66 protein-coding genes, 4 tRNA genes and 1 pseudogene (1 of these 71 only partly in view) are annotated in these 55,047 nt (G+C 68.9%); 8 read left to right on the top strand and 63 right to left on the bottom strand.

The window, feature by feature from the left end:
- The 48 genes from infA to IEY61_RS19265 all read right to left on the bottom strand — a co-directional run.
- Positions 1 to 18 carry the start of a translation initiation factor IF-1 gene (gene infA / locus IEY61_RS19500; protein WP_007073013.1) on the bottom strand. Its footprint begins 204 nt before the window's first position, so the window shows 18 of its 222 coding nt (coding positions 1–18); it begins with the start codon at positions 16 to 18; its stop codon lies off the left edge, out of view.
- Positions 19 to 247: 229 nt separating this feature from the next.
- Entirely contained in the window at positions 248 to 811 is a 564-nt protein-coding gene (locus IEY61_RS19495) for a DUF1707 SHOCT-like domain-containing protein (protein WP_229706073.1), read from the bottom strand.
- Positions 812 to 910: 99 nt separating this feature from the next.
- Positions 911 to 1,750, bottom strand: a complete 840-nt coding sequence (map, locus tag IEY61_RS19490; RefSeq protein ID WP_189046383.1) for a type I methionyl aminopeptidase — start codon at positions 1,748 to 1,750, stop codon at positions 911 to 913.
- Between the two features lie 89 nt (positions 1,751 to 1,839).
- Complete coding sequence (locus IEY61_RS19485; RefSeq protein WP_189046381.1) at positions 1,840 to 2,493, bottom strand: adenylate kinase; 654 nt, start codon at positions 2,491 to 2,493, stop codon at positions 1,840 to 1,842.
- Position 2,494: 1 nt separating this feature from the next.
- The gene (secY, locus tag IEY61_RS19480) at positions 2,495 to 3,817 is read right to left on the bottom strand and encodes a preprotein translocase subunit SecY (RefSeq protein ID WP_189046379.1); all 1,323 of its coding nucleotides are present in this window, start codon (positions 3,815 to 3,817) and stop codon (positions 2,495 to 2,497) included.
- A 234-nt stretch (positions 3,818 to 4,051) separates the two neighbouring features.
- Positions 4,052 to 4,495 carry a 50S ribosomal protein L15 gene (gene rplO, locus IEY61_RS19475; protein WP_189046376.1) on the bottom strand — a complete coding sequence of 148 codons (444 nt, stop codon included), beginning with the start codon at positions 4,493 to 4,495 and terminating at the stop codon, positions 4,052 to 4,054.
- Positions 4,495 to 4,677, bottom strand: a complete 183-nt coding sequence (rpmD, locus tag IEY61_RS19470; protein WP_189046374.1) for a 50S ribosomal protein L30 — start codon at positions 4,675 to 4,677, stop codon at positions 4,495 to 4,497. Before rpmD ends, rplO begins: the two co-directional genes overlap by 1 nt.
- Entirely contained in the window at positions 4,677 to 5,291 is a 615-nt protein-coding gene (gene rpsE / locus IEY61_RS19465) for a 30S ribosomal protein S5 (protein ID WP_189046372.1), read from the bottom strand. The genes rpmD and rpsE overlap by 1 nt, the downstream gene beginning before the upstream one ends.
- A gap of 71 nt (positions 5,292 to 5,362) precedes the next feature.
- Positions 5,363 to 5,752 carry a 50S ribosomal protein L18 gene (gene rplR, locus IEY61_RS19460; protein ID WP_189046370.1) on the bottom strand — a complete coding sequence of 130 codons (390 nt, stop codon included), beginning with the start codon at positions 5,750 to 5,752 and terminating at the stop codon, positions 5,363 to 5,365.
- Positions 5,749 to 6,291, bottom strand: coding sequence for a 50S ribosomal protein L6 (rplF, locus tag IEY61_RS19455; RefSeq protein ID WP_189046367.1), 543 nt, complete (start codon positions 6,289 to 6,291; stop codon positions 5,749 to 5,751). Before rplF ends, rplR begins: the two co-directional genes overlap by 4 nt.
- Positions 6,292 to 6,307: 16 nt before the next feature.
- Entirely contained in the window at positions 6,308 to 6,715 is a 408-nt protein-coding gene (gene rpsH / locus IEY61_RS19450; protein WP_189046365.1) for a 30S ribosomal protein S8, read from the bottom strand.
- 97 nt (positions 6,716 to 6,812) lie between these two features.
- Entirely contained in the window at positions 6,813 to 6,998 is a 186-nt protein-coding gene (locus IEY61_RS19445; protein WP_007073023.1) for a type Z 30S ribosomal protein S14, read from the bottom strand.
- A 1-nt stretch (position 6,999) separates the two neighbouring features.
- Positions 7,000 to 7,569 carry a 50S ribosomal protein L5 gene (rplE, locus tag IEY61_RS19440; protein WP_189046363.1) on the bottom strand — a complete coding sequence of 190 codons (570 nt, stop codon included), beginning with the start codon at positions 7,567 to 7,569 and terminating at the stop codon, positions 7,000 to 7,002.
- A complete protein-coding gene (gene rplX / locus IEY61_RS19435; RefSeq protein WP_013288626.1) occupies positions 7,569 to 7,889 on the bottom strand; it encodes a 50S ribosomal protein L24 in 321 nt (106 codons plus the stop codon). Before rplX ends, rplE begins: the two co-directional genes overlap by 1 nt.
- Positions 7,886 to 8,254 (bottom strand): 50S ribosomal protein L14, encoded by a 369-nt coding sequence (gene rplN / locus IEY61_RS19430; RefSeq protein WP_023358185.1) that lies wholly within the window; start codon positions 8,252 to 8,254, stop codon positions 7,886 to 7,888. Before rplN ends, rplX begins: the two co-directional genes overlap by 4 nt.
- 99 nt (positions 8,255 to 8,353) lie before the next feature.
- Entirely contained in the window at positions 8,354 to 8,629 is a 276-nt protein-coding gene (rpsQ, locus tag IEY61_RS19425) for a 30S ribosomal protein S17 (RefSeq protein WP_189046361.1), read from the bottom strand.
- Positions 8,626 to 8,862 (bottom strand): 50S ribosomal protein L29, encoded by a 237-nt coding sequence (gene rpmC / locus IEY61_RS19420; protein ID WP_189046359.1) that lies wholly within the window; start codon positions 8,860 to 8,862, stop codon positions 8,626 to 8,628. Before rpmC ends, rpsQ begins: the two co-directional genes overlap by 4 nt.
- Entirely contained in the window at positions 8,862 to 9,287 is a 426-nt protein-coding gene (gene rplP / locus IEY61_RS19415; RefSeq protein WP_007465292.1) for a 50S ribosomal protein L16, read from the bottom strand. Before rplP ends, rpmC begins: the two co-directional genes overlap by 1 nt.
- 4 nt (positions 9,288 to 9,291) lie before the next feature.
- A complete protein-coding gene (gene rpsC / locus IEY61_RS19410) occupies positions 9,292 to 10,173 on the bottom strand; it encodes a 30S ribosomal protein S3 (protein ID WP_189046357.1) in 882 nt (293 codons plus the stop codon).
- Complete coding sequence (gene rplV / locus IEY61_RS19405; protein WP_189046355.1) at positions 10,173 to 10,625, bottom strand: 50S ribosomal protein L22; 453 nt, start codon at positions 10,623 to 10,625, stop codon at positions 10,173 to 10,175. The genes rpsC and rplV overlap by 1 nt, the downstream gene beginning before the upstream one ends.
- A 40-nt stretch (positions 10,626 to 10,665) precedes the next feature.
- Positions 10,666 to 10,947, bottom strand: a complete 282-nt coding sequence (gene rpsS / locus IEY61_RS19400; RefSeq protein ID WP_091079388.1) for a 30S ribosomal protein S19 — start codon at positions 10,945 to 10,947, stop codon at positions 10,666 to 10,668.
- Between the two features lie 12 nt (positions 10,948 to 10,959).
- The gene (rplB, locus tag IEY61_RS19395; RefSeq protein WP_189046353.1) at positions 10,960 to 11,799 is read right to left on the bottom strand and encodes a 50S ribosomal protein L2; all 840 of its coding nucleotides are present in this window, start codon (positions 11,797 to 11,799) and stop codon (positions 10,960 to 10,962) included.
- A 13-nt stretch (positions 11,800 to 11,812) separates the two neighbouring features.
- Positions 11,813 to 12,115 carry a 50S ribosomal protein L23 gene (rplW, locus tag IEY61_RS19390; RefSeq protein ID WP_189046351.1) on the bottom strand — a complete coding sequence of 101 codons (303 nt, stop codon included), beginning with the start codon at positions 12,113 to 12,115 and terminating at the stop codon, positions 11,813 to 11,815.
- Complete coding sequence (rplD, locus tag IEY61_RS19385) at positions 12,112 to 12,789, bottom strand: 50S ribosomal protein L4 (protein ID WP_189046349.1); 678 nt, start codon at positions 12,787 to 12,789, stop codon at positions 12,112 to 12,114. Before rplD ends, rplW begins: the two co-directional genes overlap by 4 nt.
- A complete protein-coding gene (gene rplC / locus IEY61_RS19380) occupies positions 12,786 to 13,445 on the bottom strand; it encodes a 50S ribosomal protein L3 (protein ID WP_189046348.1) in 660 nt (219 codons plus the stop codon). Before rplC ends, rplD begins: the two co-directional genes overlap by 4 nt.
- Before the next feature lie 11 nt (positions 13,446 to 13,456).
- A complete protein-coding gene (gene rpsJ / locus IEY61_RS19375) occupies positions 13,457 to 13,765 on the bottom strand; it encodes a 30S ribosomal protein S10 (RefSeq protein ID WP_007073037.1) in 309 nt (102 codons plus the stop codon).
- A gap of 350 nt (positions 13,766 to 14,115) precedes the next feature.
- A complete protein-coding gene (tuf, locus tag IEY61_RS19370) occupies positions 14,116 to 15,309 on the bottom strand; it encodes an elongation factor Tu (protein ID WP_189046346.1) in 1,194 nt (397 codons plus the stop codon).
- A gap of 215 nt (positions 15,310 to 15,524) precedes the next feature.
- A complete protein-coding gene (gene fusA, locus IEY61_RS19365) occupies positions 15,525 to 17,621 on the bottom strand; it encodes an elongation factor G (protein ID WP_189046342.1) in 2,097 nt (698 codons plus the stop codon).
- 76 nt (positions 17,622 to 17,697) lie between these two features.
- A complete protein-coding gene (gene rpsG, locus IEY61_RS19360; RefSeq protein WP_189046340.1) occupies positions 17,698 to 18,168 on the bottom strand; it encodes a 30S ribosomal protein S7 in 471 nt (156 codons plus the stop codon).
- 1 nt (position 18,169) lies between these two features.
- Positions 18,170 to 18,544 carry a 30S ribosomal protein S12 gene (gene rpsL / locus IEY61_RS19355; RefSeq protein ID WP_189046338.1) on the bottom strand — a complete coding sequence of 125 codons (375 nt, stop codon included), beginning with the start codon at positions 18,542 to 18,544 and terminating at the stop codon, positions 18,170 to 18,172.
- A gap of 475 nt (positions 18,545 to 19,019) precedes the next feature.
- Positions 19,020 to 19,391 (bottom strand): hypothetical protein, encoded by a 372-nt coding sequence (locus IEY61_RS19350; protein ID WP_189046506.1) that lies wholly within the window; start codon positions 19,389 to 19,391, stop codon positions 19,020 to 19,022.
- A 603-nt stretch (positions 19,392 to 19,994) separates the two neighbouring features.
- Positions 19,995 to 20,369, bottom strand: coding sequence for a YtxH domain-containing protein (locus IEY61_RS19345; RefSeq protein ID WP_189046336.1), 375 nt, complete (start codon positions 20,367 to 20,369; stop codon positions 19,995 to 19,997).
- 183 nt (positions 20,370 to 20,552) lie between these two features.
- Complete coding sequence (locus IEY61_RS19340) at positions 20,553 to 24,440, bottom strand: DNA-directed RNA polymerase subunit beta' (protein ID WP_189046504.1); 3,888 nt, start codon at positions 24,438 to 24,440, stop codon at positions 20,553 to 20,555.
- A gap of 126 nt (positions 24,441 to 24,566) precedes the next feature.
- Positions 24,567 to 27,998 (bottom strand): DNA-directed RNA polymerase subunit beta, encoded by a 3,432-nt coding sequence (rpoB, locus tag IEY61_RS19335; protein ID WP_189046334.1) that lies wholly within the window; start codon positions 27,996 to 27,998, stop codon positions 24,567 to 24,569.
- 576 nt (positions 27,999 to 28,574) lie between these two features.
- Entirely contained in the window at positions 28,575 to 28,964 is a 390-nt protein-coding gene (rplL, locus tag IEY61_RS19330) for a 50S ribosomal protein L7/L12 (RefSeq protein ID WP_189046332.1), read from the bottom strand.
- Positions 28,965 to 29,019: 55 nt separating this feature from the next.
- Positions 29,020 to 29,565 (bottom strand): 50S ribosomal protein L10, encoded by a 546-nt coding sequence (gene rplJ, locus IEY61_RS19325; RefSeq protein WP_189046329.1) that lies wholly within the window; start codon positions 29,563 to 29,565, stop codon positions 29,020 to 29,022.
- Between the two features lie 513 nt (positions 29,566 to 30,078).
- Complete coding sequence (gene rplA / locus IEY61_RS19320) at positions 30,079 to 30,795, bottom strand: 50S ribosomal protein L1 (RefSeq protein WP_189046327.1); 717 nt, start codon at positions 30,793 to 30,795, stop codon at positions 30,079 to 30,081.
- Between the two features lie 83 nt (positions 30,796 to 30,878).
- Entirely contained in the window at positions 30,879 to 31,313 is a 435-nt protein-coding gene (gene rplK, locus IEY61_RS19315) for a 50S ribosomal protein L11 (RefSeq protein ID WP_189046325.1), read from the bottom strand.
- 206 nt (positions 31,314 to 31,519) lie between these two features.
- Positions 31,520 to 32,242: a transcription termination/antitermination protein NusG gene (gene nusG / locus IEY61_RS19310; protein ID WP_189046323.1), complete on the bottom strand. Its 723-nt coding sequence runs from the start codon at positions 32,240 to 32,242 to the stop codon at positions 31,520 to 31,522.
- A gap of 38 nt (positions 32,243 to 32,280) precedes the next feature.
- Entirely contained in the window at positions 32,281 to 32,673 is a 393-nt protein-coding gene (gene secE, locus IEY61_RS19305; RefSeq protein WP_189046321.1) for a preprotein translocase subunit SecE, read from the bottom strand.
- Between the two features lie 210 nt (positions 32,674 to 32,883).
- A tRNA-Trp gene (locus IEY61_RS19300) sits at positions 32,884 to 32,956 on the bottom strand.
- Positions 32,957 to 33,082: 126 nt separating this feature from the next.
- A complete protein-coding gene (locus IEY61_RS19295; protein WP_189046319.1) occupies positions 33,083 to 33,475 on the bottom strand; it encodes a MaoC family dehydratase in 393 nt (130 codons plus the stop codon).
- Between the two features lies 1 nt (position 33,476).
- Positions 33,477 to 33,923: a MaoC family dehydratase N-terminal domain-containing protein gene (locus IEY61_RS19290; RefSeq protein ID WP_189046317.1), complete on the bottom strand. Its 447-nt coding sequence runs from the start codon at positions 33,921 to 33,923 to the stop codon at positions 33,477 to 33,479.
- A 131-nt stretch (positions 33,924 to 34,054) separates the two neighbouring features.
- The gene (gene rpmG / locus IEY61_RS19285) at positions 34,055 to 34,222 is read right to left on the bottom strand and encodes a 50S ribosomal protein L33 (protein WP_012184342.1); all 168 of its coding nucleotides are present in this window, start codon (positions 34,220 to 34,222) and stop codon (positions 34,055 to 34,057) included.
- 128 nt (positions 34,223 to 34,350) lie between these two features.
- A tRNA-Met gene (locus tag IEY61_RS19280) sits at positions 34,351 to 34,423 on the bottom strand.
- A gap of 25 nt (positions 34,424 to 34,448) precedes the next feature.
- Positions 34,449 to 34,521 (bottom strand) — tRNA-Thr (locus IEY61_RS19275).
- 92 nt (positions 34,522 to 34,613) lie between these two features.
- Positions 34,614 to 37,148 carry a putative bifunctional diguanylate cyclase/phosphodiesterase gene (locus IEY61_RS19270; RefSeq protein ID WP_189046315.1) on the bottom strand — a complete coding sequence of 845 codons (2,535 nt, stop codon included), beginning with the start codon at positions 37,146 to 37,148 and terminating at the stop codon, positions 34,614 to 34,616.
- A gap of 44 nt (positions 37,149 to 37,192) precedes the next feature.
- Complete coding sequence (locus IEY61_RS19265; protein ID WP_189046313.1) at positions 37,193 to 37,339, bottom strand: hypothetical protein; 147 nt, start codon at positions 37,337 to 37,339, stop codon at positions 37,193 to 37,195.
- Between the two features lie 342 nt (positions 37,340 to 37,681).
- Here IEY61_RS19265 and IEY61_RS19260 point away from each other — a divergent pair, with 342 nt between their 5' ends.
- A complete protein-coding gene (locus IEY61_RS19260; protein WP_189046311.1) occupies positions 37,682 to 38,122 on the top strand; it encodes a hypothetical protein in 441 nt (146 codons plus the stop codon).
- Positions 38,123 to 38,129: 7 nt separating this feature from the next.
- On the opposite strand, the gene IEY61_RS31295 is transcribed toward IEY61_RS19260, so the two are convergent.
- A complete protein-coding gene (locus tag IEY61_RS31295) occupies positions 38,130 to 38,474 on the bottom strand; it encodes a hypothetical protein (protein ID WP_229706070.1) in 345 nt (114 codons plus the stop codon).
- Positions 38,461 to 38,787: a hypothetical protein gene (locus tag IEY61_RS19250; protein WP_229706068.1), complete on the bottom strand. Its 327-nt coding sequence runs from the start codon at positions 38,785 to 38,787 to the stop codon at positions 38,461 to 38,463. The genes IEY61_RS31295 and IEY61_RS19250 overlap by 14 nt, the downstream gene beginning before the upstream one ends.
- Before the next feature lie 238 nt (positions 38,788 to 39,025).
- On the opposite strand from IEY61_RS19250, the gene IEY61_RS31290 reads away from it, so the two are divergent.
- A complete protein-coding gene (locus IEY61_RS31290) occupies positions 39,026 to 39,865 on the top strand; it encodes a hypothetical protein (protein WP_229706066.1) in 840 nt (279 codons plus the stop codon).
- Positions 39,841 to 40,671: a protein phosphatase 2C domain-containing protein gene (locus IEY61_RS19240; protein WP_189046309.1), complete on the top strand. Its 831-nt coding sequence runs from the start codon at positions 39,841 to 39,843 to the stop codon at positions 40,669 to 40,671. The genes IEY61_RS31290 and IEY61_RS19240 overlap by 25 nt, the downstream gene beginning before the upstream one ends.
- Before the next feature lie 53 nt (positions 40,672 to 40,724).
- On the opposite strand, the gene IEY61_RS19235 is transcribed toward IEY61_RS19240, so the two are convergent.
- Together IEY61_RS19235 and IEY61_RS19230 are read right to left on the bottom strand one after the other, a co-directional pair.
- A complete protein-coding gene (locus IEY61_RS19235) occupies positions 40,725 to 40,997 on the bottom strand; it encodes a helix-turn-helix domain-containing protein (protein WP_229706064.1) in 273 nt (90 codons plus the stop codon).
- Between the two features lie 32 nt (positions 40,998 to 41,029).
- Entirely contained in the window at positions 41,030 to 41,380 is a 351-nt protein-coding gene (locus IEY61_RS19230; protein ID WP_229706062.1) for a type II toxin-antitoxin system RelE/ParE family toxin, read from the bottom strand.
- A gap of 741 nt (positions 41,381 to 42,121) precedes the next feature.
- On the opposite strand from IEY61_RS19230, the gene IEY61_RS19225 reads away from it, so the two are divergent.
- Complete coding sequence (locus IEY61_RS19225) at positions 42,122 to 42,430, top strand: hypothetical protein (RefSeq protein WP_189046305.1); 309 nt, start codon at positions 42,122 to 42,124, stop codon at positions 42,428 to 42,430.
- A gap of 11 nt (positions 42,431 to 42,441) precedes the next feature.
- Here the strand turns inward: IEY61_RS19225 and IEY61_RS19220 are convergent.
- Positions 42,442 to 42,561: pseudogene (locus tag IEY61_RS19220) on the bottom strand (haloacid dehalogenase); the annotation flags it as partial.
- 135 nt (positions 42,562 to 42,696) lie between these two features.
- Positions 42,697 to 42,780 (bottom strand) — tRNA-Tyr (locus IEY61_RS19215).
- Between the two features lie 148 nt (positions 42,781 to 42,928).
- Here IEY61_RS19215 and IEY61_RS19210 point away from each other — a divergent pair.
- On the top strand, positions 42,929 to 43,423 hold the full coding sequence (locus IEY61_RS19210) for a YajQ family cyclic di-GMP-binding protein (RefSeq protein ID WP_189046303.1): 495 nt from the start codon (positions 42,929 to 42,931) through the stop codon (positions 43,421 to 43,423).
- A 234-nt stretch (positions 43,424 to 43,657) separates the two neighbouring features.
- Here IEY61_RS19210 and IEY61_RS19205 read toward each other — a convergent pair whose 3' ends face one another.
- The 8 genes from IEY61_RS19205 to IEY61_RS19170 form a co-directional block, all read right to left on the bottom strand.
- Complete coding sequence (locus IEY61_RS19205) at positions 43,658 to 44,917, bottom strand: MFS transporter (protein ID WP_189046301.1); 1,260 nt, start codon at positions 44,915 to 44,917, stop codon at positions 43,658 to 43,660.
- Positions 44,918 to 45,083: 166 nt separating this feature from the next.
- Entirely contained in the window at positions 45,084 to 45,956 is an 873-nt protein-coding gene (htpX, locus tag IEY61_RS19200; RefSeq protein ID WP_189046299.1) for a zinc metalloprotease HtpX, read from the bottom strand.
- A 106-nt stretch (positions 45,957 to 46,062) separates the two neighbouring features.
- Entirely contained in the window at positions 46,063 to 47,526 is a 1,464-nt protein-coding gene (locus tag IEY61_RS19195) for an NADH-quinone oxidoreductase subunit N (RefSeq protein ID WP_189046498.1), read from the bottom strand.
- Between the two features lie 11 nt (positions 47,527 to 47,537).
- Positions 47,538 to 49,148, bottom strand: a complete 1,611-nt coding sequence (locus tag IEY61_RS19190) for a complex I subunit 4 family protein (RefSeq protein ID WP_189046297.1) — start codon at positions 49,146 to 49,148, stop codon at positions 47,538 to 47,540.
- 40 nt (positions 49,149 to 49,188) lie between these two features.
- Positions 49,189 to 51,087: an NADH-quinone oxidoreductase subunit 5 family protein gene (locus IEY61_RS19185; protein WP_189046295.1), complete on the bottom strand. Its 1,899-nt coding sequence runs from the start codon at positions 51,085 to 51,087 to the stop codon at positions 49,189 to 49,191.
- Positions 51,084 to 51,479, bottom strand: coding sequence for an NADH-quinone oxidoreductase subunit NuoK (gene nuoK / locus IEY61_RS19180; RefSeq protein WP_189046293.1), 396 nt, complete (start codon positions 51,477 to 51,479; stop codon positions 51,084 to 51,086). The genes IEY61_RS19185 and nuoK overlap by 4 nt, the downstream gene beginning before the upstream one ends.
- Positions 51,476 to 52,018, bottom strand: a complete 543-nt coding sequence (locus IEY61_RS19175; protein ID WP_189046291.1) for an NADH-quinone oxidoreductase subunit J family protein — start codon at positions 52,016 to 52,018, stop codon at positions 51,476 to 51,478. The genes nuoK and IEY61_RS19175 overlap by 4 nt, the downstream gene beginning before the upstream one ends.
- Positions 52,015 to 52,665 (bottom strand): NuoI/complex I 23 kDa subunit family protein, encoded by a 651-nt coding sequence (locus tag IEY61_RS19170; RefSeq protein ID WP_229706060.1) that lies wholly within the window; start codon positions 52,663 to 52,665, stop codon positions 52,015 to 52,017. Before IEY61_RS19170 ends, IEY61_RS19175 begins: the two co-directional genes overlap by 4 nt.
- A 185-nt stretch (positions 52,666 to 52,850) precedes the next feature.
- On the opposite strand from IEY61_RS19170, the gene IEY61_RS19165 reads away from it, so the two are divergent.
- Positions 52,851 to 53,426, top strand: a complete 576-nt coding sequence (locus tag IEY61_RS19165) for a Uma2 family endonuclease (RefSeq protein ID WP_189046289.1) — start codon at positions 52,851 to 52,853, stop codon at positions 53,424 to 53,426.
- Positions 53,427 to 53,440: 14 nt separating this feature from the next.
- Here the strand turns inward: IEY61_RS19165 and IEY61_RS31285 are convergent, their stop codons facing one another.
- Positions 53,441 to 53,602 (bottom strand): hypothetical protein, encoded by a 162-nt coding sequence (locus IEY61_RS31285; protein WP_229706102.1) that lies wholly within the window; start codon positions 53,600 to 53,602, stop codon positions 53,441 to 53,443.
- A 29-nt stretch (positions 53,603 to 53,631) separates the two neighbouring features.
- Here IEY61_RS31285 and IEY61_RS19160 point away from each other — a divergent pair, with 29 nt between their 5' ends.
- Both IEY61_RS19160 and IEY61_RS19155 read left to right on the top strand, forming a co-directional pair.
- Positions 53,632 to 53,760 carry a CPBP family glutamic-type intramembrane protease gene (locus IEY61_RS19160; protein WP_229706057.1) on the top strand — a complete coding sequence of 43 codons (129 nt, stop codon included), beginning with the start codon at positions 53,632 to 53,634 and terminating at the stop codon, positions 53,758 to 53,760.
- 106 nt (positions 53,761 to 53,866) lie between these two features.
- Positions 53,867 to 54,910 carry a glutathione S-transferase family protein gene (locus IEY61_RS19155; RefSeq protein WP_189046287.1) on the top strand — a complete coding sequence of 348 codons (1,044 nt, stop codon included), beginning with the start codon at positions 53,867 to 53,869 and terminating at the stop codon, positions 54,908 to 54,910.
- Positions 54,911 to 55,047 lie beyond the last annotated feature (137 nt).

Here is a 55,047-nt window from a genome sequence, read left to right as displayed (position 1 = left end):
TCCGTCTTTTTTCGGCATGTCCTCCGCTGTCCTGACGTCGGTTACTCCGGACGGCTCACAACGTCTTACACGGGTGCCTGACCAAGATCAGATAGCCCGCGCCAGCCGCGGCTCCGCGTCCCACCGAAGCGCTTGGTGGGCATGGCGGAGTGGACGCTGCGCGCCGATCAGAAAGTGTACGCCCGCCTGCATGCCGTCGCCAAACCGACCGGCCAACAAGCCCGGGACAACGGGACAAACGTGACGTTCAGGCCGTCTCGTCGTCGAGTTGCTGCTGGCGGAGAGCCTTGCGGTCCTGCTTGAGCGACTTCTTCTCCGCCTGCTGGCGCTGGCGGCGTTCCTGCTTGGCCGCCGCCCGTCGGGGCTCACCGCTGGCCAGGCCGCTGACGGTGGCGACCAGCACCACCGCACCCCAGGGGCCGGCCACCCAGCCCGGCCAGAAGTACAGCATCTCGCCGGTGGCCAGCGAGGTGGCCCCCCAGATCGCCACCGTCATGGCGACCACGGTGAGCCACGGCCGCCAGAGCTCGGCCAGCCAGCGCGCGGTCACGCCCCGCTCGCTGCCCGGCGCCGGCCGGCCATCCTCCCGCTGGGCCGGCACCGCGCCCGCCGCAGGCGCCACCGCGCCCACTGGTGGCAGATCGTCGACCAGGGCGTCCAACTCGGCGTACGTGCGGGCGGCGTAGACCCGCTGCAACCGCTCGTCGTACTCGTGCAACTGAAGCCGGCCCTCGTCGAGGGCGGCCCGGAGCCGTTCGGCAATGGCCTGCCGGTCCGAATCCGCTGCCCGCATGCCGTCCCGCCCGTTCATACCGGCAAGCATGCCATCGTGCCGCCACACCGGAAAAGCCGCGGCTCGCCCCCGAAACGGAGTCGGTGCCGCGTTGATCAAAAGTTCGGGTCCGACCCGTCAGTTGCTCGGCTGGCGGTTGGTCACCAGGTCGCCGAGTCGGGCCCGTCCACCGTCCGGGGCGGTCAGCACCCAGACCCCGTCCGGCAGCAGCGCCATGCTGTGCTCGACGTGCGCCGCCCGCGACCCGTCCCGGGTAACCACGGTCCAGCCGTCGGCGAGTTCCGCGGTACGGGGCGAGCCCATGGTGATCATCGGCTCGATGGCCAGCGCCATGCCCGGCACCAGGCGGGGGCCCTTGCCCGGCCGCCCATGGTTGAGCACGTGCGGGTCCTGGTGCATCTCGGTGCCGATGCCGTGCCCGCCGTAGCCGTCGACGATGCCGTACCGACCGGCCTTGCGTACCGCGTTCTCGACCGCGTGGGAGATGTCGGTCAGCCGGCCCTTGCCGCTCGCCGCGCCACGGGCGGCTGCGGCGATGCCGGCCCACATCGCGTCCTCGGCGACCTCGGCCATCCGCAGCAGGGCCGGGTCGACCTCGCCCACGCCGACCGTGATCGCCGCGTCGCCGTGCCAGCCGTCGAGCACCGCCCCGCAGTCGATCGAGATCAGATCGCCCTCGGCGAGAACCTGCGTGGGGGACGGGATGGCGTGCACGATCTGCTCATTGACCGACGAGCAGATCGATGCCGGGAAGCCGTGGTAGCCCTTGAAGGAGGGGAAGGCACCGGCCTTGCGGATCGTCGCCTCGGCGATCGCGTCCAGGTCAGCCGTGCTCACTCCGGGAGCGACCGCCTCCCGCATCCGGCGCAGCGCCTCCGCGACCACCAGGCCGGCGGCTCTCATCTTCTCGATCTGCTCGGGGGTCTTCAGCTGGATGTCCAGCTGGGGACGACGCATGGAGGCGTTACCTTTCGTTGCCGACACAGCGAGGCACGGCGGACGTACCCCGCCGTTCGCACTTTATCCGGCCGGCCATCGAGCCGGCGTCAGCCCCCGTACGATCGGAGAGCGTCGATCGCGCGGACCGTGACGTCCTCGACCGGGCCGGTGGCGTCGATGCCGACCAGCTTGCCCTGGGCACCGTAGTAGTCCACCAGTGGCGCGGTCTTCTCCGCGTACTCCCGCAGGCGGGCGGCGATGGTCTCCGGCTTGTCGTCGTCGCGCTGGAACAGCTCGGCGCCGCACCGGTCGCAGATGCCCTCCCGGGTGGTCGGGTCGAACTCGACGTGCCAGATCTTGCCGCAGCCACGGCAGGTGCGGCGGCCGGAGAGCCGCCGGATCACCTCGTCGTCGTCGACCACCAGCTCCAGCACGAGGTCCAACGCGGTACCCAGATCGGCGAGGAGCTTGTCCAGCGCCGCCGCCTGCGGAGTGGTCCGCGGGAAACCGTCGAGGAGGAAACCATCGCCGGCGTCGGGCTCGGCCAGCCGATCCCGCACCATGTTGATGGTGACCTCGTCCGGCACCAGCTTGCCGGCGTCCATGTAGCGCTTGGCTTCTACGCCCAGCGGCGTGCCCTGCGATACGTTGGCCCGGAAGATGTCGCCGGTCGAGATCTTCGGCACGGAGAGGTGTGCGGCGATGAACTCTGCCTGAGTGCCTTTGCCCGCCCCCGGCGGGCCAACCAGAACCAGTCTCATCCTACCGCAGGAACCCTTCGTAGTTCCGCTGCATCAACTGGCTCTCAATCTGCTTGCTGGTCTCCAGAGCCACGCCGACCATGATCAGCACAGCGGTCCCGCCGAACGGGAAGTTCATGTACTGCTGCCGGTCCAGCCAGATGAAGAAGAAGTTCGGCAGGATCGAGATGATCGCGAGGTACAGCGCGCCCGGCAGGGTGATCCGGCTGAGGATGAAGTCCAGGTAGTCGGCGGTCGGCTTGCCGGGGCGGATGCCCGGCACGAAGCCACCGTACTTCTTCATGTTGTCCGCGACCTCGGTCGGGTTGAACGTGATCGAGACGTAGAAGTACGTGAAGAAGATGATCAGCAGGAAGTAGACCGCGATGTAGATCGGGCTGGTCGGGTCGACCAGGTTGTTCTGGATCCACACCTGGGTCTTGCCGGGGTTGTTCTGGTCGAAGAACTGGAGCGCCAACTGCGGGAGGTAGAGCAGCGACGAGCCGAAGATGACCGGAATCACACCCGCCTGGTTGACCTTCAGCGGGATGTAGGTCGAGGTGCCGCCGTACATCCGCCGGCCGATCATGCGCTTGGCGTACTGCACCGGGATGCGGCGCTGGGCCTGCTCGATGAAGGTGACCGCGGTGATGACCACCAGCACCAGGGCGATGACGAGGAAGAACTTCCACCAGCCCTGGCTCTCCTTGATGCGCCAGCCCTCGCTGGGCAGCCGGGCGGCGATCGAGGTGAAGATCAGGACGGACATGCCGTTGCCGACGCCGCGGTCGGTGATCAGCTCACCGAGCCACATGACCACACCGGTGCCGGCGGTCATCGTCATCACCAGGATGGAGAGGGTCAGCCAGTCCGGGATGCCGGTGCCGGTCGGGATGATCTCCTCGTTGCACATGTTGTTGAACAGCTGGCCGGAGCGGGCCAGCGCAACGAAGGCCGAGGCCTGCAGGACACCCAGTCCCAGGGTCAGGTAGCGGGTGTACTGAGTGATCTTCGCCTGACCGGCCTGACCCTCCTTGCGGAGCTGCTCCAGGCGGGGAATCACCACCGTCAGCAGCTGCAGGATGATCGACGCGGTGATGTAGGGCATGATGCCCAGCGCGAAGATCGAGAGTTGCAGCAGCGCGCCACCGGAGAAGAGGTCGAGCAAGTTCAGGACGCCGGTCGAGCCCTGGACGGCCTCCAGACACTTCTGCACGTTGCCGTACGAGACGCCTGGGCTGGGCACCGTGGCACCGAGCCGGTAGATCGCGATGATGCCGACTGTGAACAGCAGCTTCTTGCGCAGGTCAGGCGTACGGAACGCACTGAGAAAGGCGGACAGCAACTTCTTCCTCCTGCGCGAGGCGGGCCGCCGGTCATCCCTGGCGGTTCGGGGTGGGTGCCGGGCAAGCGCCCGAATATCCGTAACTGGGAAGGGACTCTAACAGCCCGATCCCGGTCCTGGCAGATCTGCCCGGCTACATAAACCGGATCCGATGTTACCGGGCGCACACGCCCGACGTAGAGCACGGCGCCCGTCAGTTGGGATCAACTGACGGGCACCACACATTCACGCAGCTCAGAGCTCGGTCACCGAGCCGCCGGCAGCCGTGATCTTCTCCTTGGCCGACGCGCTGAACGCCTGCGCCGAAACCTGGAGCGTCACACCGCCGAGGTCCCCGGTGCCGAGGACCTTCACCGGCTGGCCCTTGCGAACCGCGCCGGCCTCGACCAGCTCGGCCGGGCCGACCTGCCCACCGTTGGGGAACAGCTCGGCCAGGCGGTCCAGGTTGACCACCTGGTAGACCACCTTGAACTTGTTCTTGAAGCCCTTCATCTTCGGCAGGCGCATGTGGATGGGCATCTGCCCACCCTCGAACGCTGCCGGGATGTTCTTCCGGGCCTTCGAACCCTTGGTACCGCGACCGGCGGTCTTGCCCTTGGAGCCCTCACCGCGACCCACCCGGGTCTTCGGCGTCTTGGCCCCCGGCGCCGGGCGCAGGTGGTGGACCTTGATCGTCATTACTCGACCTCCTCGACCTTCACGAGGTGGCTCACCTTGAAGATCATGCCGCGAATCTCCGGCCGGTCCTCCTTGACCACCACGTCGTTGATCCGCTTGAGACCGAGCGAACGCAGCGACTCACGCTGGTTGTGCTTGGTCCCGATGTTGGAGCGGACCTGGGTGACCTTCAGCCGTGCCATCAGGACGCCACCTCCGCCCGGGAGGCCAGCATGGCGGCCGGAGCGACGTCCTCCACCGGCAGGCCTCGACGCGCGGCGACAGCCTCGGGGGACTCCAGCCCCTTCAGCGCGGCCACCGTGGCGTGCACGATGTTGATCGGGTTGGACGACCCGAGGCTCTTGGAGAGCACGTCGAGGATGCCCGCGCACTCCAGCACGGCACGGACCGGACCACCGGCGATGACGCCCGTACCGGCGGAGGCCGGCTTGAGCAGCACCACACCGGCGGCGTCCTCGCCCTGCACCGGGTGCGGGATCGAGCGGGCGATCCGCGGCACCTTGAAGAAGTGCTTCTTGGCCTCCTCGACGCCCTTGGCGATCGCCGCGGGCACCTCCTTGGCCTTTCCGTAGCCCACGCCCACGGTGCCGTCGCCGTCGCCCACGACCACCAGGGCGGTGAAGCTGAAGCGACGACCGCCCTTCACGACCTTGGCGACGCGGTTGATTGCGACGACCCGCTCCAGGTGCGGGGTCTTCTCGGCGGGCGCGTTTCCGCGGCCGCCCTCACGGCGGTTGTCGCGGCGACCACCCTCGTTGCCACCGGACCCGCCGCCACGGCGCTGTTGACCAGGCATCAGCAGCCTTCCTTTTCTCTCGTGACGGGGTTTGTCAGTTGCGATCCACGTTCGACTCGCATCGAACGCTGCTAGAACTCGAGTCCGGCTTCGCGCGCGGCGTCGGCAAGCGCGGCGACCCGTCCCGCGTACCGGCTGCCACCGCGGTCGAAGACGACCTTGGAGATGCCAGCGGCCTTGGCCCGCTCGGCGAGCAGGGCTCCGACCTTGCCGGCCAGGGCGCTCTTGTCCCCCTCCGTACCGCGCAGCGAGGTGTCCAGGGACGAGGCCGACGCCAGGGTGTGACCCTTGGTGTCGTCCACGATCTGGGCGACGATGTGCCGCAGCGAACGGGTGACGACCAGGCGCGGACGCGCGGCGGTGCCGCTGACGTTCTTGCGGACCCGGAAGTGCCGACGCGCACGCCCGACGGCACGCTTGGCGGCGACGCCGCGGCGGCGCTTGAGCAGCGTGGCGCTCACTTCTTACCTGCCTTTCCGGCCTTGCGGCGAATCACTTCGCCCTGGTACTTCACGCCCTTGCCCTTGTACGGCTCCGGCGGACGGATCTTCCGGATGTTCGCGGCGACCTCACCGACCAACTGCTTGTCGATGCCAGCCACGTGGAACAGCGTCGGCTTCTCCACCGTGAAGGTGATGCCGTCCGGTGCCTGCACCACCACCGGGTGCGAGAACCCGAGCGCGAACTCCAGGTCCTTGCCCTTGGCGGCGACCCGGTAACCGGTACCGGCGATCTCCAGGCTCTTACGGTAGCCCTCGGTGACCCCGACGATCATGTTCGCCACCAGGGTACGGCTCAGGCCGTGCAGTTCCTTGGCCTTGCGCTCGTCGTTCGAGCGGTTGACGCTCAGCTGCCCATCATCGGCCCGCTCGATACTGATCGACTCGGCCAGGATGTGCGACAGCTCGCCCTTGGGGCCCTTGACCTTGACGGTCCGGCCGTCGATCGTCACGTCGACGCCGGTAGGCACCGGGATCGACTTACGTCCAATACGCGACATTTCTACCTGTCTCCCGTTACCAGACGAAGGCGAGGACTTCCCCGCCAACGCTCCGCTTGCGGGCCTGCCGGTCGGTGAGCAGCCCCTGGGACGTCGAAATGATCGCCACGCCCAGCCCACCGAGCACCCGGGGGAGCTCGTCCGACTTGGCGTACACCCGCAGACCGGGCTTGGAGACACGCTTGATACCGGCCAGGCTCCGCTCGCGGCTCTGGCCGTACTTCAGCTCGACGACCAGTCGCTTGCCGACGGCACCCTCCTCGGGCTCCTCGACCAACCAGGTGGCGATGTAGCCCTCGGCCTTGAGGACCTCGGCGATGTTCGCCTTGATCTTCGAGTAGGGCATCGTCACCCGGTCGTGGTACGCCTGGTTGGCGTTGCGCAGACGCGTGAGCATGTCTGCGATCGGGTCGGTCATCGTCATGAAACTCGTCAACCTTTCTCGCCGGGGTTCCCGCGGTTTGCCCCGCAGGCCTACGGCGAAGAGACAGTCCAGCTAGCGCACGCGGCGCGCCGGGCTATTACCAGGAAGCCTTGGACACGCCGGGCAGCTCACCGCGGTGAGCCATCTCCCGGATGCACACCCGGCAGAGCCCGAACTTGCGGTAGACCGCCTTGGGACGCCCGCACCGCTGGCAGCGGGTGTACGCGCGAACCGAGAACTTCGGCTTCGCGGCCGCCTTGAGGATCAGCGCCTTCTTGGCCATCTCAGTTCTCCTTGAACGGGAAGCCCAGGAACTTCAGCAGCGCCCGGCCCTCGTCGTCGGTCGTGGCGGTCGTGACCACCGTGATGTCCATGCCCCGCTGGCGATCGATCCGGTCCTGGTCGATCTCGTGGAACACCGACTGCTCGGTCAGACCGAACGTGTAGTTGCCGTGCCCGTCGAGCTTGCGCCCGTCGAGGCCGCGGAAGTCACGGATACGCGGCAGCGCGATGGAGAGCAGCCGGTCCAGGAACTCCCACATCCGGTCGCCGCGCAGGGTCACCTTCGCGCCGATCGGCATGCCCTCGCGAAGCTTGAACTGCGCGATGGACTTCTTCGCCCGCCGAACCTGCGGCTTCTGGCCGGTGATCGTGGCGAGGTCGCGGACCGCCCCGTCGATGAGCTTGGCGTCCCGAGCGGCCTCGCCGACACCCATGTTCACGACGATCTTGACCAGCCGCGGCACCTGCATCGGGTTGCCGTAGTTGTACTGCTCGCGCAGCTGGGCCACGATCTCGTTGCGGTACCGCTCCTTGAGGCGCGGCATGGTCTTCGTTTCGGTAGCCGTGGTCATCACAGGTCCTTACCGGTGCTACGCGCGATGCGGACCTTCTGGCCGTTGTCGTCGATCCGGTAACCGACGCGAGTCGGCTTGCCGTCGGAGTCCAGGACCATCACGTTCGACACGTGGATCGGGGCCTCCTGGGTGACGATGCCACCGGTCTTGGCGCCACGCTGGGTGGTGCTGATTCGGGTGTGCTTCTTGACCCGGTTCACGCCCTCGACCAGGACCTTGTCCTGCCGCGGGTAGGCCGCGATGACCTTACCCTTGGCACCCTTGTCCTTGCCGGCGATGACGACGACCGTGTCGCCCTTCTTGACCTTCACGGTCACAACACCTCCGGCGCGAGGGAAATGATCTTCATGAACCGCTTGTCCCGCAGCTCACGGCCGACCGGGCCGAAGATACGGGTGCCGCGCGGGTCCCCGCCGTCCTTGATGATGACGGCGGCGTTCTCGTCGAAGCGGATGTACGAGCCGTCCGGCCGGCGCCTCTCCTTGGCGGTGCGGACGATGACCGCCTTGACGACGTCACCCTTCTTCACACCGGCACCCGGGATCGCGTCCTTGACGGTGGCGACGATGACGTCGCCGATGCTCGCGTAGCGCCGACCGGAGCCACCGAGAACCCGAATGCACAGGATCTCCCGGGCACCCGTGTTGTCGGCGACGCGCAGTCGCGACTCCTGCTGAATCACGTCTATCTCCTATGTCTGCCGGTTCTCCGGCCGCCGCCGGGGCGGCCGGAGCCTGGCGGAACCTGCGCCCGACCGATCCCGGCCGAGCTCGAGCCTTCGCTACTTGGCCTTCTCGAGGATCTCCACGAGCCGCCACCGCTTGGTGGCGGACAGCGGCCGGGTCTCCATGATCAGGACCCGGTCGCCGATGCCGGCGGAGTTCTGCTCGTCGTGCACCTTGAGCTTGCTGGTCCGGCGCATGATCTTGCCGTACAGCGCGTGCTTGACCCGGTCCTCGACCTCGACCACGACGGTCTTGTCCATCTTGTCGCTGACCACGAGGCCCTCACGGACCTTGCGGCGACCCCGCGTGGCGGTGGTGGTGTTCTCGCTCATCCTGCAGTCACCTCAGTCGGCGCGGCCGAGAGCCCCAGCTCACGCTCACGCATGATCGTGTAGATCCGGGCGATCTCCCGACGGATGACCTGCAGCCGCCGGTTGTTGTCCAGCTGCCCGGTTGCGGACTGCACCCGGAGGTTGAACAGCTCCGCCTTGGCCTCGCGCAGCTTCGTGACCAGCTCCTCCTGGGAGAGCTCACGCAGCTCGGCGGCCTTAACGCCCGCTGCCATCAGGATTCACCCACTTCGCGCGTCACAATGCGGCACTTCATCGGGAGCTTGTGAATCGCGCGGCGCATCGCCTCTCGCGCGATCTGCTCGTTGGGGAAGGACATCTCGAAGAGCACCCGCCCCGGCTTGACGTTGGCGACCCACCACTCGGGCGAGCCCTTACCGGAACCCATCCGGGTTTCCGCCGGCTTCTTGGTGAGAGCCTGGTCCGGGAAGATCGTGATCCAGACCTTGCCGCCACGCTTGATGTGGCGGGTCATCGCGATACGCGCCGACTCGATCTGCCGGTTGGTCACGTAGGCCGGCTCGAGAGCCTGGATTCCGAACTCGCCGAACACCACCCGGTTGCCACCCTTGGACGCGCCGCTGCGGTCCGGGTGGTGCGGCTTGCGGAAGCCCTTCGGGGGCTTGCGCGGCATCAGCATCTTCTCAGCCCTCCTGCTGCGTTTCTGCCGGCTGAGTGGCGGCCGGAGCGGACGCGGCCGACGCGACAGCGCCAGCGTCCACCGGCTCGCCGCTCGGCGTCTCGGCCTGCTGCCCGACGGTCGTCGCGGCAGCCCGGCCGGCCTCGGTGCCACCGGAGGTCGTACCGGCCGAACCGGAGCGACCACGGCGGGGCCGCTCGGGGCGGTCGCCACGCTCCCGGCGCGGGCGCGACGGAGCCTCGGTCGGGGCCTCCCGACCCGGCACCGCGTCGCCCTTGTAGATCCAGACCTTCACGCCGATGCGGCCGAAGGTGGTGCGGGCCTCGAAGAAGCCGTACTCGATGTTTGCCCGCAGCGTGTGCAGCGGAACCCGACCCTCGCGGTAGAACTCCGTACGGCTCATCTCGGCGCCGCCGAGGCGACCCGAAACCTGCACCCGGATGCCCTTGCACATCGGGTTCTTCATCGCCGACTGCATCGCCTTGCGCATCGCGCGGCGGAAGCTGACCCGGCTGGAGAGCTGCTCGGCCACGCCCTGGGCGACCAGCTGCGCGTCCGACTCGGGGTTCTTCACCTCGATGATGTTCAGCTGCACCTGCTTGCCGGTGAGCTTCTCCAACTCGCCGCGGATCCGGTCGGCCTCCGCGCCCTTACGGCCGATGACGATGCCCGGCCGGGCGGTGTGGATGTCGACGCGGACCCGGTCACGGGTGCGCTCGATGTCGACCTTGGAAATGCCGGCGCGCTCCAGGCCCTTGGACATCATCCGGCGGATTTTGACATCCTCGCCGATGTAGTCCTTGTAGAGCTTGTCCGCGAACCAGCGGGACTTCCAGTCGGTCGAGATGCCGAGCCGGAACCCGTGCGGGTGAACCTTCTGACCCATTACTCGGCGCCCTCCGTGTCGCTCTGCGTCTCAGCCGGCGCGGTCTGCTTCGCCGGGGCCGTCTTCTTCGCCGACTTCGGCGCGGCCGGCGCAACCGCCTCGACCGCCACGGTGATGTGGCACGTGCGCTTGCGAATCCGGTACGCCCGGCCCTGCGCCCGCGGCTGGAACCGCTTCATGGTCGGGCCCTCGTCCACGAACGCCTCGCTGACGAGCAGCGCGTCGGGGTCCAGCCGCTCGTTGTTCTCCGCGTTGGCGATCGCGCTCGCGAGCACCTTGTACACCTGCTCGCTCGCAGACTGCGGCGCGAACTGCAGCACCGTGAGCGCCTCCTTCGCGGGCAGGCCGCGGACGAGGTTGACCACCCGGCGCGCCTTCATCGGCGAGATGCGCACGTACCGCGCAACCGCCCGCGCGCCCGGAAGCACCGGAGCGTCGCCCTTTCCTGGCATCGCTGTAACCCCTTGTTCCTCTATCCGTATGCCCGCGGCGTCAGCGCCGGCGGCTCTTCCGGTCGTCCTTCTCGTGACCCTTGAACGTGCGGGTCAGCGCGAACTCGCCGAGCTTGTGCCCGACCATCGCCTCGGTCACGAACACCGGGACGTGCTTACGTCCGTCGTGTACCGCGATCGTGTGCCCGAGCATGTCGGGGATGATCGTCGAGCGCCGCGACCAAGTCTTGATGACGTTCTTCGAGCCCTTTTCGTTCTGCGTTTCCACCTTCTTGAGCAGGTGGTCGTCGACGAACGGGCCCTTCTTCAGGCTGCGAGGCATGTCTTATCTCCCTCAGCCGCGCTTACGCGTGGCGTAGCGGCGGCGGACGATCAGCCGGTCACTCGGCTGGCCCTTACGACGGGTGCGGCCCTCGGGCTTACCCTGCGGGTTGACCGGGTGGCGACCACCGGAGGTCTTACCCTCGCCACCACCGTGCGGGTGGTCGACCGGGTTCATCGCGACACCACGGACGCTCGGGCGCTTGCCCTTCCACCGCATCCGGCCGGCCTTACCCCAGTTGATGTTCGACTGGTCGGCGTTGCCGATCTCGCCGATGCTGGCCCGGCAGCGCACGTCGACCCGCCGGATCTCACCCGACGGCATACGCAGGGTCGCGTACCCACCCTCGCGGCCGAGCAGCTGGATGCCGACGCCGGCCGAGCGGGCCAGCTTGGCCCCGCCGCCGGGGCGCAGCTCCACGCTGTGGATCGTGGTACCGACCGGGATGTTGCGCAGCGGCAGGTTGTTGCCCGGCTTGATGTCGGCGCTCGGACCCGACTCGACGCGGTCGCCCTGCTTCAGGTCCTTCGGCGCGAGGATGTACCGCTTCTCGCCGTCGAAGTAGTGCAGCAGCGCGAGGCGCGCGGTGCGGTTCGGGTCGTACTCGATGTGCGCGACCTTGGCCGGCACGCCGTCCTTGTCGACCCGCTTGAAGTCGATGATCCGGTACTGCCGCTTGTGGCCACCACCCTGGTGCCGGACGGTGATCCGGCCGTGGACGTTCCGGCCGCCTTTCTTCGGCAGCGGGGCCAGCAGCGACTTCTCGGGCGTCGACCGGGTGATCTCGGCGAAGTCAGCGACGCTCGCGCCACGCCGGCCCGCGGTCGTCGGCTTGTACTTACGGATAGCCATTGTCTACAACCCCTCAGCTGACCGGGCCGCCGAAGGCGTCGATGCGGTCGCCCTCAGCCAGCTTCACCATCGCCCGCTTGGTGTCCTTGCGCTTACCGAACCCGGTACGGGTCCGCTTGCGCTTGCCCTCGCGGTTGAGCGTGTTGACCGACAGGACGCGGACGTTGAAGATCTGCTCGATGGCGATCTTGATCGCGGTCTTGTTCGCGTCCGGGTGCACCAGGAAGGTGTACCAGTTGCGGTTCAGCTCGCTGTAGCTCTTCTCCGAGACGACCGGCGCCACGATGATGTCGCGCGGGTCGGCGATCGTGCTCACTTGCCATCCTCCTCGGTGGTCTCGGCGGACCCGACCGCCTGGCCGACTGCCGTCGGCAGCCCCAGGAACTCGTCCAGGGCCTCCTTGGTGAAGACCACGTCGTCGGCCACCAGCACGTCGTACGTGTTCAGCTGGCCGGCCTCGATCAGGTGCACCCGCGGCTCGTTGCGCAGCGACAGCCAGTTCAGCTCGTCGGTGCTGCTCAGCACGACCAGCACCCGGCGGGCGTCGGTCAGCTTGGCGAGGGTGGCCAGCGCCGCCTTGATCGACGGCTTGTCGCCCGAGACGAAGGCCTCGACGACGTGCACCTGGCCGGCACGCGCCCGGTCGGAGAGGGCACCGCGCAGGGCGGCGGCCTTCATCTTCTTCGGGGTGCGCTGGCTGTAGTCGCGCGGCACCGGGCCGTGCACCACACCGCCGCCGGCGAACTGCGGCGCGCGGATCGAGCCCTGCCGGGCCCGTCCGGTGCCCTTCTGCTTGTACGGCTTCTTGCCGCCGCCGGCGACCTCGCCCCGGGTCTTGGTCTTGTGGGTGCCCTGCCGGGCCGCCGCGAGCTGAGCCACCACGACCTGGTGCATCAGCGCGATGTTGGCCTGCACGTCGAAGACATCGGCAGGCAGCTCGACCGAGCCGGTCTTGGCACCTTCGATGTTGAGGACGTCAACGGTGGTCACTTGGCCACACCGCCCTTCTTCACCTTGGCCGCGGAGCGGACCAGGACCAGCGCGCCCTTGGGGCCGGGAATGGCACCGCGGACGAGCAGGAGGTTGTTCTCGGTGTCGACCGCCTGGACGGTCAGGTTCTGCACGGTGTAGCGCACGCCGCCCATGCGGCCCCCCATCCGGGTGCCCTTGAAGACACGGCCCGGCGTGGCGCAGCCGCCGATGGAGCCCGGCGAGCGGTGCTTGCGCTCGACACCGTGGCTGGCGCGCAGACCGTGGAAGCCGTGCCGCTTCATCACGCCGGCGAAGCCCTTGCCCTTGGTTTTGCCGGTGACGTCGACCGAGGCGCCGGCCGGGAACTCCTCGACCGTGATCTCCTGGCCGAGCGAGTAGTCTGCGGCGTCGTTGGTGCGCAGCTCGACGATGTGCCGGCGCGGTGCCACGTCAGCCTTGGCGTAGTGCCCGCGAAGCGGGTTCTTGACCTTGCGCGGGTCGATCGTGCCGTACGCCAGCTGGACCGCGGAGTAGCCGTCCTTGTCGGCGTCACGAACCTGGGTGACGACGCACGGGCCGGCCTGAACCACGGTCACCGGAACAACGCGGTTGTTGTCCCAGACCTGGGTCATGCCGAGCTTCGCGCCCAGGATCCCCTTAACTTGCCTGTCCATGTGTCCGGTCCCTACAGCTTGATCTCGATGTCGACGCCAGCCGGCAGGTCGAGGCGCATGAGCGAGTCGACCGTCTTCGGGGTCGGGTCGATGATGTCGATCAGTCGCTTGTGCGTACGCATCTCGAAGTGCTCGCGCGAGTCCTTGTATTTGTGCGGCGAGCGGATTACGCAGAAACGGTTGATCTCCGTGGGCAGCGGCACCGGCCCCGCGACCTGCGCCCCGGTACGCGTCACCGTCTCGACGATCTTCCGAGCCGAGGAGTCGACGACCTCGTGGTCATAGGCCTTGAGCCGGATGCGGATCTTCTGTCCCGCCATGGTGGCTTCTGTTCCTTCTCTCGATGCCGCTGTGTTGCGGGTGTCTGTACCGGCTGGCACAGGCCCTTTTCGCCCACCCCCGCGGTCGGGCGTGTCGCGCCCTTGGGTCAAACTCCGCCCGGGAACGCCGGAGCGATCCTGACCGCAGTGGGTCGAGGCGCCGATCGCACTACCGCGACCTGAACGCCGCGCGAGGGTGGTTGGCGGAACGGGCCGCCAACCACCCTACGCCCGACTGCTCTGCCCACCCGGAGGTTCAGCGTGAGCCGAACACGGGAGGCGAACTGTCGTTGCGCAACCTGACTAGTATGCCGCACACCCGGCGGCGGGTCTAATCGGGGTTACCCAGCTCACTTGATGATCTTGGTGACGCGACCAGCGCCGACCGTGCGGCCACCCTCCCGGATCGCGAACTTGAGGTTGTCCTCCATCGCGATGGGCTGGATCAGCTTCACGTTCATCGTGGTGTTGTCGCCCGGCATGACCATCTCGGTGCCCTCGGGGAGAGTGACGACACCGGTGACGTCCGTGGTCCGGAAGTAGAACTGCGGACGGTAGTTCTGGAAGAACGGGGTGTGCCGGCCGCCCTCCTCCTTGGAGAGGATGTAGACCGTCGCCTCGAACTCGGTGTGCGGGGTCGTGGTGCCCGGCTTGACGACCACCATGCCGCGCTCGACGTCCTCGCGCTTGATGCCCCGCAGCAGCAGACCGACGTTCTCACCCGCGCGGGCCTCGTCGAGCAGCTTGCGGAACATCTCGATGCCGGTGCAGACCGTCCGCTGCGACTTCTCGCGGATACCGACGAGCTCCACCTCCTCGTTCGGCTTGAGGACGCCGCGCTCCGCGCGACCGGTGACGACGGTGCCCCGACCGGTGATCGTGAAGACGTCCTCGATCGGCATCAGGAACGGCTTCTCGATCTCGCGCTCCGGCTGCGGGATCGCGGTGTCGATGGCGTTCATCAACTCCATGAGGCGGCCGGCCCACTCCGGGTCGCCCTCGAGTGCCTTCAGCGCGGACACCCGGACGACCGGCAGGTCGTCACCCGGGTAGTCCTGCGAGGAAAGCAGCTCGCGGACCTCGAGCTCGACGAGCTCCAGGAGCTCCTCGTCGTCGACCATGTCGCTCTTGTTCAGCGCCACGACGATGTACGGCACGCCGACCTGGCGGGCCAGCAGCACGTGCTCGCGGGTCTGCGGCATCGGGCCGTCGGTCGCGGCGACCACCAGGATCGCGCCGTCCATCTGGGCGGCACCGGTGATCATGTTCTTGATGTAGTCGGCGTGACCGGGGCAGTCGACGTGCGCGTAGTGCCGTGCCTCGGTCTGGTACTCGACGTGCGAGATCGAGATCGTGATACCCCGCGCCTTCTCCTCCGGCGCGTTGTCGATCTTGTCGAACGGCGTGTACGGGTTCAGTTCCGGGTACTGGTCGTGCAGGACCTTCGTGATGGCCGCCGTCAGCGTCGTCTTACCGTGGTCGATGTGACCAATGGTGCCGATGTTGACGTGCGGCTTAGTCCGCTCGAACTTCGCCTTCGCCACTGGTGTCCTCCTGTGGACTTCTTGGTTCGTTCGCCCCGGCGCGCCAGGATAGGCGCTTAGGACTCTGTCGACAGCCTTTCCGGCCTGACGGCCGGAGAGCTTTTGTGGGTTCTGCGGCGATGAAGCCTACAGGCCCGGAATTCATGCAATCCGACCGAGGTGGTCGCGGTCGGGAATGTCTTCCGCGACCACCGTCGGATCAGCTCAGACGAGCGTCACTCACCCGTCGCCTTGGCGATGATCTCCTTGGCCACCGAGGCCGGAACCTCGGCATAGGAGTCGAACTGCATGCTGTAGCTAGCCCGGCCCTGGGTCTTCGACCGCAGGTCGCCGACGTAGCCGAACATCTCCGACAACGGCACCAGGGCCCGGACGACACGGGCGCCGCTGCGCTCCTCCATCGCCTGGATGATGCCACGACGGGAGTTGAGGTCGCCGATGACGTCACCCATGTTCTCCTCAGGAGTGGTGACCTCAACGGCCATCATCGGCTCGAGCAGCGCGGGGTCGGCCTTGCGGGCCGCCTCCTTCATCGCCATCGAGCCGGCGATCTTGAATGCCATCTCCGACGAGTCGACCTCGTGGTACTGGCCGTCCACCAGGGTGAGCTTGATGCCCACCAGGGGGAAACCGGCCAGGATGCCGTACTGCATGGCGTCCTGCGCGCCGGCGTCCACCGACGGGATGAACTCCCGAGGGATACGGCCGCCGGTGACGGCGTTGGCGAACTCGTACGTCGGGGCGTCGTTGCCCAGCGGCAGCGGCTCCAGGCTGATGAGCACCCGGGCGTACTGGCCGGAACCACCGGTCTGCTTCTTGTGGGTGTACTCGACCTTCTCCACCGTGCGGCGGATGGTCTCGCGGTACGCCACCTGCGGCTTACCGATGTTGGCCTCGACGTTGAACTCGCGGCGCATCCGGTCGACCAGGATGTCCAGGTGCAGCTCACCCATGCCGGAGATGACCGTCTGGCCAGTCTGCTCGTCCAGCTTGACGCGGAAGGTCGGATCCTCCTCGGCCAGCCGCTGGATGGCGGTGCCGAGCTTCTCCTGGTCGGCCTTGGTCTTCGGCTCGATGGCCACCTCGATGACCGGCTCCGGGAAGGTCATCGATTCCAGGATGACCGGGTTCGCCGCGTCACAGAGGGTGTCACCGGTGGTGGTCTGCTTCAGACCCTGCACCGCGATGATGTCGCCAGCCTTGGCGGAGCTGCGCTCCTCCCGCTTGTTGGCGTGCATCTGGTAGATCTTGCCGACCCGTTCCTTGCGGTCCTTCGTGGAGTTGACCACCTGTGACCCGGACTCGACAACGCCGGAGTAGACCCGGACGTAGGTGAGCTTGCCGAGGTGCTTGTCGGTCTGGACCTTGAAGGCCAGCCCCGCGAACGGCTCCGAGGTCGACGGCTTGCGCTGCAACGGGGTCTCGCCGTCGGTGGCCGTACCCTCGATCGCCGGGATGTCCAGCGGCGACGGCAGGTACGCGACGACCGCGTCCAGCATCGGCTGGATGCCCTTGTTCTTGAAGGCGGTGCCGGTGAAGACCGGGTTGGCCTTGCCGGCGACGGTGGCCCGGCGGATGGCGGCCTTGATCTCCTCGACGGAGATCTCCTGGCCCTCCAGGTACTTCTCCATCACCGCGTCGTCGACGTCGGCCAGGGTCTCCATCAGCTTCTCGCGCCACTCGGCGGCGGTGTCGGCGAGGTCGGCCGGGATCTCCTCGACCGTGTAGTCCTCACCCTTCTGGGTCTCGCCACGCCAGGTGAGGGCACGCATCTCGACCAGGTCGACCACGCCGATGAAGTCGGCCTCGGCGCCGATCGGGATCTGGAGCACCAACGGGGTGGCGTTCAGCCGGTCGATCATCATCTGCACGCAGCGGAAGAAGTCGGCGCCGGTCCGGTCCATCTTGTTGACGAAGCACATCCGCGGGACGTTGTACTTGTCGGCCTGGCGCCAGACGTTCTCCGTCTGCGGCTCCACGCCGGCGACACCGTCGTAGACCGCGACCGCGCCGTCCAGAACCCGCAGCGACCGCTCGACCTCGACCGTGAAGTCGACGTGGCCGGGCGTGTCGATGATCTGGATCGTGTGGCCCTTCCACTCGCACTTGGTGGCGGCGGAAGTGATGGTGATACCGCGCTCCTGCTCCTGCTCCATCCAGTCCATGACGGCGGCACCCTCGTGGGTCTCGCCGATCTTGTACGTGATGCCGGTGTAGAACAGGATCCGCTCGGTGGTAGTGGTCTTACCGGCATCGATGTGCGCCATGATGCCGATGTTGCGTACGTTGGCGAGCGCGTCTGCGGCGGCCACTTCAATCCCTAACTTGTCGTCGTCTCGACACAACTGGTGGCGGTCCCGACGCCGGGACGGCGTCGGGACCTGGGTGTTACCAGCGGTAGTGCGCGAAGGCCTTGTTGCTCTCGGCCATCTTGTGCGTGTCCTCGCGCCGCTTGACGGCGGCACCGAGGCCGTTGCTCGCGTCCAGCAGCTCGTTCGTCAGCCGCTCGACGATGCTCTTCTCGCGGCGGGCGCGGGAGTAGGTGACGAGCCAGCGCAGGCCCAGCGTGGTTGCCCGGGCGGGGCGCACCTCGACCGGCACCTGGTAGGTCGCACCACCGACCCGGCGGCTACGCACCTCGAGCGTCGGCTTGACGTTGTCCATGGCCCGCTTGAGCGTGACGACCGGATCGGTGCCGGACTTCTCCCGGCAGCCCTCCAGGGCCTCGTACACGATGCGCTCGGCGAGCTGGCGCTTGCCCCGCAGCAGGATCTTGTTCACCAGCTGGGTGACCAGCGGTGAGTTGTACACCGGGTCAGCGACCAGCGGCCGCCGCGGAGCGGGTCCCTTGCGCGGCATGTCAGCTCTTCTCCTTCTTCGCGCCGTAGCGGCTGCGCGCCTGCTTGCGGTTGCGGACCCCCTGGGTGTCCAGCGAGCCGCGAACAATCTTGTAGCGCACGCCGGGGAGATCCTTGACCCGACCGCCGCGAACGAGCACGATCGAGTGCTCCTGCAGGTTGTGCCCGACACCCGGGATGTAGGCGGTCACTTCGATCTGGCTGCTGAGCTTGACACGGGCGACCTTGCGCAGCGCCGAGTTCGGCTTCTTCGGGGTAGTGGTGTACACGCGGGTGCACACGCCGCGCCGCTGAGGAGAACCCTTCAGCGCCGGGGTCTTCGACTGATTCGTCTTCGCCTGGCGGCCCTTGCGGACCAACTGCTGGATCGTGGGCACCGGGTTTTTCCGCTCCCTTCGGCCGCTCTCGCGACCGCACTGTCTGCCGTAGCCGACCTGTTGATCGGCTCCCCTACATTCCGACCAGGGCCACCTCGCGGCGGTCCCGGCACCCGCGGTCGGGCGTGTCGCCCATCTCGCGGTCCCGGTTCCGGCGCTCAGGCGCAATCCCCGGGGTCTGTCACCGGCACACGGACGCCGCCCGCCGGATCTTCTACTCATTCGTGGCGCTGCCCGAATACCGGACCGAGCCGGATCCAGCGCACGCACGATTCGCCCGGGCAGCCCCGGGCACAAGGGGAAAGAGTACCTACCACAGCCGTGCAGGTCAAAACGGGAGGCCCGCCGGACCTCGCACCGTGTGGCAACCAAGCCCCGTCGCTCCACCCGCCCGTGATGGGCACCTACGGCGACAAGTGTAACGGCTCCGCCGGAAACCGCTCCGCTGAGCCCCCGAGCCGGCGTCGCCGCCGGATCAGGTCAGCGCCAGCAGGAAGGCCAGACCCATGCCCAGCAGGCTCAGCAGCAGCCCTACGCCACCGCAGCTGACCCCGGCGATGGCCAGACCGCGGCCGGTGAACCGGACCGCCGGCGGACGTGCCGGTCGCCGGATCTGACGCCAGCCCAGCAGGCCCACGACGATGGCCCCGGCCCCGGTCAGGCCCCCCAACGCGGTGAAGGCCCCGGCGGCCCAGACGCCGTTGGTCCCTCCCCCGATCGCACCGAAGCAGATGACCAGGAACGACACCAGAATTGAGATGATTCCGCCGACCAGCGAGCCGACCGCCAGGCCCGAGGTGACCGGCAGCACGTCGAGATGCACCATCGCGAACGGAGTGCCGGGCACCGGTTCGACCCGCTTCGGCGGCCGTGGGCGATCCTGGGGCGGCGGCACCCGGTTACCACCCCAACCCTGACCGGCAGGCCAACCCGGTGCTGATCCCCCGCCGGCCGGCCCGGCCGGCGGTGCCGCGGGCGACGACCCGAAGCCCGGCGGCCCCGGCGCGACCGACCACGGCCCGAAGCCCGGCGCGACCGGCGGCGATCCGGGCGGGAACGGTCCGGGCGGATGGGGCGGTGAGCCGGGCGGAAGCGGCGAGGACGGGGCGTACCCGGTGGAGAAGGCGGCTGGCGCGGATCCGGGCGCTGCCCATTCGCTCGGGGCCGGTGTCTCGGCCTCCGGGCGCCCGGCGGTGGGTCGAGCGGACTCGCCGCTCTCGGGGCGCGCCGGTTCCGTCACAGGGATCCTCCTCATCGGCCGGGTCCGCCCGCCGCGCGGTGGACAACGTCAGGCTACCGTCGCCGATCACCTCACCGGGGTGCGGCGCGGGAGACGACGTCGCGCCCGGTGCGCCCGAGCATCTGGCGGCCGAGGCCCCCGGTCCCCCGTCGGAGGACCCGAGGTCAGACGGCCATCGGGCTCGATCCTCGGCGGGTCGGGCAACTCCGGTCAGTCCACGTTCGGGGCGAAATCCTGGCCGTAGGGCGCCTCGGCGAGCCGGAGCACGCCGACCACCATCCCGACGACCGCTGTCACCGCGACCAGCACCAGGGCCGTCCAGGCCAGGCTCTCCCCCCGGCGCAGCCAGGCCGCGCCGGTGAGGAAGCCCCCCGATGCGTACGCCTCGCGGCGTGCCTGCCGGGCCAGCAGGAGCGCCACCGTGGCCGGCACCACTCCCCCGATGAACAGACCGGTCAGCGCACCCATCAGACCAAGCGCGAAGACCGCCCGCGCCTTCGTGGCCCGGACCGGATCCGGGTCCAGGGGATGCCGGGGCGACCCCGGCGGCGGAGCGACCGGCATGGGGCCGGCGGCGGTCGTCATGCCCCCATCATGCCCGGCCCGAGCCGGATCGGTTGGCACAGCGCGGCGTGCCGGGCGCCGACCTTGACGAGGACGGTGACGACCGTACGCAGCGGACGTTCAGACATGTCAGGTCCATGACGGCCGTACCGACGACAAGGCCCCCGGTGGATACCGGGGGCCTTGTTCGTCAGTGCCGGTGGCTCAGCGGTACGACCCGAAGTCGAAGTCGTCCAGCGGAACCGCCTGGCCGCTCGCCGGCCCGAAGCCGTAGTCGGTCTCCGGGTATCCGGTCATCGAGTAGACCTTGGCCTTCGCCTCCTCGGTCGGCTCGACCCGGACGTTGCGGTACTTGCTGATGCCGGTACCGGCCGGGATGAGCTTACCGATGATCACGTTCTCCTTGAGGCCGATCAGCGAGTCGCTGCGGGCGTGGATCGCCGCGTCGGTCAGCACCCGGGTGGTCTCCTGGAAGGAGGCCGCAGAGAGCCAGGAGTCAGTGGCCAGCGAGGCCTTGGTGATACCCATCAGCACCGGACGGCCGGCCGCGGGTTCGCCACCCTCGGAGACGAGCCGGCGGTTCTCCGACTCGAACAGCGCCCGGTCGACCAGCACACCCGGCAGGAACTCGGTCGAGCCGGAGTCGATGACCGTCACCCGCTTGAGCATCTGGCGAATGATGATCTCGATGTGCTTGTCGTGGATGAGCACACCCTGAGAGCGGTAGACCTCCTGGACCTCCTGGGTGAGGTGGACCTGGACCGCCCGCGGGCCGAGGATACGCAGCAGCTCGTGCGGGTCGATGGTGCCCTCGGTGAGCTTCTCGCCGACGTCGACGTGGTCGCCGTCGTGCGCCCGCAGCCGGACCCGCTTCGAGATCTTGTCGTAAACGATCTCGTCGCTGCCGTCGTCCGGAATAACGACGATCTTGCGCGACCGCTCGCCGTCCTCGATCCGGATCCGGCCCGGGGTGTCGGCGATCGGCGCCTTGCCCTTCGGAATCCGGGCCTCGAAGATCTCCTGGACCCGCGGCAGACCCTGGGTGATGTCCTCACCCGCGACGCCACCGGTGTGGAAGGTCCGCATCGTCAGCTGCGTACCCGGCTCACCGATCGACTGGGCGGCGATGATGCCGACCGCCTCGCCGACGTCCACGATCTTGCCGGTCGGCAGCGAGCGGCCGTAGCACGCACCGCAGACGCCCAGCTTCGACTCGCAGGTGAGCACGCTGCGCACCCGAACGGTGTCGACCCCGGCGGCGACGATCCGGTCGACCAGGATCGAATTGATGTCGGCGCCGCGCTCGGCGACGACGGTGCCGTCCGGTCCCTTGATGTCGTCGGCGAGCGTACGCGCGTGCACGCTGGTCTCGGCGTGCTCGTGCACCACGAGCCTGGCGTCGATCCGCTGACCGATCTGCATCGGGATGGCCCGGTCGGTGCCGCAGTCCTCCTCGCGGATGATGACGTCCTGCGAGACGTCCACCAGACGACGGGTCAGGTAACCCGAGTCGGCGGTACGCAGGGCGGTGTCCGCCAGACCCTTACGGGCGCCGTGCGTGGAGATGAAGTACTCCAGCACGGAGAGACCCTCCCGGTAGCTGGCCTTGATCGGCCGCGGGATGATCTCGCCCTTCGGGTTGGCCACCAGACCACGGATCGCCGCGATCTGCCGGAGCTGGAGCAGGTTACCGCGGGCACCCGAGTGGATCATCTTCCACAGCGGGTTCTCCTGCGGCAGCGCGATGTCCATCTCCCGGGCGACCTCGTTGGTCGCGTTGGTCCAGATGGAGATCAGCTCGCTGCGGCGTTCCTCGGCGGTGATCAGACCACGCTGGTACTGCCGGTCGATCTTGTCGGCTTCCTTCTCGTACCGCTCCAGGATCTCCCGCTTGCGCGGCGGAGCGATGACGTCCTCCATGCCGATGGTCACGCCGGACCAGGTGGCCCAGTGGAAACCGGCCTCCTTGAGCCCGTCGAGGGTGGCCGCGAGGGCCACCTTCGGGTACCGCTCGGCGAGGTCGTTGACGATCGCGGAGAGCTGCCCCTTGCGGATCTCGTAGTTCACGAACCGGTAGCTCGGTGGCAGGGTCTCGTTGAACAGCACCCGACCCAGCGTGGTCTCGACGGTCACCGGGTCACCCTCGGCCCAGCCCTCCGGCGCGACCCACGGCTCGGCACCCGCGCCGTTGTCGACGCTGACGACACCGCGCAGACGGATCTTGACCGACGCCTGGATGTGCAGCTCGCCGTTGTCGTACGCCATCCGCGCCTCGGCGTCCGAGCTGAACGCCCGCCCCTCCCCGCGCTCACCCGAAGTCTGGTGGGTGAGGTGGTAGAGCCCGATGACCATGTCCTGGGTGGGCATGGTGACCGGCTTGCCGTCGGCCGGCTTGAGGATGTTGTTCGACGACAGCATCAGGATCCGCGCCTCGGCCTGGGCCTCGGCGGACAGCGGCACGTGCACCGCCATCTGGTCACCGTCGAAGTCGGCGTTGAACGCGGTGCAGACCAGCGGGTGGATCTGGATGGCCTTGCCCTCGACCAACTGCGGCTCGAAGGCCTGGATACCCAGCCGGTGCAGCGTCGGCGCCCGGTTGAGCAGCACCGGGTGCTCGCCGATGACCTCTTCCAGCACGTCCCACACGACCGGTCGCTGCCGCTCGACCATCCGCTTGGCGGACTTGATGTTCTGCGCGTGGTTGAGGTCGACCAGCCGCTTCATCACGAACGGCTTGAACAGCTCCAGCGCCATCTGCTTGGGCAGGCCGCACTGGTGCAGCTTGAGCTGCGGGCCGACCACGATGACCGAACGGCCGGAGTAGTCGACGCGCTTGCCCAGCAGGTTCTGGCGGAACCGGCCCTGCTTGCCCTTGAGCATGTCGGACAGCGACTTCAGCGGACGGTTACCCGGGCCGGTGACCGGCCGGCCCCGGCGGCCGTTGTCGAACAGCGCGTCGACGGCCTCCTGGAGCATCCGCTTCTCGTTGTTGACGATGATCTCGGGCGCGCCGAGGTCGATCAGCCGCTTGAGGCGGTTGTTCCGGTTGATCACCCGGCGGTACAGGTCGTTCAGGTCGCTGGTGGCGAAGCGGCCACCGTCGAGCTGCACCATCGGACGCAGGTCCGGCGGAATGACCGGTACGCAGTCCAGCACCATGCCGAGCGGCGAGTTGCGGGTGTTCTGGAAGGCAGCCACGACCTTCAGCCGCTTGAGCGCCCGGATCTTCCGCTGGCCCTTGCCGGTGCGGATGGTCTCCCGCAGGCTCTCCGCCTCGGCGTCGAGGTCCATGTTCTGCACCAGAGCCTTGATCGCCTCGGCGCCCATGCCACCGGTGAAGTACTCGCCGAAGCGGTCCCGCAGCTCGCGGTAGAGCAGCTCATCGGTGACCAGCTGCTTCGGATCGAGCTTGCGGAAGGTCTCCAGCACCTCGTCCAGGCGGTCGATCTCGCGCTGGGCCCGGTCGCGGATCTGGCGCATCTCGCGCTCTCCGCCCTCCTTGACCTTGCGCCGGACGTCCGCCTTCGCGCCCTCGGCCTCCAGCTCGGCCAGGTCGGCCTCCAGCTTGGCGGCCCGCTTCTCGATCTCCGAGTCGCGGCTGTTCTCCGACTGCCGCTTCTCGGCGAGGATCTCGTTCTCGATCGTCGAGAGGTCGCGGTGACGCGCCTCGGCGTCCACGCTCGTCACGACGTACGAGGCGAAGTAAATGATCTTTTCGAGGTCCTTCGGGGCGAGGTCCAGCAGGTAGCCCAGCCGGCTCGGCACGCCCTTGAAGTACCAGATGTGGGTCACCGGGGCGGCGAGCTCGATGTGGCCCATCCGCTCACGGCGGACCTTCGAGCGGGTCACCTCGACGCCGCAGCGCTCGCAGATGATGCCCTTGAAGCGGACCCGCTTGTACTTACCGCAGTAGCACTCCCAGTCCCGCTGCGGACCGAAGATCTTCTCGCAGAAGAGCCCGTCCTTCTCCGGCTTGAGAGTGCGGTAGTTGATCGTCTCGGGCTTCTTGACCTCGCCGTGCGACCACTGACGGATGTCGTCGGCGGTCGCCAGCCCAATTCGCAACTCGTCGAAAAAGTTGACGTCGAGCACGTTCGATTCCCTCACACGTCGCTTGTTGCGCCAGCAGCTCACCGGGTTCGGTTTCGGGGCGGGACGACCCACGAAGGGATCAATCCTGACCGCCCGGGTGGGTCGCCCCGCCCCGAAACCCCAACGTCACACCTCTTCGACCGAGCTCGGCTCGCGCCGGGAAAGGTCGATGCCCAACTCCTCTGCGGCCCGGAACACCTCGTCGTCGGTCTCGCGCATCTCCAGGGCCACACCGTCGCTGGAGAGCACCTCGACGTTGAGGCACAGCGACTGAAGCTCCTTGAGCAGCACCTTGAACGACTCCGGGATGCCCGGCTCCGGGATGTTCTCGCCCTTGACGATGGCCTCGTAGACCTTCACCCGGCCGAGCACGTCGTCGGACTTGATGGTCAGCAGCTCCTGCAGGGCGTACGCGGCACCGTAGGCCTGCATCGCCCAGCACTCCATCTCACCGAAGCGCTGGCCACCGAACTGCGCCTTACCACCCAGCGGCTGCTGCGTGATCATCGAGTACGGACCGGTCGACCGTGCGTGAATCTTGTCGTCGACCAGGTGGTTCAGCTTCAGGATGTAGATGTAACCGACGGCGATCGGGTCCGGCAGCGGCTCGCCGGAGCGGCCGTCGAACATCTGCGCCTTGCCGGAGGCGCCGATCAACTGCTTGCCGTCCCGGTTGGGCAGGGTCGACGCGAGCAGACCGGTGATCTCCTCCTCCTGGGCACCGTCGAAGACCGGGGTCGCCACGTTGGAGTTCGGCTCGGCGGAGTCCGCGTCGATCCCCTGGAGCTGACGCTTCCACTCGGCGTCGTCGCCCTCGACCTTCCAGCCCGTCTTGGCCACCCAGCCCAGGTGGGTCTCCAGCACCTGGCCGATGTTCATCCGGCTCGGCACACCCAGCGGGTTGAGCACGATGTCGACCGGGGTGCCGTCCTCCAGGAACGGCATGTCCTCGACCGGCAGGATCTTGGAGATGACGCCCTTGTTGCCGTGACGGCCGGCGAGCTTGTCACCGTCCTGGATCTTCCGCTTCTGGGCGACGTAGACCCGGACCAGCTCGTTGACGCCCGGCGGCAGCTCGTCGCCGTCCTCCCGGGAGAAGGTACGCACGCCGATGACCGTGCCGGTCTCACCGTGCGGCACCTTCAGCGAGGTGTCCCGGACCTCGCGCGCCTTCTCGCCGAAGATCGCGCGCAGCAGCCGCTCCTCCGGGGTCAGCTCGGTCTCGCCCTTCGGCGTGACCTTGCCGACCAGGATGTCGCCGGGGACGACCTCGGCACCGATCCGGATGATGCCGCGCTCGTCGAGGTCGGCGAGCATCTCCTCGCTGACGTTCGGGATGTCGCGGGTGATCTCCTCCGGGCCGAGCTTGGTGTCCCGAGCGTCGACCTCGTGCTCCTCGATGTGGATCGAGGTGAGCACGTCCTGCTGCACGAGGCGCTGCGACAGGATGATCGCGTCCTCGTAGTTGTGGCCCTCCCAGGTCATGAACGCCACGAGCAGGTTGCGCCCGAGCGCCATCTCGCCCTCGTCGGTGCACGGACCGTCGGCGATGACCTGGCCGGCCTCGACCCGGTCGCCCTCGAAGACCACCGGCTTCTGGTTGACGCAGGAGCCGGCGTTGGAGCGACGGAACTTGTGCAGCAGGTACGTCCGGCGGTGGCCGTCGTCCTGGTGGACCGTGATGTAGTCGGCGCAGAGGTCCTCGACCACGCCACCGACCTCGGCCACGACGACGTCACCGGCGTCGACGGCGGCGCGGTACTCCATGCCGGTGCCGACGAGCGGGGACTCGGCCTTGACCAGCGGCACTGCCTGACGCTGCATGTTCGCGCCCATCAGGGCCCGGTTCGCGTCGTCGTGCTCGAGGAACGGGATCATCGCGGTCGCGACCGAGGTCATCTGCCGCGGCGACACGTCCATGTAGTCCACGGACGACGGCGGGACGTCCTCGGTCTCGCCGCCCTTGCGGCGGACCAGCACGCGGTCCTCGGCGAACGAGCCGTCGGCCCGCAGCGGCGCGTTGGCCTGCGCCTTGACGAACCGGTCCTCCTCGTCCGCGGTCAGGTAGTCGATCTGGTCGGTGACCCGACCGTCGATGACCTTCCGGTACGGCGTCTCGATGAAGCCGAACGGGTTGACCCGGGCGAAGGTGGACAGGGCGCCGATCAGACCGATGTTCGGGCCTTCCGGCGTCTCGATCGGGCACATCCGGCCGTAGTGGGACGGGTGCACGTCGCGGACCTCGAAGCCGGCCCGCTCCCGGGACAGACCACCCGGGCCGAGCGCGCTCAGCCGCCGCCGGTGGGTCAGGCCCGCCAGCGGGTTGGTCTGGTCCATGAACTGCGACAGCTGCGAGGTGCCGAAGAACTCCCGGATCGCGGCCACCACCGGGCGGATGTTGATCAGGGTCTGCGGCGTGATCGCCTCGACGTCCTGCGTGGTCATCCGCTCGCGGACGACGCGCTCCATCCGGGACAGGCCGACGCGGACCTGGTTCTGGATCAGCTCGCCCACGGTACGCAGCCGCCGGTTGCCGAAGTGGTCGATGTCGTCGGCCTCGTAGCCCTCCTCACCGGCGTGCAGCCGGCAGAGGTACTCCACGGTGGCGACGACGTCGTCCTCGGTCAGCGTGCCGGTGGTGATCGGCACGTCCAGCTGGAGCTTCTTGTTGAACTTGTACCGACCGACCTTGGCGACGTCGTACCGCTTCGGGTTGAAGAAGAGGTTGTCGAGCAGGGTCTGGGCGTTCTCGCGGGTCGGCGGCTCACCAGGGCGCAGCTTGCGGTAGATGTCGAGCAGCGCCTCGTCCTGGCCGGCGATGTGGTCCTTCTCGAGCGTGGTCATCATCAGCTCGGACCAACCGAACTTCTCGCGGATCTGCTCGGCGGACCATCCGATGGCCTTGAGCAGCACCGTGACGGCCTGCCGCCGCTTGCGGTCGATCCGCACGCCGACGGTGTCGCGCTTGTCGATGTCGAACTCCAGCCAGGCACCCCGACTGGGGATCACCTTGACGCTGGACAGGTCGCGGTCGGAGGTCTTGTCCGGCTGCTTGTCGAAGTAGACACCCGGCGAACGGACGAGCTGGCTGACCACCACCCGCTCGGTGCCGTTGATGATGAACGTGCCCTTCGGCGTCATCATCGGGAAGTCACCCATGAACACCGTCTGGCTCTTGATCTCGCCGGTGGTGTTGTTGGTGAACTCCGCGGTCACGAACAGTGGCGCGCAGTAGGTGAGGTCCTTCTCCTTGCACTCCTCGATCGAGGCCTTGACCTCGTCGAAGCGCGGTGCCGAGAAGGAAAGCGACATGGTGCCGGAGAAGTCCTCAATGGGACTGATTTCGTCGAGGATTTCCGCGAGACCCGAGCGTGCGTGCGGGTCGTCCGCCGACCGGCCCTGCCAAGCCTCGTTGCCGACGAGCCAGTCGAAGGACTCGTTCTGGATGGCGAGGAGGTTGGGGACCTCGAGGTGTTCGGTGATCCGGCCGAAGGAAACTCGGCGGGGAGCGAATGCGCTCGACGTACGACTGGTCTTCGCAGGGCGGGAAGCTGCCAAGATGCGTCCTTCCGAGGACCGGTGCTGCAGAACGGCTGGTACGCGTGCACTCCAATGACCCCACCAGAAATATCCACAAACGGACATTTCCGAGCAGGGGTCAAGTCGGAAGGCAGCGCAAACTAGCAGTGTAGCCGAGAGGCTAACCGCTGTCCAGCCCACCCCGCAGGCCGTTGCGGAAGTTGGCCTCGGGACCCTGGAACGGGTCACACCGGACCGCTCGGAACGCAACGTTCCCGTCGGGCTGCTCGGGCATCCGCGGCTGGTGGTGCTGCCGCTGAAACTACCCACGCAGTGGCCGTCGCAAGCGCGGAAGGTCTTGCTGATGCCAGCGTGCCTGGCTGCCCGGGGCCGCGTCAAGGGCGGCATCGCCATCCGGTGCTTTTCGCGCCGGCGGCACCGCGGTCGGTCCCGTCGGTGCACGCGGGTGCCCGACCTCGCGGACCTGCCCACGCTCGCACAGTCGCGGCAGCTCCACGAGCACGGCGGACGGCGATCCCCAGTGTCGGATCGCCGCCCGCCGCGACGCGGTGTGCCCCTGCTCTGGTGAGCCGGGACGGCCAGGTGAGGCTCAGATCACTTGAGGGTGACCTTGGCGCCCTCGCCCTCCAGCTTGGCCTTGGCCTTGTCCGCGGTCTCCTTGTTGACCTTCTCCAGGACCGCCTTCGGAGCCGCCTCGACCAGGTCCTTGGCCTCCTTGAGGCCCAGGCCGGTCAGCTCACGGACGACCTTGATGACCTGGATCTTCTTGCCACCGTCGGCGTCGAGGACGACGTCGAACTCGTCCTTCTCCGGCTCGGCCTCGGCGGCGGCGCCACCGGCGGCCGGGCCACCCGCGGCCACGGCGACCGGCGCGGCCGCGGTGACCTCGAAGGTCTCCTCGAACTGCTTCACGAACTCGGAGAGCTCGATCAGCGTCATCTCCTTGAACGCGTCGAGCAGCTCGTCGGTGCTGAGCTTCGCCATGTCTGGCGTCCTTTCCTAAAAGGTTTACCTAAGTACGTGGGCGCGCCGTACGGCCTCAGGCCGCCTCGGCGCCTTCCTTCTCGCGCTTGTCCTGCAGGGCGGCCGCCAGGCGGGCGGTCTTCGACAGCGGGGCCTGGAACAGGGCCGCGGCCTTGCTCAGGTTGCCCTTCATCGCACCGGCCAGCTTGGCCAGCAGCACCTCGCGGGACTCCAGGTCGGCGAGCTTCGTGACCTCGGCCGCGGAAATGGCCTTGCCCTCGAAGACACCACCCTTGATGACGAGCTTCGGGTTGGCCTTCGCGAAGTCGCGAAGCCCCTTCGCCGCCTCGACGACGTCGCCCGAAACGAACGTCAGCGCGGTAGGACCGGTGAACAGCTCGTCGAGGCCGGAGATGCCTGCGTCCACCGCGGCACGCTTGGCCAGCGTGTTCTTGGCGACCGTGTAGGTGGTCTCCTTACCGAGCGAGCGCCGCAGCTGGGTTAGCTGGGAAACCGTCAGACCGCGGTACTCGGTCAGCACGGTGGCACCAGCGGCGCGAAAGCTCTCGGTCAGCTCGGCGACGGCCGAGGCCTTGTCGGCCCGGATCGGCTTGTCCGCCATGTCCCTCCTCTCTCGTTGCTTCGAGGCTGGTCACCGTCGCAGGCGAGTGACTGCGACGGAAGCGGAGGAATCGCGGCAACAGAAAAGCCCCGGCGCAGGGCGCACGGGGCGAGGCCGGCGGCGATCACCACGGTCGGCGGACCACGGGATGCTGCCGATGTTCGCTTGCCGCCCTGCGCGGGTCGCCCGTCATCGCGGGACCTTCGACCGTGCCGAGGCACGGTGACCAGCGGTCTCTGGGTGAAACTTCACGCACAACAAGATGTGCGACGCCAAAAGATTACGCCATCCCTCCCGAGCCCGCCAAATCCCCCCCCCGTGCGCCTGGTCACCCTGCAGCCGCCGACCCGCTTGCCCTTCACCGACCCAGTCCGTCGATCATGAGGTTAGCGGCAGTTTTGGAGATCGAGAGCGCCGCCAACCTCATGATCAACCGGAGGGCTCGGGTGGGGGCAGGCGGTGCGTTGAGGGGCCCCGCCACGATGTGGCGGGGCCCCTCAACGGTCGGGGTGCTCAGCTCTCGGCCGAGGCCTCCCGGAGGTTCTTCACCATGTTCGGGTCGACCGGGACACCCGGGCCCATGGTGGTGGCGAGGGTGATCTTCTTGAGGTACTTGCCCTTCGCCGCCGACGGCTTGGCGCGGAGCACCTCGTCGAGGACGGCCGCGTAGTTGTCGACCAGCTGAGTCTCGGAGAACGAGGCCTTACCGATGATCAGGTGCAGGTTCGAGTGCTTGTCCACCCGGAAGGTGATCTTTCCGCCCTTGATGTCGGACACCGCCTTGGTGACGTCCATGGTCACCGTGCCGGTCTTCGGGTTCGGCATGAGACCGCGCGGGCCCAGGATCCGCGCGATCCGGCCGATCTTGGCCATCTGGTCCGGCGTGGCGATCGCCGCGTCGAACTCCAGCCAGCCACCCTGGATCCGGGCGACCAGTTCGTCGGTGCCCACCTCGTCCGCACCGGCGGCGACGGCCTCCTCGGCCTTCGCGCCAGCGGCGAAGACGATCACGCGGGCGGTCTTGCCGGTGCCGTGCGGCAGGTTGACCGTGCCACGGACCATCTGGTCCGCCTTGCGGGGGTCGACGCCGAGGCGCATCGCGACCTCGACCGTGGCGTCGAACTTGATGGTGGTCGTCTCCTTGGCCAGCTTGACGGCCTCGGCGGGGCTGTAGAGCTTGGACCGGTCGATGACCTCGGCGGCCTTGCGGTAGCTCTTGCTGCGCTGCATGTTCTGTCTACTCCTGTGGTCTATGGCGGGCCGCGGTGCTCGCGCGCCCTCCCACGATCCGTACGGGTCGGTGCTGGCCGAGGTCAGTCGGTGATGTTCAGACCCATCGACCGGGCGGTGCCGGAGATGATCTTCTCAGCCTGCTCCACGTCGTTGGCGTTGAGGTCGGGCATCTTCTTCTCGGCGATCTCGCGCAGCTGGGCACGGGTCAACGAGCCGACCTTATCGGTGTGCGGGACGCCCGAGCCCTTCTGCACACCGGCGGCCTTGATCAGCAACTGGGCGGCCGGCGGGGTCTTCAGCACGAAGGTGAAGGTGCGGTCCTCGTACACGCTGATCTCGGCGGGGACGATGTCGCCCCGCTGCGACTCGGTCTGCGCGTTGTACGACTTGCAGAACTCCATGATGTTCAAGCCGTGCTGACCGAGCGCGGGGCCGACCGGCGGCGCCGGAGTGGCCTGGCCCGCCGGCAGCTGAAGCGTGAACGTCTTGACGAGCTTCTTCTTCTTCGGAGGCATGTCTCTTCCTGGGGCTGCTTGGAACTGGGAAATGTTCGCGCCGACGCCGCCGTCGGGGCGCGCACGGTCAGCGCGGGACGGCGGCGGCGACGTTTCAGGGTAGCGCAGCCCTGGATGCGTCCGCCCACGGAGGGCCGGCTGGACGGACGAACCGGACATAGCGCACCGCTGGCAATGGCCCGGGCCGCCGCCAGCCGGTCAGTGGATCAGATCTTCGCGACCTGGTTGAAGTTCAGCTCCACCGGCGTCTCACGGCCGAAGATCGACACGAGCACCTTGAGCTTCTGCTGGTCGGCGTTGATCTCGCTGATCGTCGCCGGCAGCGAGGCGAAGGCGCCGTCGGTGACCGTCACCGAGTCGCCGACCTCGAAGTCGAGGACCTTGATCTCGGGCTTGGCCTTCTTCTTCTCGGACTCCACGGTCGGCGCCAGCCACTTGAGCACCTCGTCGAGACTCAGCGGCGCGGGGCGGTCGGCCCGGTCCGTGGCACCCACGAAGCCGGTGACTCCGGGGGTGTTGCGGACGCAGGAGTAGGACTCGGGGATCAGCTCCATCCGGACCAGGATGTAGCCCGGGAAGACCTTGGCCTGCACCTGGGACCGCTTGCCGTTCTTGACCTCGACCTCTTCCCGGGTCGGCACCTCGACCTGGTAGATGTAGTCCTCCATGTCGAGGGACGTGATCCGGGTCTCGAGGTTGGTCTTGACCTTGTTCTCGTAGCCGGCGTACGAGTGCACCACGTACCAGTCGCCCGGCGCGTACCGCAGCTTCTGCCGCAGTTCCGCGATCGGGTCGAAGCCCTCGTCTGGCGCTGGCTCGGTCTCGGCGAACTCCGGCTCGCTGGCGGCCTCGACCGACTCGTCAGCAGCCGCCGTCGCCACCGTGGACTGCTCGTCCGGGGTCTCGGCGGTCTCGTCGTACTCAGGCACGCTTGCTCACTTCCGTCACTATCGGCACAGTCAGCCGGTCAGCTGGGGTTGCCGAAGACCCACAACACACCCTTGGCGAAGGCGAAGTCGAAGACGGCCACGATCGTCAGCATCACCGTGACGAACGCGATCACCACGGTCGTGTAGGTCAACAGCTCCTTGCGCGTCGGCCAGATGACCTTACGCAGTTCGGCCACGACCTCGCGGATGAAACGCGCGACACGACCGAACAGCCCGACCTTGTCGGCATCGGTACGCGTCTTCGACCGGCTGTCGGCGGACTCCGCCTTGGCCCGCTCACGGGTGGCGGTGCCGCCCCGGGATACCGGCTCGTCCGCGTCGGTGGCCTCGTCGTCGGCGCCGTCACTGACGACCTCGTCATTCAGGCGGTCGTCGTCGGCGTCCTCGCCGTGCCGCTTGTTGTCGGCCACTTCGCCCTCCGTCGCGGGATGTCGGGTCGCACGCGGTGCACGTGCGCGGCGCTTGGTCACGCCGGCCGGACCAACCGTCCCGGGACGGGCCGCGGCCGGCGGATCAACCGGAAGGCCCGATGCCTCGGAACCTCCCCGCCGATGCCACCACCACGGGCCGGACGCCACCGAAACGGCGGCGCGACCCACGGAACGGTCAGGCCTGAGGCGCAGGGGTGACAGGACTTGAACCTGCAGCCTGCGGTTTTGGAGACCGCTGCTCTGCCAATTGAGCTACACCCCTGTGCGGCAACGCTCATCCCACCAGGCCACCCGGCCTGGTAGGAATCACATGCCCCACGGCGGACCAGTGTACGGGTACCGACCCGACTTTCCCAACCGGTCTACCGATCACGTCGTCCGGTGCCGGTCAGCGTGTCGTTCGCAGGGTGGCCCGCGCCTGCGAAAGCACCTTCTCGCCATGGCAGGTCGCGGTGATGTCGAGCCTGGTCAGCCCCGACTCGGCCACCTCGCGGACCACCGCACTCACCACGATCTCGGTGCCCTCGTCGTCGTCGGGCACGACCACCGGGCGGGTGAACCGGACGCCGAATTCGACCACCGCGTCGGCGCTGCCGGCCCAGGCGGTGAGCGCCCGGCCGACCAGCGCCATGGTGAACATGCCGTGGGCGATCACTCCGGGCAGGCCGACCTTGGTGGCGAACCGGTCACTCCAGTGGATCGGGTTGAAGTCCCCCGAGGCGCCGGCGTAGCGGACCAGGTCCGCCCGGGTCACCCGAAACGTCTGGGTGGGCAGTTCCACGTCAGGCCTCCCCGCGTACGACGAGCTTCATCCAGGCGGTGACCACCGGCTCGCCGGCGGTCGTGTTGACGTCGGTCCGGGTGGTCACGAAGTCATGGCCGCCGCGGCTGGTGACGTCCTCGACGGTGTTGACACAGACCAGCTCGTCGCCGGCCACCACCGGACGGGTGTAGGCGAACCGCTGGTCGCCGTGGACGACCCGGCTGTAGTCGAGCCCGAGGTCCGGGTCCTCGATGAGCTGTCGGTTGGCGGCCATGGTGAGCACCATCGGGAAGGTCGGCGGCGCGACCACGTCCGGGTGCCCAAGCGCGCGGGCGGCCTCCGGGTCGTGGTGGGCGGGATCGGTGGCCCCGATCGCCGTCGCGAACTCACGGATCTTCTCGCGGCCCACCTGGTAGGGGGCGGTCGGCGGATAGCTCCGGCCGACGAAGGAGTGGTCCAGGGACATGCCGCGAACCTACACGTAAAGGACGATCGCCGATCCGTGCGGTCAGCGCAGACCCGAACGGGCCGCGCCGACCGTGGCGGATCGGCGATCGTGGGTACGCCTGGAGCCGGGCCGACTCGGCCCGGACAGGGTCAGCGGGTCTCGCGGTGAATCGTGTGCCGCCCGTCCCGGGGGCAGAACTTCTTCAGCTCGATGCGGTCCGGGTCGTTGCGGCGGTTCTTGCGCGTGATGTAGTTGCGCTCCTTGCACTCCACACACGCCAAAGTGATCTTCGGCCGGACATCGGTCGCCTTCGCCACGGCGGAGTGCCTTCCTCGTTAACGGATACAACTACGGCGCTACAGCTTATGCGCCGCCTGAGCGGACACGCAAAGTGGGCGCCTGGGGCGCCCGTCCTACGACCACCGGGAACCCGGCGGACGGAGAGTAGCGGTGGCCGGACTTGAACCGGCGACACAGCGATTATGAGCCGCTTGCTCTGCCATCTGAGCTACACCGCCGTGGTGGGCCCAGCCGGACCCTCTGAGCCCCCTTACGGAATCGAACCGTAGACCTTCTCCTTACCATGGAGACGCTCTGCCGACTGAGCTAAGGGGGCCTGTGCGATCACTCGGTGGTCGCGCAGAGGTAAGAGTACACGGCCATGCCGCGCTGGTGAAATCGGATCCGGCGAGGCGGCGTACGCCAAGCTCAGGGCACTACGCGGAGGCGCGGAAGCTCGCTGTTGGAGATCGTCTCGGGGTCGACCTGGGCACCGAACCAAGCCTCCAGCCGCTCGTACGGCAGGGGGCGGCTGAACAGGAACCCCTGGCCGATCTCACACCCGATGTCCTGGAGCAGTTCCAGGGTCAACTCGCTCTCCACGCCCTCGGCCACCACCGCCAGACCGAACTGCTGGGAGAGGGTGACCACGGCGTTGACGATCGCCAGGTCGCCCGGGTCGGTCGCCATGCCCTGCACGAACGACCGGTCGACCTTGACCTCGTTCACCGGCAACCGGCGCAGGTGGGCCAGGGAGGAGTTGCCGGTGCCGAAGTCGTCCACGGACAGCCGTACGCCGAGGTCCCGCAGGCGGCGCAGGGTCGGGATCGGGCGGTCCGTGCCGTCCAGCACCCCGGCCTCGGTGATCTCCAGCGTCAGCAGCTGCGCCGGGACGTCGTACTCGTTCAGCAGTTCGCGTACCCGGTCGGGGAAGTGCGGGTCGATGAGCGTACGCGCGGAGAGGTTGACCGCGACGGCGAGCGCGTGGCCCCCGAGCGCCCAGTCGCGGCTGCGCCGCAGCCCTTCCCGGAGCACGAACTCGGTGAGCCGGTCCAGCTGACCGGTGTGCTCGGCCACTGCGACGAAGTCCTCCGGGGTGACGGCGCCCTGCGTCGGATGCTCCCAGCGGGCCAGACACTCCACGCCGACCAGCCGGCGGTCCCGCAACGTCACCTTGGGCTGGTAGTAGACCTCCAGCTCACCGTCGTCGAAGGCGGTGCGCAGATCACCGGCGAGCCCGAGCCGGCGCAGCGAGCGGGACTCCAGCGTGGGGCTGTACAACTGCACGCTTCCCGGGACCGACTTCGCCACAGCCGCCGCCGCGTCCACCCGTTGGAGCAGGGTGGCCGCGTCGCTGCCGTGATCCGGGTGGACGACGACCCCGACGGCGGTGTCCACGTCCAGCGTCAGGGCGTCGAAGGCCATCTCGTCGCGGATCTGCTCCCGCAACTGGCCGGCGAGCTCCACCGCCGCCTCGACGCTCTCCAACCGCAGGGTCACCAGGAACTCGTCACCGCCGACCCGGCCGACCAGCGCGGCCGATGGTGCGCAGCCACGCAGCCGGTCGGCGACCTCGACCAGGACTTTGTCCCCCGCCGCGTGCCCGAGGGACTCGTTGACCTGACGCAGCCGGTCGACGTCGAAGAGCAGCAGCGCGACCACCTCGCCCGGGGCGCGGATCCGGACCGCCTCGGCCAGCGCACCGAGGATCCGCCGCCGGTTGGGCAGCTTGGTGAGGCCGTCGTGGTACGCGTCGTGCCGCAGCCGGTCGACCAGGCGGGAATTCTCCAGCGCCACCGCGGCGTGCGCCGCCACGGTCTCGAAGACCGTGACGTCCGGGGTGCCGAAGGAGTTGGTGTCGCCGAGCCGGTTGGCGACCTCAAGGGTGCCGATGACCGCCTTGCCGGAGCGCAGCGGCACCACGATCACGTCCTTGACCTTCGTCGGCTCCAGCACCTCGCGCAACGCGGAGTCACCGCCGAGCCGGTGACTCACCGCCACCGTCTCCTGCCGAACCAACGCGGCCTCGCGCAGCTCCGCCGGAGTCGGCGTGGAGTCCAACAGCCCCGGCTTACCCTCCTGGGCGGTCAACAGCACCTCCGGGTGGCGGCCCTGTGCGGGCACCCAGAGGGTGGCGGATTCCGCCTGCATCAGGCTCCGGATCCGCACCAGCAACGCGTCGATCAGGTTCCCGTCCGACCCGCTCTCGGTGATCGCCTTGGTCAGCTCGTACATCTCGCTGAGCGTGCGGTGCTGCCGGAGGAACTGCGCGTACGAGTGGTAGACCAGCGCGAACGCCACAGCCAGCCCGGCGAAGATCAGGATGGCCCACTGGGTGCTGTCCAGCGAGATGATGATCAGCAAGCCGATCGAGAGGTTGATCACGACCCCGAGCAGCATCGGCGGGCCGCCGGCGCGGATCAGCTCCCGCCCGGCCTGCCAGCTCTGCACGACGGTGAACACCCCGGCCATGGCCGCGAGCTGGACCACGGCGTGGACGCTGATGGCGGCGAGCAGGACCCCCCACGTCCCCGGTCCGACGTCCCCGGGCTTTTCCCGCAGGACGGTGTAGACCAATGTGGCCAGCGAGGTCGCCGCCGCGGCGCCGGCCACGTTGAACCAGAGCTTCACCGGCAGCAGCTTGCGCCGCAGTTGGATCACGAGCGAGGCCACGGTGTACGCCAGCACCACCGACAGCGGCGGAAGCGCGAACAACGCGACGACGAGGGGGATCTCGGTGGGAAAGACCAGGAACGCCTGTCGTCGGATGACCACGTTGATGGTCGGTACGGCGGCGGCGGCCATGGCCACGGTGAGCAGCAGGGTGACCGGCAGTCTTCCCAGGGCGGGATCGGCCATCAGGCCGAGCAGCAGACAGACGAGCACCGCGCAGAGCGCCAAGGGCCCGGTGATGAGCCAGGCGTATTCCGTTCGCCGATGAGTGGAACGGGGACGAGACGTCATGGTTCCCCTCGTCGGTTCAGATGGCCGAGCGCGGGGCTCGCCCGTCAGGGCACCAGCGAGCCCAGCACGGAGATGGCCCAGTCCATGCCCGACGTCCTGAATTCGAGCTCCGCGACGGCACCGGCCGCGACTACCAGGCTGGAGACCAGCAAAAAGGAGCCGAGCAACCGGCCCAGACGTAGAGCAGACATAAGTGCTCCTGATTGGTGATCGCAAACGGTATGGGGTCCCCCGATGGTGCCACAGTGGCTTGGCCGGTGGAAAGTTCACGGGCGGATGTCGGCCCGGTCGTCGCCGCCCGTGGCACGTACGTAGCTCACTGGTGTACGTCCGGGCAGGTCAGCCGAAGCAAGCCGGTGGTCGGGCCGAAAAGGCCGCTGGTCAGGCCGAAAGAAAACCCCAACTGCCCATTACAGCCTTACCTGCCGTAGCGGATCTAGCGGACACCGCAGTTTTCTCCGCTGCGACCTCGCTCGGCGTCCGGTCACCCGGTTGAGCCGCGTACGCCGGACGACCGCGGGTATTGAGCGGGCATGGCGCACGGCAGCAGGGTGGACGACGAGCACTCCCGCCCGGACGGTGTCGACGACACCACGGTCGAGGCACTGGGTGAACTGAGCAAGGCCCTGGAGACCATCCACCGGGTCCGCGGGCACCTCTACTCCGCGCACCAACTCGTCGGCGGTGCGGACCTCACCCTCGACCGGGTGGTGCAGCTCCTCCGCGAGGCCGGGCACCACGCCGTCGCCGACCGCGTCGAACACGAGCTGCTGGGTCGCAACGTGCTACCCGGCCGCTGGACCTTCCAGATCGTGGAGGAGTTCGACGACGGCTACTACGCGGCCTTCCAGGAGATCGAGCGGTACGCCCGGGAGGAGCTGGCCGGCGGCCGGCGGCACATCTACGAGGCGGAGATGAAGCAGCGGCGGCGTACCCCCGGACTGCCCGGCCACGAGGCCACGCCGCAGGAGTGACGGCTGCTCAGTCGCGGTCGTAGCGTCCCTCCAGGGGTCGCCCCTTGGTCATCACCCGCCAGCGGACGTAGGTCAACTCGTAGATCAGCCGGTCGAGCTGAACAGGCGAGAGCAGCACCGACTCGGTGGCCCCGGAGCGGGTCGCGTCGACCTTGACGACCGGTTCGCGGCGGCGGAACCGGTCCAGAAGCAGTTGCACACTCACCCAGCCGCCGCGCTCGGTGCCGACCGTGGCGAGCAGCCCCCGATGCATCGGATCGTCCGGCCCGCAGCCCCGACACCAGTCAGGACAGGCAGCGTCGATCCCCGCCGTGGCGCGCCGGGCGCCGGCCGGCTCGTCAGCCCTCCCCATGCTCGCGTCCTCCCTCGCAGCCGACCTGCCCCAACAACGACCGCAACTGCTCGACCAACTGACCGGCCTGCGGTAGCGAAAGCTCAGCCCAGGCGACGCCCGCCCGGCAGGCCACGTGCACCGTCACGCTCGGAGCCTGGCCATCGGACCCGATCAGGTACGACAACACCGTCCCGGACGGGCGCACCTCACCGACCTTCAGCAGTACGCCCCGATGCCGCCGCCGCATGTGCGCCATCACCGGCGGCACCAGATGCCCACACCGATCCGGCACACACCAGTCCGGATGCACCGGTTTGCTCGTCGTGCTCACCGCGCCCACCGCCGATCTCCCTCAGTTTTCCAACAGCCAGGCATGCGCACCTCCAAATTCGAGGGCGGTGGCCGACCAGGGGGAACGAGTCAGCCACCGACCCGATTCGAGGGCTCGGCGCGCCTAGGCCCTCGCTTAGGCCCCTAAACGCGAGAGGTAGTCGACAACAAAGGCGCTTAGGGGGTATAAACAGATTAGCGGTCACATCAGCACTGTCAAGGGGGCCTAAACTTCCCGCATGGAGCCTGCCAGCCAGTTCGAACGAGTTCGCAGCGAGACTGATCCGCTGCGCCAGGCGAAGCTCGCCAGCGAACTCATCGCGCTGTACCAGCAGCGATCGGTAGAACTCGCACGGCTCCGCAAGGAAGCGATCAACCGGGCGGCGTCCGAAGGCGGCATCTCCTACAGCGCCATCGCGGCCGAGTTGGGGCTCACCCGTGGCCGAATCACCCAGATACGGCAGACGGCACCACCCGCAGAGCGAGTCTTCTTCGGCGTCGGTCCGGTAACCGTCGCGCTGCCGTTGCGAGAGATCCCCGGCCGCGCGCTGCCGGTCATCTCGTCCGAGGACACCCGGGCCGCCGAGCGGCTTACCCGGCTGCTCACCGACCTGTCCTTCCAGGTGGAGCAGTTTCGCATCCCGCCTGACGGTCACTGGCAGCCGAGCAGCGATGCCGTCGCCATCTGTGGTCCGAAATCCTCACCAGTGGCGGCCGAAGCCATCAGCAAGGACCCGTTCCTCACGTTCGAGCCCGACGAGTCCGGAAACTGGACTATCCGCGAGCGTGACGGCAGCCGGGTTTACGAGTCACCCATGGATGACACGAAGGCGAAGCGGTGGTCTGACGTGGCGTACGTCGGCCGACCTTCACTGCCGGCCGGTGGCGAGAACTTGCTTGTGATTGCAGGTGTCCATGCGCTCGGTTCGGTCGGCGCCGTCGACTATTTGGCCCAGAACCTTCCCGACCTCTACGCCCAGGTCGGTACACGCCCGTTCTCGATGGTCGTCGCCAGCGATCACGACGGCGAAACGGTGACAAGGAGCCAACTCCTGTGCCCGCCACGAACGCACGACTAGCGACCATCCGTACGGCAGAGCGCCCTTGCCCGGATCGCCCCAGCGAGGATCGCGTCTTCACCATCGCAAACGCCGTTGTGGTGCTCGACGGCGCATCGCAGCCAGAGGCCGGCGAGCGCAACGGAGGCTGGCTGGCCGACACGCTCGGCCGTGAACTCGCTCAGCTCCTCGACCACCGCCACGACGACCTACGCCGAATCCTCGCCGACGCCATCACATCCGTCGCCGAACGATACGAGCTGCAACCGGGCGCGGCTCCCTCAACCACCGTCAGCATCGCCCGCTGGAACGACGAGGTGGTCGACGTTTTGGTCCTTGGCGACAGTCCCGTCGTCGTGCTGGCTCGTGACGGTGAGCTACACCAGGTGCGCGATGACCGACTACACCAGGTCGCCAGCCACCAGCGCCAACATCTAGCGGGGCATGCGGACGGCGGGTTCAGATTCGACGACCGCGACCGGTGGCGCACCCTCGTTGATGCCGAGCGCGGCCACCGCAACCGGCCGGGCGGGTACTGGATAGCCGAAGCGGCACCCGAGGCAGCAGCCCAAGCGATCAGCGGCCGATGGAGGCGCGACGACGTGGCCGCCGCCGTGATGATGACCGACGGCGTATCTGCCGGCGTAGACCGCTACCGCCGGCCACCGGACTGGAACACGGCCGTTGAGATGGCCTTGGCCGATCCCGCTGGTCTCGTGAACCTGGTCCACGACGCCGAAGCCGAAGACCCTGAGGGCAACCGATGGCCGCGCAGCAAGCGTCACGATGACAAGACGCTGACAGTCACCGAGTTCCACCACGAGTAGGCCGCGCGAGCAGGAGGCTTTCATCATTGCGCCCCTCCTGCTTGTGGGCGCAGTCAGCTCAACGCGAGCCGGTCACCGTCAAAGTCGGCGATGATCTCCAGCTTGCCACCGAGAGCAGCGACGTACCGCTCGATGGTGCCGACCTCAGTCGTTGGCACTTCACCCTTCTCAATCGCGGCAACCCGCGGCTGGGACACGTGCATGCGGTCAGCAACCTCCCGCTGAGTCAGACCGCGACGCTCGCGCATCTCACGCAGGCGGGTGGCGCGGACCTCGGCAAGCATTCGTTCCTTGTGCTCGGCAACCTTGGCCTCGTCGAGGTTCATGCGGGATCGGGTCTCCCGCCAACTGCGCGCCATCAGCGTTGTCCCTTCATCGATCGAAGGTGTTTGGCGAAGAGACTGTCAGCCTCAAGGATCTTGGTCTCATACCAGCCCTTCCAGTTGCCGGCTTTGTTCCCTGCCACCAGCAGGATGGCTGTCCGGAGCGGATCGAAGGCGAACAGGATGCGGATCTCGGTGCCACCCGAGGAGCCGGGCCGGAGCTCCTTCATGTTCTTGTAGTCCGAACCCTTGACTCGGTCGACCAGAGGGCGACCCAAGGTCGGGCCTTCCCTGGCGAGGATGTCGATGGCGGCAGCTACCTGGTCGGCGGAGTCTTGGTCTTCCTTACCCAGGCGGACGAGCCACTCGTCAACCTCGTCGGTCAAGTCGATTCGCCACTCACCTGCGCCCCCACTGTAGCCCACGTACAACCCCTACGTTATAGAACGAGTCCCATCTCTGGGGGATAACGGTCAGAGCGACCACGGCGTCACGGCGCGGCACGACTCTTCTTCACTCCCGGCCACCTCGCCCTCAGCGAACGTGTCGAGGAAAGCCTCATTTGGGGCAGATTGTGGGCCTTCCGCCCCTCGACCTCCGTCGCAACGACCAGCAGACGCAGCCCAGAGGAGCACTCAAAGGACAGAATCGACCCGCTTACGATCTGCGCCCACAACCCCTCAATGAGCGCCGGGATGGCGTAGACCGGAGGCGTACTGCAGCGGGTCGTTGTAGAGGGTGTGGCGGTCGTGCCAGACACGGCCCTGGGGGGTCCGGGTGCTGTTGAGCAGCCAGCCCCAGCGGCGCTGTTACCAGCCCGGACAGCCCGACGAAGATCGGCCCGAACAGCGCGACGCGGGTTTCCATGCTGGCGTCCATCCAGGACAGCAACCAAAAGGCTCCCCGCGAACGCAGGCACCATCGGCAGGAGCCCGAGCCAACCCAGAGGGGCCATTCTTCGCACTTGGTGGCGGGTGAAGGATTCGAACCTGTGTAGCTTCCGCGCGACGGATTTACAGAGCGCCAAGCACCGGCCTTTGACCAGCACAAACGCCCCGACACGGTGACACGGATGCGACCAGGATCCGGCAACTAAGATCCGGTAACCACATCGGGGAGGGGGTCAGATGGAGACCTGGCGCTTCCTAGCGGGTGTCGCGATGAGCGTGACTATGTGCTTCGTAGGCGTCGCCCTCGCCACCAACTTTCGCGGCGTGGCGGAGAGGCACGTGCACCGGTCGATGTTCACCGCGAGCGCGCTCCGGCGAGTTCCGCGTTGGGGCTGGCTACCAGATGTCACGCACAATGAGCGTCCAGCACGCTTCATCCTGCTGGAACGGGTGATTGGCGTAGCTTTCGCTGCGGTCGGTCTCGTGTTCTTGGTTGTTCTCGGCTACAGCGCCTTGACGGATCAGCCGATGCGGATGGTGAAGTAGGCAACCTGACCTCAGCCGCCGACCAGGTCGATCAGCGCTGTAGCTATCTCGCCCATGCTGGTGACCACCGCGCCAGTCCTGGCGAGCCGGAAGGCGTCTACCTTCGCCGGCCGATTCGCGTAGCCGACCAACGAGTTGCTGCTGACCACCGCCACCGCGATATGCCCACAACGCGTCGCAACGGGCTGGACTCAGCCGGACCGAGCTAGATCAACGAGAACGGCCCCCGATCAGCATTCCTGCTGGTCAGGGGCCGTTGTCGCACCTGGTGGCGGGTAGAGGATTCGAACCTCTGTAGCTTTCGCGACGGATTTACAGTCCGCTCCCATTGGCCGCTCGGGCAACCCGCCAGGGCGTACCACCGCACCGGCGGCGCGGCAGCGAAGCAAGAATAGCGGCTTCCCCCGCCACCGTCGCAACCGGGTACCGTCAGGGTGTCGTACCCCTGGTCATCAGGGGCAAAGGATCCCAAACCAGCCGGACAGCAGGAGCATGAGCATGGCAGCGAACCCGTCGTTCGACATCGTGAGCAAGGTCGACCGCCAGGAGGTCGACAACGCTCTTCGTCAGGCGGAGAAGGAGCTCACGACGCGGTTCGACTTTCGGGGGACCGGCGCGGAGATCTCCTGGTCGGGCGAGGAGGCGATCAGCGTCCAGGCCGAGACGGAGGAGCGCGTACGGGCCGCGCTGGAGGTGTTCAAGGAGAAGCTGATCAAGCGCAACATCTCGCTGAAGTCGCTGGACGCGGGCGACCCTCGGTCGTCGGGCAAGATTTTCAAGATCGATGCCAAGGTGGTGCAGGGCATCGACCAGGAGAAGGCCAAGGCGATCAGCAAGAAGATCCGCGACGAGGGCCCCAAGGGCGTCCAGGCCCAGATCCAGGGCGACCAACTGCGCGTGACCGGCAAGAAGAAGGATGACCTCCAGGCCGTCATCGCGCTGCTCAAGGCGGAGGACTTCGACGTCGCCCTCCAGTTCACCAACTACAAGTAAGGCTCTGCCCGCGCCGCTGGCCACCACGAAGGGCTGGCGGCGGGCCGGGCGGGGGCAACATTCACCTCCGAGTACGCCGACGCGCTCGTCGACGCGCTATGCGCCCCTGGTCAGCGACCGAAGATCAGCAGGAGCACCACGGTCGCGATCGCGCTGATCAGGATCGAGGCCAGGCAGCCCAGCCGGTTCGAGAAGAAGAGGAACACCGTGCCGGTATACCCGCCCGGCGCGCGGTCAGACCGGGGTCGGGACTTCGACGCGTACGGTGGCGGCCTCCGCGCGGGCGATGGGGCCGGCGGGCAGGGCAGCGACCCCGGCCCCGACGGCGACCGCCGCACCGGCGAAGAGGAAGGCCCAGGGCACGCCACCGCCGTGATCGATGATCAGCCCGGCGGTCGCGCCGCCGGCGGCGCTGGCGCCGACCGACATGGTCACCACCCAGGTGTACGCCTCGTTCAGCATGCCGGGCGGCGAGATCCGACCGACCAGGGTGTTCTCCAGGGTCAGCGCCGGGGCGATGGTGGCCCCGCCGATGATCAGCGCCACGCCGAGCGCACCCGGCGTGGGCATCAAAGCGAAGACGGCGAAGCTGCCCGCGAGCCCGGCGAGCAGCCAGGAGAACTGGCGGGTCATGTTGCGGGCCGGTCGCCGTACCCCGAACCAGAAGCCGCCGACGGCGCTACCGATCCCCCAGACGGCCAGGAGCAGGCCGGCGAGGCTGTCCGGGTCGTCCGGGGTGTAGCGGGTGGCGAAGGCCGGGACGGTCACCCCGGCCACCCCGAAGGCGATGCCGAGGCTGGCCACGCAAAGCAGCAGCGCCGAGAAGCCGGGCACCCGCAGCGGTCCCAGCCCCCGCGTGCGGTGCTCGCCGGGGTGCGGCTGCCACCCGCGCATGGTCCGGCCGAGCGCCACCGCCACGGTGCCGACCAGGGTCACCACCGCCGCGCCGATCAGTGCCGCGCCGGCGTCGGCGAACAGGACGAACCCGGCCACGAGTAGGGGGCCGAGCACGAAGACGATCTCGAACAGGGTGGTCTCCGCGGCGAGCGCGGTGTTGCGCAGGTGGTACCGGCCGGAGGTGACGCTGGTGAGGTCGTTCCAGGCGCCCCGGATCGCGGCGGTCATCGGCGGGTACGACCCGCCGGCCAGCGCCGCGGCCACCAGGACGGCGGCGAAGGGTGCGGTGTCGGAGCGCGCCGACCAGAGCAGCCCGACCAGGGCCAGCGGGTGCGCGACCGCGGTGGCGAGCAGCACCGGGGTGGGACCGATCCGGTCGGCGATCCGGCCGGCCACCGGGCTGAGCGCGGCTCCGGAGAGGGCGTAGGCGCCACCGGCCAGGGCGGCGAGTGAATACCGCCCGGTGACCTGTTCCACCACGAGCAGCAGCGCCAGCGGCGTCATGCCGATGCCGAGCCGGCCGATGATGCCGGTCACCAGCAGCATCGGTGCGCCCGGAAGCTGCCAGACGGCCAGGTAACGGCGCAGCCCAGCCACGAGCGACCTCCAGAAATGTAATGAGCGAGAGCTGTCCGAACCCTAACGCCCCACCCGACAAGCATTGTTGATCATGAGGTTAGCGGCAGTATTCGATCTTCAAAGTGCCGCTAACCTCATGATCAACGCGGGCTCGGGTGGGGCGGGTGGGGTGGGGTGGGGTGGGTTAGCGCTGGTAGCGGACCGGGCCCGTCTGGTGGGCCATCTGCTCCAGGCGGGCGACGCGCTGTTCCATCGGCGGGTGGGTGGCGAAGAGCGCGGCCACGCCGCCGCCCCTGAACGGGTTGGCGATCATCAGGTGGGCGGTGCTGGTGAGCTGACCCTCGGCCGGCAGCGGCCGGCGCTGAGCCCCCATGTGGATCTTCCGCAGGGCGCTGGCCAGGGCCAGCGGGTCACGGGTCAGCTCGGCGCCCGAGGCGTCCGCCTGGAACTCACGGCTCCGGCTGATCGCCAACTGGATGACGGACGCGGCGATCGGCCCCAGGATGATGGTCAGCAGCAGCACGAGCGGGTTCGGGCCGTCCTCGTCGCCGCCGCCCAACGGGATGAACAGGGCGAGGTTCGCCAGCATGGTGATGATGCCGGCCAGACCGGCCGCCACGCTGGAGATGAGGATGTCCCGGTTGTAGACGTGTGACAGCTCGTGCCCGATCACGCCCCGCAGCTCGCGGTAGTCGAGCAGCTCGACGATGCCCTGGGTGACGCAGACCGCGGCATGCTGCGGGTTGCGCCCGGTGGCGAACGCGTTGGGCTGGGCGGTCGGGCTGACGTAGAGGCGGGGCATCGGCTGCCGGGCCTCGGCGGCCAACTCCCGCACCATGTGGTACAGCTCGGGGAACTGCGCCTCGCTGACCGGTTGCGCCCGCATCGCGCGAAGTGCCAGTTTGTCGGAGTAGAAGTAGGTGACGCCGTTCATCACCAGCGACACGAGTACGGCGATGACCAGTCCGCCACTGCCACCGAACCAGTAGCCCACCGCCAGGATCAACGAGGTGAGCAGGCCGAGCAGTGCGGCGGTCTTGAGACGGTTGTGGTGCACGATCACTCCTTCGGTGCACGGATGCCAGGATCCGCTGACCGGTACAACACACCGGTACCCGTCAACCATCCGTCTCATGACTGAGAGTTACCTGAGCGACAGTCGCTCAACTCCCGGCAAGATCGAGCACCAACTGCGGCGCGAAGCCGACGATCACGGCCAGCACGGTGGCCACCGCCAGCGCCCCGGCGACCGCGCGGGCCGGCCGGGCGAGGGGGGTCACCGCGTCGCCGGTCGGGGCGTACAGCAGCGCGGCGAAGCGGAGGTAGTAGGCCAGACCGATGACCGCGTTCACCGCCACCACCAGGGCCAGCCAGCCGGCACCGCCGTCGAGCAACGACCGGACCACCGCCACCTTGGCGAAGAGTCCGGCCAGGGCGGGCGGCAGGCCGGCCAGCCCGACCAGCGCGAACGCGAGGGCGGCGCCGATCCACGGATGCCGGCGGGCGGCGCCCCGCAGCTCGTCCAGGCGGCCGCCGTCCGCGCCGGCCGGGCGCAGGGCCACCACACCCGCGAAGGCCGCCAACTCCAGCAGCACGAAGAAGACGGCGTACGCCAGGGCGGCGGCGTACGCGCCGGTGCGGGCGTCGGCGTCGGCCAGGGCCAGGGCACCGAGCGGGGCGAGGATGTAGCCGGCCTGGGCCACCGAGGACCACGCCAGCAGCCGCACGGTACGCCGCTGGCGCAGCGCCACCAGGTTGCCCACGGTCATGGTCAGCGCGGCGACCAGGGCCAGCACCGGCCCGGTCACCCCCTGCGGCAGCGCGAGCTGTACGACGGCCAGCAGGGCGACCACGCCGCCGAGCTTCGACGCGGTCGACAGGTACGCGGCCACCGGCAGCGGCGCCCCGTCGTACGTGGCCGGGGCCCAGGCGTGGAACGGCACCGCCGCCACCTTGAACGCCAGCCCCGCCACCAGCACCGTCACGGCGACCCCGGTCAGCGGCAGGTCGAGCAGTTCCGAGCGGTCCGCCAGCGCCACGCCCAGCCGATCCAGGTGCAGCCCGCCGGTGACCGCGTAGAGCAGCGCGGCACCCAGCAGGGTCAGCGTGGTGGCCACCACGCTGACCACGAAGAAGGTCAACGCCGCCTCGGCGCTGGCCAGGCTGCCCCGGCGCAGCCCGACCAGGATGTACAGCGGCAGGGTGAGGGTCTCCAGCGCCACGATCAGGGTGATCAGGTCGCCGGCCGCACCGAGCACCACACCGCCGGTCATCGAGCAGGCGAGCAGGAAGCAGAACTCCCCCACCGGGGTTCTGCCGGCCCGCAGCAGCGGCCCGGACAGCGCCAGCACCCCGAGGGCCAGCAGCGCCACCAACGCGGCGACCAGCGCCGCCCGGCCACCGAAGACGTACGAGCAGTCGGGGCCGACGCAAAAGGTGCGGCGCTCGGCACCGGCACCGACGACCGCCGCCCCGACCGCAGTGGCGACCGCACCGGTGGCCGCCGTGGCCACGGTGGCCGCCGGCCGGGCCAGCAGCAGGTCGACCAGGAGCGCCAGTACGGCGGTCCCGGCGGCCAGGTACGCCGGCAGCAGCGCCACGCTGTCGACGCTCTGCGCCATGCTCACGCCCACCCCGGTCATCGCAGCACCTCCATCAGGGCGTTCACCGGCGCCTCGGCCACGCCGAGCACCAGGGCCGGCGCCAGCCCGACGGCCAGCGCGAGCAGCACCAGCGGCGCCCAGGCGGCCAACTCGGCGCCGGCCAGCCCCGACCGTTGCCCGACGACCGCCGGGTGTCCGGCCGACTCCGACGGCTGCCCGACGACCGCCGGGTCGCCGGGCAGACCCGGCCGCAACGCGGCGACGGCCGGGCTCGGCCGGCCGTGGGTCACCCGACGCAGCAGCCGGAGCAGGTACGCCGCCGTCAGCGCGCCGCCGAACGCGGCCAGCACCGCCAGGGTGGTCCAGAACGGGCCGCCGGACTCGATGGCGGCCACCACGGCGAACGCCTCACCCCAGAAGCCGGCCAGTCCGGGCAGGGCCAGCGAGGCGATCGCCGCGAAGGCGAGCAGCCCGGACAGCCGGGGCGCGACATCCCGCAACCCGGACAGCTCGCCGAGCGCGCCGGTGCGGGTCCGGTCCTTGATCGCACCGGCCAGGAAGAAGAGCAGGCCGGTGATGATGCCGTGCGCGACGTTGCCGATCAGCGCCGCCTGGATGCCGGTGGCGGTCAGCGTGGCGATCCCGAGCAGCACGAAGCCCATGTGCCCCACGCTGGAGTACGCGATCAGCCGCTTCAACTCGGTCTGGGCCAGGCAGACCAGCGAACCGACCAGGATGGCCGCGACGGCGAGCACGCCGAGCACCGGTGCCGCCCAGCGGGCACCGGCGGGGGCCACCCCGACGGCGACCCGGATCAGGCCGTACGTGCCCATCTTGAGCAGCACCCCGGCGAGCAGCACGCTGCCGACGGTGGGGGCCTGGGTGTGCGCGTCCGGCAGCCAGGAGTGCAGCGGCCAGAGCGGGCTCTTCACCGCGAAGGCGAGCGCGAGCAGCACGAACGCGGCGAGCTGGGTGCCCCGGGACAGCCCGGCGCCACCGGTCAGCGCGACGATGTCGGCGGTGCCGGCGGCGGCCACCACGACGTAGACCCCGACCAGCAGCAGCACCGAGCCGAAGAGGGTGTAGAGGGCGAACTTGCGCCCCGCCCGCCGGCGCGCGTCGACCGCCGCCGCGTCGCTGCCTTCGCCGCCCCAGCCGACGATGATCGCGTACATCGGCAGCAGGACGACCTCGAAGAAGAGGAAGAAGAGCACCAGGTCCAGGGCGAGGAAGGTGCCGAGGATGCCGACCTCGACCACCAGCAGCAGCGCCACCAGGGCCCGACCGCTGCCGCCGGCCGGCACCCGCCACAGGCTGTAGCCGCAGCAGAGCAGCGTGAGCAGGGCGGTCAGCACCACCAGGGGCCAGGAGATGCCGTCCACCCCGAGGTGGAACCGCAGGTCCAGCCCCGGCACCCAGGGCAGGTCGAGCGAGTGCCAGGGGCGTACGGCCGGCGGGGTCGGCCCGTAGGCCGTCCAGGCACCGGCCCGATCGGCGACCAACGCGAGCGCCGCGACCAGGGTCAGCGCGGCGGCGACCGTGCCGATCACCCGGGCGGCCCGGTCGCGCGGCGTGGCCGCCACCGCCAGGGCACCGAGGGCCGGTACCGCGAGCACCGCGACCAGCAGGAACTGCCCGAAACTCATGCCACCCCTCCGGTCCTACCCGCTGCCGGTCTGCCGTGCCTCATGAGGTGGCTCCGATCAGTGCGGTGGCCAGCCCGATCAGCAGGACGCCAGCGAGCAGCGCGGCGGCGGCGCGGGGCAGCGCCGCCCGGTGCAGGGCACCGAGCCCACCGCCGAGGGCGCGGGCACCTCGCCCGGTCCCGGTCACCGCCCCGTCCACCACCCGCTCGTCGACGGCGCGCGTCGCCCGGCCGAGTGCGGTGGTCGGGCGTACCACCAGGGCGTGCTGGACGTCGTCGAGGCGGAACGCGCGGGCGAAGACCGGCCGCAGCGGACCGAGCGCCGCCGCCGGATCGGCAGCGGTGTCCCGCCGCCAGCCGGCCCAGGCCAGTGCGGCCCCGAGCAGCAGCAGCGCCAGCGGCAGCACCATCAGCGGCCCGACGTGCACCAGCCTCGGTGCCCCCAGCTCACCGGCCGCAGTCGACAGCAGCCGGCCGGCGAACCACGGCGAGAACCCGGCCAGGCCGAGCAGCGCGGCGGGAACGGCGAGCAGCAGCACCGGCCAGCGCAGCACCCCCGGCGGATCGTGCGGCGTGGCCAGCGGGTCGCGGGCGGCGCCGAGGAAGGTACGCAGCAGCAGCCGGGTGGCGTACCAGGCGGTGATCGCGACCCCGACCAGCCCGGTGAGGAACACCAGCCAACCGACCCATGCCGGGGCCGGACCGCCACCGAGCAGGGCGTCCTCGGCGGCGGCGAGCACACCCTCCTTGCTCCAGAAGCCGGACAGCGGCGGTACGCCGGCCAGCGCGCCCAGCCCGATCACCATGCACCAGAAGGTGACCGGCATGCTGTGCCGCAGCCCGCCCATCCGGGACATCGACGCCGTGCCGACGGCGTGGATCACCGCACCGACGGCGAGGAAGAGCAGCGCCTTGAAGGCCGCGTGGGTGAGCAGGTGGAACAGCGCGGCGGGCGGGGAGCCGACGGCGAGCGCCCCGGTCATGTAGCCGATCTGGGAGACCGTGGACCAGGCGAGCACCCGCTTGATGTCGTCCTGCGCGGTGGCGGCGAGCGCGCCGAGCAGCAGGGACACCGAGGCCATCACCCCGAGCACCGCCAGCACGGTGGGAGTCGCCGCGAAGAGCGGCCAGAGCCGGGTGACCGCGTACACGCCGGCGGCCACCATGGTCGCAGCGTGGATCAGCGCGGAGATCGGAGTGGGGCCGGCCATCGCGTCCGGCAGCCAGGTGTGCAGCGGGAACTGGGCGCTCTTGCCGGCCACCCCGGCCAGCAGCAGCAGGCCGGCGGCGGTGCGGGTGGCGATGCTGTGGTCGTGGGCGAGCACGTCGGCGATCCGAAAACTGCCCGCCGAGACACCGAGCAGCGCGATGCCGAGCAGGAAACCGACGTCGCCGACCCGGGTCACCAGGAACGCCTTCACCGCTGCGGCCGGCGCCTCCGACAGCCGCCGGTCGTGGGCGATCAGCAGGTACGAGCAGATCCCCATCACCTCCCAGCCGACCAGCAGCAGGATCAGGTCCCCGGAGACCACCACCAGCAGCATCGCAGCGGTGAAGAGACTGATCTGCGCCGCGTACGGCGGGTAGCGGCGGTCGACGTCCACGTCGTCGTGCGGGCCGCGCTCGAGGTAACCGGTGGAGTAGACCTGCACGGCCAACGCGACCGCGGCGACCGCGACCGCGACCAGCGCGGCGGCGCCGTCGAGGCGTACCCCGAGGGTGACGGTGAGCCCGCCGAACCGGATCCAGGTGGTCGACGCCTCCACCGGGTCGACCAGGGTGACCAGCAGGGCCACCGCCAGGGCGAGGGCACCGGCCGCGCCGGCCACGCCGAGACCGATGGCGACCCGCCGGCGGGCGAACGGCAGCAGCAGACCGACCAGAGCGGCGGCCAGCGGTACGACCGGCAGCAGCGCACCCAACAGCGCGGTCGTGTTCACCGCTCCCCCTCCGGCGGCCCGGCCACTGCGGTGACGGTGGTTTCCCCGATCGCGCCGGCGACCGCCGGGACCGGTTCGTCGGCGCGGCGCTCGGTCAGCGGCACCTCGTCGACGGCGATGCTGGCCCGCATCCGGTAGAGCTGAAGCACGATCGCCAGCCCGACCCCGACCTCGGCGGCGGCCAGAACGATCACGAAGAGCGCGAAGACCTGCCCGCCGTGCGGCAGCAGCGCCTTCGCCGTGGTGTCGGCGGTGACCAGGATGAGGTTCACCGCGTTGAGCATCAGCTCGATTGCCATCAGCACCAGCACCGCGTTGCGTCGGCGCAGCACGCCGTAGACGCCGAGGCCGAAGAGCAGGGCGGCGGTGACGTACGGGATGACCGGTCTCACCGCAGCGGCCCCCGCGCACCCTTTGAGGTGTCCGTCGCCGGGCGCTGGCCGATGTCGGGGCGGGACAGCACGACGGCGCCGACCAGTGCCGCCAGCAGCAGCACCGAGAGCAGTTCGAACGGCAGCACCCAGGCACCGAAAACCTGCTCACCGATGCGTTCGGCGGTGCCCGCCCGGGGCAGTTCCACCCTCGTCCAGCGGTACGCGTCGACCAGCAGCGCCGCCAGGCCCAGTCCGACCCCGCCGCCGATCAGGGCGGCCGGCCAACCCGGACGGTCCAGATCGTCCGAGGCGCCGATCGGCGCACGGGTCAGCATCACGGCGAACAGCAGCAGCACCACGACCGCGCCGACGTAGATCAGCACCTGCACCCAGGTCACCAGTTCGGCGGTGAGCACGAGATACATGCCGGCCAGAGCGACGAGGCAGACCACCAGGTAGAGCCCGGCGCGGACCAGATGCCGCGTCGCCACCACCAGCACGCCCGCGCCGACGGCCACCGCGCCGAGGGCGAGCAGCAGCGCGTCCACGCCGGTCACGCGGGCGTACCTTCCTCGTCACCGCCGCTGGCAGGCGTGCCGCCAGGGGACTCGGCTCGGCGCAGGGCGGGGCGTTCGGGGCGTACCGCCGGGGTGGTCGGGCGGGCGGCGGGGGCGGCGGGGAGCGCGGCCTTGCGCGCGGCGGCGGTCTCCTCCTTGGCCGGCTCGCCGTTGCGGTCGTGCGCGGGCGGCGGCGGTACGGTGGCCATCCACTCGCCCAGGTGATCCTTGTCGTGCAGCAGGTCCTTGATGTCGTACTCGGCGTACTCGAACTCCGGCGACCAGTAGAGCGCGTCGAAAGGGCAGACCTCGACGCAGATGCCGCAGTACATGCAGAGCGAGAAGTCGATGTCGAACCGGTCGAGCACGTTGCGCTGCCGGGGACGGGCCGCGCCCGGCACCGCCACCTCCTCCTTGTGCGAGTCGATGTAGATGCACCAGTCCGGACACTCGCGGGCGCAGAGCATGCAGACCGTGCAGTTCTCCTCGAGCAACGCGATCACCCCGCGTGAGCGGGGCGGCAGATCGGGGGCAACGTCCGGGTACTGCTGGGTGGTCGAGCGCCTCGTCATCGTCTTCAACGTGACGGCCAGCCCCTTGGCCAAGCCGCTGCCGGGCACGCCCGCCGCCTCGCCCCGTTCGCTCATGCCGACACTCCGCTGCGCTCCGTGTCGTCACGAGGCACCACCGCGCTGACCCGATGATTCGCTCGCTGACGCTCGCTCATGTCGACCATCCTGCCCTGTGTGCACGGCGCGCGCGACCACGACCCGGGCCCTGTCGGCAGTACCGTGACCACGGGGAGAACGACGCATCGGAAAGGACCCGTCGAATGACCGCCGCGCTGCACGACGATCTACCGCCGTCGGGCGAGTGGACGACCGACGACCTCGACGCCCTGCCCGACGACGGCCGCCGCCGCGAACTGCTCGATGGAGTGCTGCTCGTACCCCCCTCCCCCACCGCCGCCCACCAGACCATCGCCATGCGACTCATGGTCGCGCTCGAAGCGGAATGCCCGGACGAGTACGAGGTGACCCAGGGCGTCGAGGTGCGGATCAACCGCACCCGGTCCTTCATCCCGGACGTCCTGGTCATCACCGCACCGGCGGCGGAACGCCGGCCCGCGCGGTACGAGCCGCACGAGGTGGTGCTCGCCGTCGAGATCGTCTCGCCGACCAGCCGCTCGATCGACCGGGTGCTCAAGCCGGCGCTCTACGCCCAGGCCGGCATCCCCTACTACTGGCGGATCGAGACCGATCCGGCCGGTCTCGTCGTACACACGCACCGGATCGATCCGGTGCACGAGGTCTACACCGAGACCGGACGGTGGACCAAGTTCGTCGACACCGGTGAGCCGTTCCCGGTGAACCTGTCGGTGGCCCGACTGACCCCCAGGTACCTCTGAACCGGTTCCGCCGGTCAGCGCGGCGGCCCGGCGGGTGCCGCGGCTCGGGACAGGCCGGCGAGGTGGGCGTCGATCAGCGCGGTGGCCTCGGCGGAGCCGAGCGCGTTGCAGAGCAGCCGGACGGTCAACCCGTCCAGGAGGGCGGCCAACGCGCTCGCCGCACTCCGTAGGTCGATCTCGGCCGCGACCCCGCCCCTCCGCGGGCGTGTTCTTCGCCGGGCTGGTCTTCGCCTGGCTGCTGCACCGGTACCGGAACCTCTGGGTGCCGATCCTGGCCCATGTGGTGAGCAACGGTGCCCTGGTCGTGCTCGCCTTCGCCGCCCAGGCCGCCTGATCGCCGCTTCCGGCTCGGTCACCAACGCTGCTTGCCGGGCCGGCGGGCGTAGCGTCAGCCATGATGGGACCCGAACGGCAGCCGGCACGGGGCGAGGAGCGAGGCGATGACGGCGGACAATGGCACGGGCCAAAGGCAGACCGGCGGGAAGTACGTCGAGCCGGGCGAGTTCAAGCGGGACCAGAACTACATCACCACCCGGATCACCGCCGACGGGCGGGACGGCTATCCGGTCGAGCCGGGTCGCTACCGCCTGGTGGTCAGCCGCGCCTGTCCCTGGGCGAATCGACTGATCATCGTGCGCCGCCTGCTGGGGCTGGAGGAGGCGATCTCGATGGCGGTCGCCGGGCCGACCCACGACGCCCGGAGCTGGACCTTCGATCTCGACCCCGGCGGGCGGGACCCGGTGCTCGGCATCGAGCGCATCCAGGAGGCGTACTTCGCCCGCTACCCCGACTACCCGCGCGGGATCACCGTGCCGGCCATGGTGGACGTGCCGACCGGGCAGGTGGTGACCAACGACTACGCCCAGATGAGCCTGGACCTGTCCACCGAGTGGACCGCGTACCACCGCCCCGGTGCCCCGGACCTGTATCCGGAGCACCTACGCGCCGAGATCGACGAGGTCAACGCGGTGGTCTTCCGCGACGTCAACAACGGCGTCTACCGGTGCGGCTTCGCCGGGAGCCAGGAGGCGTACGACAAGGCGTACGGCCGGCTGTTCGACCGGCTCGACTGGCTCAGCGAGCGGCTTGCTGGGCAGCGGTACCTGGTCGGTGACACGATCACCGAGGCCGACGTGCGGTTGTTCACCACGCTGGTGCGCTTCGACCCGGTCTACCACGGTCACTTCAAGTGCAACCGGCAGAAGCTCAGCGAGATGCCGGTGCTGTGGGCGTACGCCCGGGACCTGTTCCAGACTCCCGGCTTCGGCGACACGGTCGACTTCGACCACATCAAGCGGCACTACTACGAGGTGCACCGGGACATCAATCCGACCGGCGTGGTGCCTCTCGGCCCCGACCTGTCGAACTGGCTCACCCCCCACGACCGCGAGTCCCTGGGCGGCCACCCCTTCGGCCCCGGCACCCCACCCCCACCCCCCACCCCCACCGAACGCGTCGACCCCACCCACACCCCCCTGCCCTAACCACCCCCCACCCGTTACCTTTTTCGTGGCCCTGAGGCAAGGGCTCGCTGGTCACCGAGGCCGGTATGACTTACTGCCCCTGTCGTGTGCATGATCCGGGGGGTGTTGTCGCCGGTCTCGGTGGGCACTGGTGGACC

This window comes from Micromonospora sonchi, from assembly GCF_014646235.1.
GTDB lineage: Bacteria > Actinomycetota > Actinomycetes > Mycobacteriales > Micromonosporaceae > Micromonospora > Micromonospora sonchi.
This window is presented reverse-complemented; position numbering and strand designations above follow the sequence as displayed.

Bases quoted from the DNA above. Each gene is read 5' to 3' on its own strand.
- IEY61_RS19495 (WP_229706073.1), bottom strand. From the start codon at position 811: ATGAACGGGCGGGACGGCATGCGGGCAGCGGATTCGGACCGGCAGGCC.
- map (WP_189046383.1), bottom strand. From the start codon at position 1,750: ATGCGTCGTCCCCAGCTGGACATCCAGCTGAAGACCCCCGAGCAGATC.
- IEY61_RS19485 (WP_189046381.1), bottom strand. From the start codon at position 2,493: ATGAGACTGGTTCTGGTTGGCCCGCCGGGGGCGGGCAAAGGCACTCAG.
- rplO (WP_189046376.1), bottom strand. From the start codon at position 4,495: ATGACGATCAAGGTCCACCACCTGCGCCCGGCGCCGGGGGCCAAGACG.
- rpmD (WP_189046374.1), bottom strand. From the start codon at position 4,677: ATGGCACGGCTGAAGGTCACCCAGGTCCGCTCCAACATCGGGACCAAG.
- rpsE (WP_189046372.1), bottom strand. From the start codon at position 5,291: ATGCCTGGTCAACAGCGCCGTGGCGGCGGGTCCGGTGGCAACGAGGGT.
- rplF (WP_189046367.1), bottom strand. From the start codon at position 6,291: ATGTCGCGTATTGGACGTAAGTCGATCCCGGTGCCTACCGGCGTCGAC.
- rpsH (WP_189046365.1), bottom strand. From the start codon at position 6,715: ATGACGATGACCGACCCGATCGCAGACATGCTCACGCGTCTGCGCAAC.
- IEY61_RS19445 (WP_007073023.1), bottom strand. From the start codon at position 6,998: ATGGCCAAGAAGGCGCTGATCCTCAAGGCGGCCGCGAAGCCGAAGTTC.
- rplE (WP_189046363.1), bottom strand. From the start codon at position 7,569: ATGACCACGGCTACCGAAACGAAGACCATGCCGCGCCTCAAGGAGCGG.
- rpsQ (WP_189046361.1), bottom strand. From the start codon at position 8,629: ATGAGCGAGAACACCACCACCGCCACGCGGGGTCGCCGCAAGGTCCGT.
- rpmC (WP_189046359.1), bottom strand. From the start codon at position 8,862: ATGGCAGCGGGCGTTAAGGCCGCCGAGCTGCGTGAGCTCTCCCAGGAG.
- rplP (WP_007465292.1), bottom strand. From the start codon at position 9,287: ATGCTGATGCCGCGCAAGCCCCCGAAGGGCTTCCGCAAGCCGCACCAC.
- rpsC (WP_189046357.1), bottom strand. From the start codon at position 10,173: ATGGGTCAGAAGGTTCACCCGCACGGGTTCCGGCTCGGCATCTCGACC.
- rplV (WP_189046355.1), bottom strand. From the start codon at position 10,625: ATGCCAGGAAAGGGCGACGCTCCGGTGCTTCCGGGCGCGCGGGCGGTT.
- rpsS (WP_091079388.1), bottom strand. From the start codon at position 10,947: ATGCCTCGCAGCCTGAAGAAGGGCCCGTTCGTCGACGACCACCTGCTC.
- rplB (WP_189046353.1), bottom strand. From the start codon at position 11,799: ATGGCTATCCGTAAGTACAAGCCGACGACCGCGGGCCGGCGTGGCGCG.
- rplC (WP_189046348.1), bottom strand. From the start codon at position 13,445: ATGGACAGGCAAGTTAAGGGGATCCTGGGCGCGAAGCTCGGCATGACC.
- rpsJ (WP_007073037.1), bottom strand. From the start codon at position 13,765: ATGGCGGGACAGAAGATCCGCATCCGGCTCAAGGCCTATGACCACGAG.
- rpsG (WP_189046340.1), bottom strand. From the start codon at position 18,168: ATGCCGCGCAAGGGACCCGCTCCGCGGCGGCCGCTGGTCGCTGACCCG.
- IEY61_RS19345 (WP_189046336.1), bottom strand. From the start codon at position 20,369: ATGACGACCGCCGCCGGCCCCATGCCGGTCGCTCCGCCGCCGGGGTCG.
- rplL (WP_189046332.1), bottom strand. From the start codon at position 28,964: ATGGCGAAGCTCAGCACCGACGAGCTGCTCGACGCGTTCAAGGAGATG.
- rplJ (WP_189046329.1), bottom strand. From the start codon at position 29,565: ATGGCGGACAAGCCGATCCGGGCCGACAAGGCCTCGGCCGTCGCCGAG.
- rplA (WP_189046327.1), bottom strand. From the start codon at position 30,795: ATGCAGCGCAGCAAGAGCTACCGCAAGGCCGCCGAGGTCATCGACCGG.
- rplK (WP_189046325.1), bottom strand. From the start codon at position 31,313: ATGCCTCCGAAGAAGAAGAAGCTCGTCAAGACGTTCACGCTTCAGCTG.
- IEY61_RS19290 (WP_189046317.1), bottom strand. From the start codon at position 33,923: ATGTCCCTGGACCACTCCTTCGTCGGCCGGAGCTATCCGCCGACCGCC.
- IEY61_RS19270 (WP_189046315.1), bottom strand. From the start codon at position 37,148: ATGACGTCTCGTCCCCGTTCCACTCATCGGCGAACGGAATACGCCTGG.
- IEY61_RS19265 (WP_189046313.1), bottom strand. From the start codon at position 37,339: ATGTCTGCTCTACGTCTGGGCCGGTTGCTCGGCTCCTTTTTGCTGGTC.
- IEY61_RS19260 (WP_189046311.1), top strand. From the start codon at position 37,682: ATGGCGCACGGCAGCAGGGTGGACGACGAGCACTCCCGCCCGGACGGT.
- IEY61_RS31295 (WP_229706070.1), bottom strand. From the start codon at position 38,474: ATGGGGAGGGCTGACGAGCCGGCCGGCGCCCGGCGCGCCACGGCGGGG.
- IEY61_RS31290 (WP_229706066.1), top strand. From the start codon at position 39,026: ATGGAGCCTGCCAGCCAGTTCGAACGAGTTCGCAGCGAGACTGATCCG.
- IEY61_RS19235 (WP_229706064.1), bottom strand. From the start codon at position 40,997: ATGAACCTCGACGAGGCCAAGGTTGCCGAGCACAAGGAACGAATGCTT.
- IEY61_RS19225 (WP_189046305.1), top strand. From the start codon at position 42,122: ATGGAGACCTGGCGCTTCCTAGCGGGTGTCGCGATGAGCGTGACTATG.
- IEY61_RS19210 (WP_189046303.1), top strand. From the start codon at position 42,929: ATGGCAGCGAACCCGTCGTTCGACATCGTGAGCAAGGTCGACCGCCAG.
- IEY61_RS19190 (WP_189046297.1), bottom strand. From the start codon at position 49,148: ATGAGTTTCGGGCAGTTCCTGCTGGTCGCGGTGCTCGCGGTACCGGCC.
- IEY61_RS19170 (WP_229706060.1), bottom strand. From the start codon at position 52,665: ATGAGCGAACGGGGCGAGGCGGCGGGCGTGCCCGGCAGCGGCTTGGCC.
- IEY61_RS19165 (WP_189046289.1), top strand. From the start codon at position 52,851: ATGACCGCCGCGCTGCACGACGATCTACCGCCGTCGGGCGAGTGGACG.
- IEY61_RS19155 (WP_189046287.1), top strand. From the start codon at position 53,867: ATGACGGCGGACAATGGCACGGGCCAAAGGCAGACCGGCGGGAAGTAC.